Here is a 57,315-nt window from a genome sequence, read left to right on the forward strand (position 1 = left end):
CACCTGCTACACCCATCCTGAGATCGAGTTTTACTTGCTCAAGTCCCAAGAGCCCGGCCCGGACGGATCGCCCATCCCCGTGGACGAGGGGGGATACTTTGACCACGTCCCGGGCGGCGTAGCCCAGGACTTCCGCCGGACCGCCGTGACCATGCTCGAATCGGTAGGCATCTCCGTAGAATTCAGCCACCACGAGGCCGGCCCCGGCCAGAACGAGATCGACCTGCGCTACGCAGACGCGCTGCAGACCGCAGACAACATCATGACGTTCCGGACGGTCATCAAGGAAGTGGCCCTGCAGCAGGGCACCTACGCCACGTTCATGCCCAAGCCCTTCACCGCCCACCCCGGCTCCGGCATGCACACGCACTTCTCGCTTTTTGAAGGCGACACCAACGCGTTCTACGAGGCCGGCGCCGAGTTCCAGCTCTCCAAGACGGCGCGGCAGTTCATTGCCGGCATCCTCAAGCACGCTCCCGAATTCACCGCCGTCACCAACCAGTTCGTGAACTCCTACAAGCGGCTTTGGGGCGGGGGAGAAGCGCCGAGCTACCTGAGCTGGGGCCACAACAACCGATCCGCGCTGGTCCGGGTCCCGCTGTACAAGCCCGGCAAGGGCCAGTCCGCGCGAATCGAATACCGCGGCATCGACTCGGCCGCCAACCCCTATCTGGCCTACGCCGTGCTGCTCGGCGCCGGCCTCAAGGGCATCCAGGAGGGCTACCAGCTCCCCGCCGCGGCCGAGGACGACATCTGGTCGCTGAGCTCGGCCGAGCGCCGCGCCATGGGGCACGACCCCCTGCCGGCGAGCCTCCACGACGCCATCCGGACCATGGAAGATTCCGAACTCATGCCGCAGATCCTCGGCGAGCAGGTCTACGAGCACTTCCTGCGCAACAAGCGTGCGGAATGGCAGGACTACCGCCTCCAGGTGACGCCTTACGAGCTGCAGCGCAACCTCGGCATCTTGTAGGAGGACCCCATGAGCCTGGCGCGGCGCCTGATTGCGGCCGGTTTCAGCGATCTCGACAAGGGGGAGCGGTTCCTCGCGGCGCGTGAGCTGGACGGGCTTGACCAGGATGCCCTCTTTGCCGGGCTGCAGCTCGCGGCGAACCCAGACACGGCGCTGCAGTCCCTGGTCCGGCTGATCGAGAAGCACCCGGCGCTGCGCACGCTCGCCGTCGCGGACCCGGAGACTTCCGAACCGCTGTACCGGGTCCTGGGCGCCTCCGAGGCGCTGGGTGAATTCCTCATCCGCCACCCGGAACACCTCGACGCCTTCGACGTCCGGGCCAGCCCGGAACCGCTGGCGGCGGACGCCGTGGCCCTGCGCGCCCGGCTGCTGCAGTCGGTGCGGGCGGACCCGTTGTCCGCCCGGCCCGTGGCCGGGCTGAGCGGGCAGGAAGCGTACGCGGCGCTGCGGACCGCCTACCGGCGCGGTCTCGTGGAACTCGCCATCAAGGACCTGTGTGCTGCCGATCCGCTGGACTTCATGCCGGCTGCGGGTGCGGAACTGGCGGATCTGGCCGGCGCCGCCCTCGAGGCGGCCCTTGCCGTGTCCCGGGCCGAGGCGGCGGAGAAGTTCGACGCCGCGGAGGTGGCCGACGTCGGTCTCGCCGTGATCGGCATGGGCAAGTGCGGCGCCCGTGAACTGAACTACATCTCCGACGTCGACGTCATCTACGTGATCGATTCCGGCTCGCTGGAGGACGCCACGGCCACCACGATCGGCACGGCACTTGCCTCCGGAATCTCGCGGGCGATCATGTCCACCTGCCGGGAGCCCGGGCTGTGGGAAGTGGATGCGAACCTGCGTCCCGAGGGCAAGTCCGGTCCACTGGTCCGGACCCTGGCCTCGCATGAGAGCTACTATGCGCGCTGGGCCGAGAGCTGGGAATTCCAGGCCCTCCTGAAGGCCCGGGCGATTGCCGGCGACACGGATCTGGGCGCCCGCTACGAGGCCGCCGTGACACCCCTGATTTGGTCCTCGGCCGGCCGGGAGGGCTTTGTCGAATCCGTCCGCGCCATGCGCCGCCGCGTCACCGAGCACATCCCCGCTGATGAGGAACAGCGCCAGATCAAGCTGGGCCGCGGCGGACTGCGCGATGTCGAATTCACCGTCCAGCTGCTCCAGCTCGTTCACGGCAAGTCCGACGAAGCGCTGCGCTGCCGCGACACCACCTCGGCCATCGCGGCGCTGTCAGCCGGCGGCTACATCGGCCGCTCGGATGCCGCCGAATTCGACCGCGACTACCGGTACCTGCGGCTCCTCGAACACCGGATCCAGCTCTTCCAGCTGCGCAGGACCCACCTCATGCCGGAGACGGAAGCGTCACTGCGCTCCCTCGCGAAGGCCGTCCTGGGCCCGTTCTCCACCGAACGGCCCAAGCCGGACGCCCTCATGGCCGCCTGGCGGAAGACCAAGCGCTCCGTCCGGGAACTCCACGAACGCATTTTCTACCGCCCGCTTCTAAACACAGTCGCCACGCTGAGCAGCGAAGAGGCGCGCCTCACCCCGGAAGCCGCCCAGGGCCGTCTGGCCGCGCTGGGCTACCTCGACCCGCCCGGCGCCATGCGGCACATCGAGGCCCTGACCGCCGGCGTGAGCCGCCGCGCCGCACTCCAGCGCCAGCTCCTGCCCATCCTGCTGGACTGGCTCGCCGACGGTGTTGACCCCGACGCCGGGCTGCTCGCGTTCCGGCGCGTCAGCGAGGCGCTCGGCACGACGCACTGGTACCTGGGCATGCTCCGGGATTCGACGGCGGCGGCCGAGCGGCTCTGCCATGTGCTCGCCAACTCCCGGCTGATCGCAGACCTGCTGGAAGTCTCACCGGAATCAGTGGCGTGGCTGGGTGCGGACAAGGAACTGGTGCCTGTGCCGTTCGAAGCGCAATGGCTGGAGATCACCTCGAAGATGTCCCGGCACGCGGACCCGGAGAGCGCCATGCGGCTGATCCGGCTGATCCGGCGCCGGGAAATCCTCCGGATCGCCATTGCGGACAGCGCCGGCCTGCTGGACCAGGACCAGGTGGGCGGTGCCCTCGCCGATACCGACCAGGCGGCCGTCCTGGGGGCGCTGCGCGTAGCTGAGACGATGATCGCGGCGGAGCAACCGTTGAAGACACACGTGCTCGTCGTGGCCATGGGACGCCAGGGTGGCCGCGAGATCGGCTACGGCTCGGATGCCGACGTCATCTACGTTCACCGCGGCCTCCCGGGCGTCCCCGACGAAGAAGCGCAGGCCCAGGCCGCGCAGATTGTCGGCAAGCTCTCAAGCCTGCTCACCCAGCCGCTCAAGCCTGCCATTCTGGCCGAACGTGTGCTCTCCATGGACGCGGACCTGCGCCCCGAGGGCAAGAACGGGCCCATGGTGCGGTCCCTGGAGTCCTTTGCCGAGTACTACCGCCGGTGGTCGCTGGTCTGGGAGGCCCAGGCGCTGCTCCGGGCGCGGCCGCTGGCCGGCGACGATGCGCTGGCGGCGGACTTCATGGCCCTGATAAATCCGATCCGGTACCCGGAGTCCCTGTCCCAGCAGGACATCCGGGAGGTCCGGCGGATCAAGGCCAGGGTCGAGGCCGAACGCCTGCCGCGCGGCGCTGACCCCGCCCGGCACCTGAAGCTTGGCCGCGGTGGCCTGAGCGATGTCGAATGGCTGGCCCAGCTGCTCCAGCTGCGCCACGCCGGCGAACATCCCGAGCTGCGGACCACTTCCACGGTGGAAGCCCTCGACGCGGCGGCGGCCCTCGGCCTTCTGGATGAGGGCGACGTTGAGACCCTGCTCCGGGCCTGGCGGTTGGCGAGCCGGATCCGTTCGGCCAACGTCATTTGGACCGGACGGTCCTCGGACCTGCTGCCGTCCTCCCGCCGCGACCTTGAGGCCGTGGCGCGCTGGTGCGGCTACGGGCAGGGCAACGCCGCGGCGCTCGAAGAGGATTACCTGCGCCTGAGCCGGCGCGCCCGGTCCGTGTTTGAGCGGGTCTTCTACGGCCAGTGACGCCTCGTGCAGGCCGGTGCTGCGCACCGCTGCTTGGAGACCGGTGCTGGAGACCGGGTGCTGACACGCCGGCGGGAGGGTGCTACCTTGGGCCGATGGCCCGGCAACTGTTTGTGAACCTCCCTGTGCGGAACCTTGATGCGACGGTCGAGTTCTTTACCGCGCTGGGATTCTCCTTCAACCCTGCCTTCACTGATGAGAACGCCACCTGCATGATCGTCAACGACGGCGCCTACGTGATGCTGCTCGTCGAGTCCTATTTCCAGACCTTCACGTCCAGATCCGTTGCCACCGCGGCGGACACCGCCGAGGTCATCATGTCCTTCTCCCTGGAGAGCCGCGAGGCCGTGGACGAGGCCATCCGGACCGCGCTGAAGTCCGGGGGCAGGGCCTCCGAGGAGGCCCAGGACTACGGGTTCATGTACACGCACAGTTTCCAGGATCCCGACGGCCACCTTTGGGAAGTCTTCTGGATGGACCCGGCCGGGCCCCCGAAGGACGCCGCGCTCTAGCCTCGGCTCCCGCGCCGGCGAACGCCGCCGGTGTGGGTAGGCTGTCTACATGCCTGATCATGTGTGGCTGCTGTCCCTGAAGAACGTCGACGACGACGCCCGGGCGGTCAAGCTGGGAGAGATCGCGCTGCTGGAGCTTGGCGACGGCCAACGCAAGTTCGTTGGCGAGCCGCTGCGGATGATGCTGGTGGCGCTTGAAGAGGAATCCCGGTACCCGTTCGCGGTGGACACCAACGGTGCCGCCGTCGGCGTTCTCACACTCCAAAGCGGCGCGGCGACCCTGGCCGGCTGGCCCGACGACGACTCCGTCTGGCTGCTGCGGGGTTTCCTGATCGACCGCCGGCAGCAGGGCAAGGGCCTCGGCACCCTCGCAGCGGACGCTGCCGTGCGGGAGGCTGCCAAACTGACCGCGGACCTGGGCGGCGGGCAGGCCGGCGTCGTCCTCTCCGTCAACGAGCTGAGCCCCGGCGCTCTGGCCGCTTACCGCAAGGCCAGATTCGAGGACCGCGGCCGCTACGAAGGCGGCGACGCCGGCCCGCAGCGCATCATGTACCGCGCGTTCTGACCGGAAGCGCATCTTGACTGGGACGCCGGGTGCGTCAGTATTGGGTCATGATCTCCTCCTCGAAAGGTGCATGATGAGCCACGCGCAGAGTCAGGTAGAACCGGTCATCCAGGAACTCCGCATCCCTGCCGGGATTGCAGGTCCGGTTGAGGTGACGATGGACGTACGTTGTTTCCTTGTTCACCACGCGGCAGGGGTGCTGTTGATCGACGCGGGTCCACGTGGAAGCGGCGAGGCGATTGAGGCGGGACTGGACCGGGTCGGCGCAGGCTGGGATGACATCACCGACGTCGTCCTCACTCATTGGCATCCAGACCATGTTGACGGCCTCGCCGAAGTCGTGGCACGAAGCCCGCAGGCTGAGTTCTGGGCCGGGGCGGCGGACGCACCGGAGATCCGTTCCGCCGTGCCGCTGCGCCCGCTCGTCGAAGGTGACAGGGTCCGTAACCTTCGGGTCGTGCAGACCCCTGGCCATACGGCAGGACACATCAGTCTGTTGCACGACGGCGGAATGCTGTTCGTGGGGGACTCCGTGGTGACAGTCGGAGGTGTCATGAGACGGGCGCCGGAGCAGTTTACGGCCGACTCCGTGGCGGCAGAGGAGTCACTTCTGAAACTGAGCTTGCTGGAACCGGACCGGATGCTCTTTTCCCACGGGCCCGAGATCGCCGACCCCGCTGGGGAGTTACGCAGGCTCCTCGCCGCCGTCAACGATGGTTGACGGCGGCATGTAACGTCAACTAATGTTGACGCCAGGAGGTGCGGCATGCAGACATTGATTGGCTCCCTGGACGGCAAGGGCCCGGCCGAGGCGCTCTACGCCGTGGCGGAGCTTCATAAAGAACTGGCGCGCACGGAAACCGAGGTGGTGCTCCGTGCCCGGCAGGCCGGACTCTCCTGGGAGGCGATCGCTCTGTGCCTGGGTGTCAGCAAGCAGGCGGTGCACAAGAAGTACGGAAAGCGCTGAGGCTCACAAAAAAGTCCGCCCGGGCTGCCTTGAGGCAGTCCGGGCGGACTCTTCAGTTCGGGGCCGTATTAGGCCGCGGAACTAGACGCCGTAGTAGAGCTCGAACTCGTACGGGTTCGGGCGCAGCGAGAGCGGGCGGATCTCGTTCTCGTACTTGTACTCGATCCAGGTGTCGATCAGGTCCTGGGTGAAGACGCCGCCGGCCTGCAGGAACTCGTTGTCCTCGGCCAGTGCTTCCAGGGCTTCCTCGAGGGTGCCCGGAGCCTTGGGGATGTCCTTGGCTTCCTCGGCGGGGAGCTCGTAGAGGTCCTTATCGATCGGAGCCGGGGGTTCGATGCGGTTGCGGATGCCGTCGATGCCGGCCATCAGCTGGGCGGCGAACGCCAGGTACGGGTTGGAGGAGGGGTCCGGCGCGCGGAACTCGATGCGCTTGGCCTTCGGGTTGGAACCCGTGATCGGGATGCGGATACCGGCGGAGCGGTTGCCCTGCGAGTAAACCATGTTCACCGGAGCTTCGAAGCCCTTGACCAAGCGGCGGTAAGAGTTCACCGTCGGGTTGGTGAAGGCCAGCACTGCGGAGGAGTGCTTCAGCAGGCCGCCGATGTACCAGCGGGCGGTGTCGGACAGGCCGGCGTAGCCCTTCTCGTCGTAGAAGAGCGGCTCGCCACCGTTCCACAGCGACTGGTGGCAGTGCATGCCCGAGCCGTTGTCGCCGAAGACCGGCTTCGGCATGAACGTCACAGACTTGCCCCAGGCGTCGGCGGTGTTCTTGATGACGTACTTGAACTTCTGCAGGTCATCGGCAGCGTGGGTCAGGGTGGTGAACTTGTAGTTGATTTCAGCCTGGCCGGCGGAGCCGACTTCGTGGTGGCTGCGCTCAACCTCAAGGCCGGCCTCGTCCAGGGCAACACACATGGCGTCGCGGAGGTCGGCCTGCTTGTCGGTGGGGGAGACCGGGAAGTAACCGCCCTTGACCGGGGTCTTGTAGCCGAGGTTTCCGCCCTCTTCTTCGCGGCCGGTGTTCCAGTGCGCTTCTTCCGAATCGATCTTGTAGAAGCTGCCCTGCGGGGAGGACTGGTACTGGACGTTGTCGAAGACGAAGAACTCGGCCTCCGGAGCGAAGAACGCGGTGTCGGCGATGCCGGTGGACGCGAGGTAAGCCTCGGCCTTCTCGGCTACGCCGCGGGGGTCGCGGTGGTAGGGATCGCCCGTGCGGGGGTTCACGATCGAGAAGTTCAGCGCGAGGGTCTTCTCCATGCGGAACGTGTCAAGGAATGCCGTGGTCACGTCCGGGATGAGCTGCATGTCAGACTCGGCGATGCCCTGGAAGCCGCGAATCGAAGACCCGTCGAAGAGCTGCCCGTTGACGAAGAAGTCCGCATCAACGCTCTTGGCGGGCACGTTGAAGTGCTGCTGAACGCCAGGAAGATCGGTGAAGCGGATATCGACGAATTTGATGTCTTCGTCCTTGATGAACTTGAGGACTTCGTCCGCAGTCTTGAACATCTATGCTCCTTACGCATATGAAAGATGTGGCCGTCAGGCACATTGGTCCAGCGCAGTCCAACGGCGGGGAGGCAAAAAGCTTCCCCGCTCCGCAGTCGCTTGCAACTGTTACCACCCTAAGGACATGGGATTTCCCAGCAGTGTCCGTGTTGTTTCGGGGAGGTTACAGAACCGGGGGCGGTGACCGAATAACCTGACAGCCCAACGCTAGCCGCCGGTCCACACTGTGGCCTATCTGGTTCCACAGTGTGACACAGCGGTGCCCGCACTGTGGACAGGCGGGAACGGATAAGCTTGGACGGTGGTAGATCGCAAAGACATCGGTTCATGGCTCACCGGACCGGACACCTCCGGCATCTCCAAGTATCCGGGCGAGCGGCTGGGACTGCCCGAAGCCGGGCCGGGATCGATCGCCCGCGCCGGGCGCCGCATCCTCGCGATCTGCATCGACTGGGCGATTGCGCTGTTGATCAGCAATTTCGCCTTCGGCGGCAATTCCTGGGGCACCCTGGCCGTTTTCGCCGTCGAGCAGATCCTGCTGGTGGGCACGCTGGGCTACAGCATCGGGCACCGGATCGTGGGGATCCACGTGCTGCGCCTGGGCGGCGGCCCGGCCGGCCCGCTCGCGGCCCTGGTCCGAACCTTGCTGCTGTGCCTCGTCGTCCCTGCCGTCGTCTTCGACCCGGACCAGCGCGGACTTCACGACAAAGCCATGAATACTGTGCTCGTCCGCATGTAGCGGGATGCTGTACGTCATTTCGGGACGTCATCCCCGGACGCCATTCATCGGGAACGACGCCCGTTTGGCGCCGGTCAACCGCCGCTTGGGAACCAGTCAGCGCCTGGCTGCCGGCCCGTTGGCAGCGCTTTCCAGATTCCCGGCAGTTTGTTCGCCGTTCCGTTCCCCGTCTAGCAGGCCCGTTGCTTCGGTCGTAACGCCGCCTCTGCTCCTGGTTTCTGCGCCGGGGACGGTGAGGTGGCCGCGGTGCCCGGCCCACCGCTCAAACCAGACCGTCGCGAAGGGGAACACGGCGGAGATTCCGGAGAGTAGGGCGACCCGGAACGGCCAGCGCAGCATCGCCCACAGGCTCAACGCCGCGATGGCGTAGCCGATGAAGAACGCCCCGTGGATCGGCCCAGCAATCTGCACGCCGAGTTCGGTGGTCCGTGTAACCCACTTGAGCGCCATGCCTGCCAGCAGCGCAGCCCAGCTGAACGCTTCGGCGATCGCCAGAGCCCGGAAAATGCGGATCACGGCGGCGGACGATGGAAATTTCATGTGGGTCTCCTGGTTAGTGGCAAAGAAAAAGCCCCGGCTGGCGGCCGAAGGTGGCCGTGAACCGGGGCGAGTTCTCTATTGCTGGAGCGAAGTCCTGGCGGCGGGCTAGCGCCCGCGGGCAGCCTTGCGGTCCGGGCGGGCCTTGTACGGGTCGATGCCCTTGGGAATGGGCAGGCGACCGCCGAGCGACGAAATGCGCTTGGACACGGCACTGACCTCGGTCTTCGTCAGTTCGCCCTTGAGCTTGTTCATCTTCTTAGCGATCTGGCTGAGCGGCACCTGGCCCTCGCCGCGGCCGCTCTCGATCACGTGAATGGTGACGTTGGGCAGGATGCGCGCCAGCCGCTTGCGTTCGGCGTCGACCAGCGGCTTGACCCGGTTGCCGGGGCCTTCGCTGACAAGCACGACGCCGGGACGGCCGATGGCGCGGAACACGGCGTCCTGCGTGCGGGGGTTGACGGCGACGGGCTGGTCCTCGGTGATCCAGCCGCGCTTCAGCGTGCCCAGTGCAGCACCGGAGGCGCCCGGCTGGCCCTCGATCTGTGCGAATGCGGCGCGCTCGGCGCGGCGGGACAGGATCAGGGTGGCGGCGATGGCGCCCAGCGCGATGCCGATGATCAGGCCGGTAACCCAGTTGTCGAGCAGGAAACCGACGAGGAGGCTGACGGCCACAACGCCCAGGAAAGCCAGCAGCATGAGCCACTGAACCATGGGATCGTGGCGGCGGGTCATCTGGAAGACCTCGCCAATCTGCTTCAGCCGGCTTGGCTTCTTGGCCTTTGCTTCCTTGGGCTTGCGGGAGAAAAGACCGCGCTTCGAAGCATCGGAAGCCGGGCTGGAGTTGCTGGAATCAGGGGAGTTCGCCATAGTGCCTTAATTCTACGTGATCGACGGCTAGGGGCCGGACCCGGAAAACTCCGGTGCCGGCCCCTGGACGGAAGGGTTGTTACAACAGGGTTCAGGAATGCGCCGCGAGCAGTGAGCTGGCTTCCTGGCGGGTGCTGCCTGAGCTTTCGATGTGCGCCAGCTCGGCGGGGATTTCCCAGCCCTTCTTGCGCATCGCGGTGGCCCAGAGGCGGCCGGCGCGGTAGGAGGAACGCACCAGGGGCCCGCTCATGACGCCCAGGAATCCGATCTCGTCGGCTTCCTGCTGCAGGTCCACGAATTCCTGCGGCTTGACCCAGCGGTCCACCGGGAGGTGCCGTTCGGACGGGCGCAGGTACTGGGTGATCGTGATGAGGTCGCAGCCGGCCGCGTGCAGGTCCCGGAGCGCCTCCGAGATCTCCTCGCGGGTTTCGCCCATGCCCAGGATCAGGTTGGACTTGGTCACCATGCCGAGCTTGCGTCCCTGGGTGATGACGTCCAGGGAGCGCTCGTAGCGGAACGCCGGGCGGATCCGCTTGAAGATCCGGGGCACGGTTTCCACGTTGTGGGCGAAGACCTCGGGCTTGGAGTCGCAGATCGCCGCGATGTGCTCGGGCTTGCCCGAGAAGTCGGGAATCAGCAGCTCGACGCCGGTGCCCGGGTTCAGTTCGTGGATCTTGCGGACCGTCTCGGCGTAGAGCCAGACGCCCTCGTCGGCGAGGTCGTCGCGGGCCACTCCGGTGACGGTGGCGTAGCGCAGCTGCATGGACTGGACAGACCGGGCCACCTTCGTGGGCTCGAACATGTCCACCGGGGAGGGCTTGCCGGTGTCAATCTGGCAGAAGTCGCAGCGGCGCGTGCATTCCGAACCGCCGATGAGGAACGTGGCTTCTTTGTCTTCCCAGCATTCGAAGATGTTGGGGCAGCCGGCCTCTTCACAGACGGTGTGAAGGCCTTCCTTTTTGACCAGGTTCTTGAGCTGGACAAACTCGGGGCCCATCTGGACCTTGGCCTTGATCCATTCAGGCTTACGTTCCACCGGTGTGGCCGCGTTCCGCTGCTCGATGCGCAGCATCTTCCGGCCTTCTGGTGCCAGGGTCACAGTAGAGCTCCTTCTGGGGTTGCAACTAGGGCTTCTTCATTGTTGCGCAGTTCTTCGGTGATCCGCGACACGAGGTCAGCCGGGGTGACGTCCCTGCCGATCTCCTGGGCGATCGTGGTGACGCCGGCGTCAGTGATGCCGCAGGCGATGATCTGGGCGTAGGGGGCGAGATCGTTGTTGCAGTTGATGGCGAAGCCGTGCATGGTCACGCCCTCGTTCACGCGGATGCCGATGGCCGCGATCTTGCGGTCCGGACCCTTCTCGTCCTGCTCGATCCATACGCCCGCGCGGCCCCGGATGCGTACGGCTTCGATGCCATAGTCCGCCAGGACAGCGATGATTACGGCTTCCAGACGCTCCACGTAGTCGCGGATGCCGGCCTTGTTCTTCAGCTTGATGATGGGGTAACCCACCAGCTGGCCTGGACCGTGCCAGGTGAGCTTGCCGCCGCGGTCGACGGCGACCACGGGTGTTCCGTCAAAGGGGCGTTCGTGGTCTTCGGTGCGTTTACCGGCAGTGTAAACGGGGGAGTGTTCGAGCAACAGTACGGTGCTGGGAGCGGTGCCCGCGAGGACTTTTTCGTGCAGTTCGCGCTGGATGTCCCAGCCGCGTGTGTAGTCGATGAAGTCCGGCGCAAGACCCAGCTGTTTGAACTCAAGAGTCATGGCTTCAAGCTTAGACCCCGCCCGCCGTCCTTCCCGATTGTGTGCTTAAGCTCTCATGCCTGTGGATAACTTCTGCAGCGTTCCGCAGGATCGGCTATTCCTAGGGGATGGGAGATTACCTGCAGGCCGGTGGCCCGGACCCGGTGGTTGATGACCCGGCCCCGGTGGTTGACGGTTACGACGTCGGCCGCTGCCTGGGCCGTGGCGGCAGCGCCTCGGTCTGGCTCGTGACCGAACAGTCCACCCGCCGCGACTTCGCGCTCAAATGCTTCGAGAGGGGCGGCGCCACGCCGGCGGACGGTACCCCGCCGGGAGGCACGGAAGCGGACGCCGAAGCGGCTTTGCGGCGCGAGGTCCGGATCCTGTCCGCCCTGGAACACGATCATCTGATCCGCGCGCACGCGGTGGTCCGTCTGCAGCGGCGCGCCGGTGGCGGTAGCGACGACGGCGGCCTTGGGGTGGCGTTGGACTATGCGCCCGGCGGCTCGCTGGCGTCGCTCGTCGCGGCCCGCGGGCAGTTGGGCCCGGGAGAAACGGTGACAGTCTTGACCCCGATTGCCCAGGCTCTGGCGTACCTGCACAACCAGGGGTTCACCCACGGCGACCTGGCACCCGGCAACGTTCTATTCACCGCCTCCGGCAAACCCTTGCTGGCTGATCTCGGTGTTGCACGGATGGTTGCGGACCCCTCCTCGCTGGCGGCGGCCGGCACCGGAGGTTTCCAGGATCCGGTCCCGGCAGACGTGCTGCGCGCCGGGCTTCAACCGGAACGGGACATTTACTCCCTCGCTGCGCTGGGCTGGTACTGCCTGACCGGCCGGGCTCCAGAACCAGGAGCGGAACGTCCGCCCCTGCGGCTGCTGGCCCCGGAGGTTCCGGCCGCGTTGGCCGCCGCCCTCGAAGCAGGGTTGAGCGGCGAGCGCCAGCGTCCGGCGGCGGCAGAGTTTGCCGCGCTGGTCTATCGGAGTGCCCAGGCGGAACCGGTGGACCTGTCCGTCTCCGTACATCCCACAGTCCTTCCTGAGTTGCTCACCCGGCGGACCGTGCAGACCGGTCAGCGCCCGGGCCGAGCCAGGCGTCTCTGGCGGGCGGCCGGACTGCACCGCCGATCTCGAAAAACCGGGAACGGAACGGCCGGAAACCGGAAGGCCGGAACCCGAAAAGCGTCCGCACGACGTAGCCCCCGGCCGACTCTCGCGGCTGTTCTGCTGGGTGTGGTCCTGCTGGCTGGCGGCGGACTCGTATCCGGCTCCGTCCTGTTTCCGGGCCAGAGCGCGCACCGCAGTACGGATCAAGGTGTGAACGGAGAAACAGAACCTGCCATCGCCGACGTCGCACCGGCCGGCCCCCCAGGTGAGCCGGAAGCCGAGACGCCTTTGGCCGCCGCCGAGGACGCGGCAGGCGCTGTACGTCCGGATCTGGATGCGCTGCTGGCCTCGGCGGACCCTGCGGAGGCCGTTCGCGGTCTCGCCCGCCTCCGCTCGCTGGCGCTCAGTTCCGGAGACTTCAGCCTGCTCGACGCAGTCAACGCCCCGGCGTCGGCCGCCGCGGCTGCGGACGGGCTGATCAGGACGCAGCTCAGCGGGGCCGGCCATGTCCTGACCGGGTTCTCGACGTCCTTGACCCGGATCGAGGCCACGCCGGACAGCAGCCCGGCCCGTGCCGTGGTGGCCATTACCGCGGTGTCCTCCGGGTACCAGGTGCTCGATGCGCACGGGAAGGTGGTGGAGGAGGTTGCCCCTGCTGCCGCCCAGCAGCTTCAGCTTGTCCTGGTGCCGGTCGACGGGCGCTGGCGGATCCAGGACGTTCTGCCTCCGAAACCCGTTGCAGGCTAGGGTTCCGCAGTCCGGGGCCCGGTGGTAACCTCCGTGCGAGGCCGCTGCTTGTGAGGGCCCGAGGACGGGAGATGCGCCATGTCGACCACAGTTCCGAAGAAGCAGATGACCATAATGCAAGCGGCCTTCATCGGTGTGGGCTCGATGGTGGGCGCTGGTATCTTCGCGCTGCTGGGGGCCGCCGGCGCGGTCGCCGGCTCTGCCGTGTGGGTGTCCTTCCTCGTCGCCGGTGCCATCGCCGGCCTTCAGGGTTACTCGTTTGCGAAGCTCGGCGCCACCTACCCCTCGGCCGGCGGCATGCTCGCCTATTTGGCCAGAGGATTCGGAGAGGGGCACGTCACGGGCATCGTTTCGTGGCTGTTCTATGTGACCGGCGCGATCGTCGCGGCCATGGTGGCGTCGTCCTTCGGCGGTTATGCTAGCGCGGTCCTGACCGGCCGCGACCCAGGCTGGGCCAAGGCGTTCGCGGTCGCCCTCATCGCGGTCATGACAGTCCTGAATGCGATCGGCTCCACAGCGGTCACCAAAGTCCAGTCGCTCATCGTGAAAGTGGTGCTTGCCATCCTGTCCCTCTTCGCGGTCGTCACGATCGCGAACTGGAATCCCTCGCTCCTGGACCCCTCCGGCTACCCCGGCGTCCGCGAGATCATCGCCAGCGTGGCGTTGACGTTCTTCGCTTTTCTCGGGTTCGGCGTCATCACCTTCACCGCGAAGGATCTGCCTGACCCGTCGGCCCAACTGCCCCGCGCCATGTACCTGGCACTCGCGATCGCCACCGCGGTGTACGTCGCCGTCTCGCTGGGAGTCTTCGGCACCCTCACCGCCGAGAAGGTCGTCGAATATGGCCCCACGGCGCTCGCCGAGGCCGCCAAGCCCACGCTGGGCCAGCTCGGCTACGTGCTGATGGTCATCACCGCACTGTTCTCCACGTCCGGGGCCGTGAACGCCAGCCTCTATCCGTCGGTGGGGATGACCCGGCATCTGGCCTCGGTGGGGCAGTTTCCGCCGGTGTTCGGCCGGTCCGTGGGCCGCCGGCAGGTGCCGGTCGGATTGCTGGTGATGGCCGGTCTTGCAGCAGTCATGGTGCTGACCTTCAACCTGAACAGCATCGCGTCGCTCGGAAGCGCCGTGGCCCTGCTCGTTTTCTCCACAGTCACCCTGGCCCATTTCAAGGTGTACCGGGAGACCGGCGCCAAGCTTTTCGTGCTCATCATCGCCCTGATCGCCACTCTGGGAACGTTCGTCGTGTTCTGCACCACCACGCTCGTCAACGAACCAGCTACGGCCGCCGCGCTGGTGCTCATCCTCGCACTGGCCGTCATTGTCGATTTGCTCTGGAAACGCGCCCTGAGCCGCCGAATTTAGCATCCTGGGCACCTCGGGAATAGAGGAGATAGAACCTATTCCCGGCGAATTAAGGGGTCCATGCTAAAAGCACCGAGCACTCTGTGCGATAGGGGGCAGTGGGAATGTTGACATCGTCGTCTCCTCGCCCCAGACGGTCGAACACCGCCTGGCCTGTGGTGAGGACCAACGGGTGCCCCGAGTGTGGCTGCCATGAGTGAACAGGCATTGACCCGCCCAAAGGCGCCCCCCGCAGTGTGGATCTCCTGGGTGGCCCTGGCGCTGATGACCACCAGTTCGGTGGCCAGCCTGCGGGCGGCCCCCACCATGGCCGTATACGGCCTGGCTGCGGTCTTCCTGTACCTCGTTCCTGCCATTGTCTTCCTTCTTCCCACGTCCCTCGTCGCCGCTGAGCTGGCCTCCGGGTGGAAGGGCGGCATCTACAACTGGGTCGCGACGGGCGTCTCCAAGCCGATGGGTTTTCTGGCCGTGTGGTGCCAGTTCGCGATGACGATCTTCTACTATCCGACCCTGCTGGGGTTCGTTGCGAGCACCCTCGCCTACGTCTTCAACCCGGCACTGGCCAGCAGCGGCGTGTGGACGGCGCTGGTGATCGTGGTCTTCTATTGGGCCGGCGTGTACGTCTCCTCCCGCGGTACGAAGGGGGTGGCGGGTCTGGCCAGCGGCGGCCTGATCATCGGGACCCTGATCCCGGGCACCTTGCTCGTCCTCCTGGGCGCCGTCTTCCTCGGCCAGGGTAACCCGTCGGCCGCCCCTATGACCGCGGCGAACTTCTTCCCCGAATGGGCCGGGCTGGCCAGTCTGGTGCTGATCGTGAACAACTTCCTGTCCTACAGCGGCATGGAGATGAACGCCGTGCACGTCTCCTCGCTGAAGGATCCGGCCAGGGAGTTCCCGAAGTCGATCTTCCTGGCGATGGGCCTGGTGCTGCTCATCTTCATCCTGCCGGCGCTGGCCATCAGCTGGATCGTCCCGGCCGAAGAGCTTTCCCTCACCGCAGGCGTCATGCAGGCCTTCGACGCGGTGCTGGCCTCGTTCAACCTGCAGGGGCTGACGCCAATCCTCGGCATCATGCTGGTCGCCGCGTCCCTCGGTGGCATGCTGACCTGGCTGGCAGGCCCGTCCAAGGGCCTGTTGCTGATCTCGCGGGAGGAAGGCTACCTCCCGCCGTTCCTGCAGAAGCTGAACAAGAACGGCGTCCAGCAGAACCTCCTGGTCGTCCAGGGGCTCGTCACCACGGTGATCGCGCTTGGTTACGCGCTGATCCCGGATGTCTCGAGCACTTACTGGATCTTCTCGGTGATCACCACGCAGGTTTACCTGATTATGTACCTGCTGATGTTCGTGGCCGCGGTCCGGCTGCGCCGCAACGATCCGGATCACCCGCGCGGCTACCGGGCGCCGATGCTGGTCGCCCTCTGCGGCGTCGGGTTCGCAGCATCGCTGGCGGCCCTGCTCGTCGGTTTCGTCCCGCCGTCGCAATTCGGGAACGGCGATCCACTGGTCTACGTCCTGATCGTGGCCGGCGGCGCCCTGGGGCTCGGCCTGCTGGTGCCCTTCATTTTCTACAAGATGCGCAAGCCCTCCTGGAAGCTGCCCGACCAAGAGGCACGGGAGGCGCAGGAGTCATGAGCACGCACACGGAGTCCTCCACCAGGCGCAGCCGCACAGTCATTTATGTCGTCTCCGTGGTTCTGCTCGTGCTCTTCGCGGTGGCAGCGCTGGCGATGTTCCGGCATGCGAGGGAGACGCAGCAGTCCCTGGCGAAGGCAGACCAGCTGATCGCGGAGATCAATGCGGCCGGGGGGACGGCCCCCTCGCGCGAGCAGATAGCCAGGGTTCTCGGCGACGACGGCGGTGCTGTCTGCGCGAACCCGAACGCCGCGCTGAGCCACGCCACGTTCCTAAGCCAGCTCTCGAACGGGGCCACCGGGCCCGGGATGCGGCCGGTGATCGCGACCAGCCGGATCGCCCAAGGTGAACTCCAGATCATCAAGGTCTATTGCCCGGACAAGCTGCCCGAGTTCCAGCAGTTCGTCGACGACCTCAAGACCTACAGCGCGGGCGGTGCTTAAGGCGTGGACCTTCACTCCCGCATCGCCGAGCTGATGCGTCCGGCGCGGGGGGAGCTCGCCGAGTTCGTGGCCATCCGCTCGGTGGCGGACCCGCGGCAGTTTCCCCCCGAGGAGTGCGCCAAGGCTGCGCAGTGGGTGCTCGGCAAGTTTGCTGAGCTCGGATTTTCGGATGCCCGCCTCGAACGGACGCCGGATGGCTCTGACGCGGTGGTCGGCTCGAGGCCCGGACCAGGTCCGGATGCGCCGACGGTTCTGCTTTATGCCCACTACGACGTTCAGCCGCCCCTCGATGATGCCGCATGGCGCACCCGGCCCTTCGAACTCACCGAGGCGGACGGCCGCTGGTACGGACGGGGCGCCGCCGACTGCAAGGGCAACATCCTGGCCCAATTGCTGGCGCTGAGGGCACTCGGCACCGACGTGCCGGTGAACCTGAAGCTCGTGGTCGAGGGCTCGGAGGAACAGGGCACCGGCGGCCTGGAGGCGTTCGTGGCCGCCCAGCCGGAGCTGCTTCGCGCCGACACAATCCTGGTCTGCGACACCGGCAACGCCGCGGTGGGCGTCCCCGCGGCGACCGTCACCCTCCGCGGGATGGTCAACGTCGTGGTGAAGGTGGAGGCCATGGCATCCGAACTCCACTCCGGCATGTTCGGCGGCGCAGCCCCGGACGCGCTCGCCGCGCTGATCTTGATGCTGGCATCACTGCGGGACAAGCAAGGCAACACCACCGTCACCGGACTGGACAACACGCAGACCTGGACCGGCGCAGCCTATCCGCCCGAACAGTTCCGCTCGGATGCCGGCCTCCTGGACGGAGTCATGTTGCTCGGCGACGGCAGTGTGTCCGACATGATCTGGGCGCGGCCCGCTGTCACTGTGCTGGGCGTTGACTGCCCACGGGTGACCGGCTCGACGGCGGCGATCGTGCCGCGCGCTGCCGCGCGGCTCAACCTGCGTATCCCGCCAGGTGTGGCCGCCGAAGACGCCCACACGGCGTTGGCTGACCATCTCCGGGCGGCCGCTCCCTGGGGAGTCCACGTCACAGTGGACCTGGAGGCCATGGGATCCCCGTTCCAGGCGGCAGCCGGCGGGCCCGCCTTTGAAGCGATGGGTGCCTCGATGCACACGGCCTATGGTCGGCCGATGGTCACTCTCGGGCAGGGCGGATCCATCCCGCTCTGCAACGTCTTCGCCGACACGTATCCGGAGGCGGAGATCATCCTCCTCGGGGTCGAGGAACCCGCCGCGCTTATCCATGCACCGAACGAGAGCGTCCATCCGAGCGAGATCAGCGCGCTCGCAGAGTCCTTGGCCCTGTTCCTCCAGCGCTACGCCGCCCTGCGCGGCTAGGTTTACCCCGCGGCGGGGCCACCAGCCCGGTTAAGTGCGTCCGGCTGGTCCTTATCATCTTTCGGTCAGTCCCGGGCCGCCACCCACGCCGCGGCCCCGGCGAGTGACGGATGCCGCCAGGTGTAGCCGTTGTCAAGCAGGACCGCCGGCTCCAGCCGCTGGCTCCCGAGGAGCAGCTCATCGGCCAGCTGGCCCATCACCAGCCGCAGCACCGGTGCGGGGACCCGCAGCGCCGCGGGCCGGTGCAGCGCGCGGGCCAGCTCAGCGATCAGGGAGTTCACGTCTGCGGTTTCGGGCGCACAGAGGTTTACCGGACCGGACAGAGAACTCGAGAGCAGGAAGGAAAAGGCGGCGGCGACGTCCGGCAAGGTGACCCAGGGCCAGTATTGCCGGCCGTTGCCCAGCGGGCCGCCGACGCCCAGGCGCAGCAGCGGCAGCAGCCGGCCCAGCGCCCCGCCGGAGCGGCTCAGGACGACGCCGGTCCGGGGCGTGACCACGCGGACCCCGGCAGGAGCCTCATGCGCAGCGGCTTCCCAGTCGGCGCAGATCCGGGCCAGGGTCCCGGTGCCGGCGGGCGCGTTTTCCCGAAGGAGCTCATGGCCGGCGTTGCCGTAGTAGTTGGAGCCCGACTGGCTCAGGAAGACCGCAGGCGGCACGTCGGCGCGCGCCATCGCCGCCGCCAGGGTCCGGGTCGCCCCCAGCCGGGAGCTGCGGAGTTCGTTGACACGGGCACGGGTCCATGGCCGGTCGCCGATGCCGGCGCCGGAGAGGTTGACCACCGCGTCCGCGCCCTTCAGGGCAGCGTCGTCAATCCGGCCGGCCGCCGGATCCCACCGGAACTCGGCCGCCGAGGCGGGCGGACGCCGGACCAGGGCCACGACGTCGTGCCCTTCGCTGCGCAGCGCGCTGGACAGGGCAGTTCCGATCAGCCCGGAGGCCCCGGCAATGAGGATTCGCATGATCCATCTCACCATGCCCGGCACGGCCACGAAACCTCCCGGGTGGCAAGGGCCGTTGTAGCTATGATCGAACGATGACCCCCTCGAGTTACTTCCGCTTTCCGCATGTCCACGGCGATCTGGTCACCTTCGTGGCCGAGGACGACGTCTGGATTGCACCCGTGGGCGGGGGCCGCGCCTGGCGCGTCTCCTCCCTGCAACTGCCGGCCCGCAACCCCCGCTTCACCCCCGACGGCAAGCGCCTGGTCTGGACGGTGGTCCAGGGGACAGCCCCGGAGGTCGTCACAGCCGACGTCGACGGCGGCGGGTACCGGCAGCTGAGCTACTTTGGGCACAGCTCCACCCGGGTCAAGGGCTTCACCCCCGACGGCGACGTCCTGGTCACCAGCGCGTTCCGCCAGTCTGATAGCCGGCACACCCACGCCTACAGCCTGCCGGTTGCCGGCGGCTGGGCACAGGAACTCCCGTTCGGCCCGGTCGAAGCGGTGGCGTTCGGACCGGTCGTCGGTGACGAACGACCCGTGGTGCTCGCGAGCGTGCTTTCCCGGGAGCCTGCCTGGTGGAAGCGCTACCGCGGCGGAACGGCGGGCAAGCTGTGGATCGACGCCGACGGAAACGGTGAATTCGAGCGGCTCGCCGCCGGACTGGACGGCAACCTCACGGACCCTCTGTGGGTCAAGGGCCGGATCGCGTTCCTGTCCGACCACGAGGGTTACGGAAACCTTTACTCCGTGCTGCCCAACGGCAGTGATTTGCGGCGCCACACGGACCACGAGGACTTCTATGTCCGCCACGCCGCCACCGACGGCGAACGGGTGATCTTCGAATCAGCCGGGGAACTTTGGCTGCTGCCCGGCCTCGACGCGGACGCCGTCAAGCTCGACATTTCGCTCGGTTCAGCCTCGCAAGGCCGCCGACCCGCCCCGCTGAAGCCCTCCCGGCACCTCGGCGACGTCGTGCCGGACCGCACTGGTGGGTCCAGCGCCGTCGAGTCCCACGGGACGGTCCACTGGCTGCGGCACAAGGACGGCCCCTCCCGCGTCCTCGAAGCCACTCCCGGTGTCCGCGCGCGGCTGCCGCGGCCGTTCGGCGAGGGCCGGATCGCCTACGTAGCGGACCATGACGGCGTCGAGGCTCTGTACCTCAAGCCGATCGCGGGGCCGCTGCCCGGCGGCTCCCCGGCTGCGCTGACAGCAGGGCAGGCTTCGGCGAAGAGTTCCGCGCAGCCAGCAGCGCAAACCGGCCCGGGTTCGGACGAGGCCGGCGCCGGCATTCCGCTGCCGAAGCCCGTGTCCGCCGCCAGCCTGACCGGCGCGGGAGCAGCAGCTGCGGTCAGTTCCGTGTCCGCCCCGGTCGCCGCGCCCGTCGCTCCCGGCACGGACGCCGCATCCGCCCCCGCACACCAGACCGCAGGGCAGGAAACGCCGGCGTCCGGCACGGTCACCCGGATCGCCTTCCCGAAGCCCAGCCGGGCCAGCGCGATCGAAGCCAGCCCCGACGGGCGCTGGCTCGCCGTCGGCACCTCCTTCGGCGACATCTACGTCGCCGATACCCGCACCGGCACCATGTCCCTGCTCAGCAGCATCGGCGAGGGCAGCATTGAAGGTTTCAGCTGGTCCCCGGACTCCGCCTGGCTCGGCTGGTCCGAGCCGGTCACGTCCTTCGGCTCCCGGAGCCGGCTGCGGATCAGCCGGGTCGACGGCGGCGCCGGCACGGAGATCATAGAGGTCACCGACGGCCGGTTCCGTGACGACTCGCCTTCGTTCACCCCGGACGGCAAGTACCTCGCCTTCCTCTCCAACCGCAGTTTCGATCCGGTCTACGACGGCCACTCCTTCGATCTGTCCTTCCCGAGCCCGATCAAGCCGTACCTCGTGGCCCTCGCAGCGGACACCCCGTCCCCGTTCGGCCCGAGCGTGGATCTTCACGAAGAAGCCGAACCCGGCACCGCGGCAGGAGACAGTGCCGCAGCAAGGAGCGGCGCGGCGGCAGCGCCGTCGTCCGCAGACCCTGTGCCTGCCGTGCGGGTGGACGCCGAGGGCCTGGCCCACCGCGTCATCGTCGTCCCCGTACCGCAAGGCAACTACTCGTCGCTGACCGCCACTTCCGGCGCCCTGCTGTGGCTGGACAGCGAGCTCGCAGGCACCACCGGCGAAGGCCGGGCCACCCTCGAGGACAAGACCGCGCCGCCAAGGCTGGTCCGCTACGACCTCGCCAAGCGCCGGACTTCCACCATCGTGGAGTCCTTGGACAGCTACCGGATCTCCGGCGACGGAGAAAAGGTCGTGTTCATCCAGGACAAGCAGATCCGGGTGGCGCCCGCCGGTGCCAAGGCCGACGAGGAGTCCGGCCAGCTGGTCAAGGTGGACCTCGGCCGGGTGCGGGTTCAGCTTGACCCGCTGAGTGTGTGGGGCCAGGCGTTCGACGAGGCCTGGCGTCTCCAGCGGGACTTCTTCTGGACTGAGGACATGGCCGGCCAGGATTGGGACTCGGTCCACGCCCGCTACCGCCCGGTGGTTGACCGGCTCGGCTCCCATGACGACCTCGTGGACCTGCTCTGGGAGCTGCACGGCGAGCTGGGTACCTCGCACGCCTATGTCCGGCCGGTGGCTGTCTCCGAGAACGGCAGCAGCCCCCAGGGTCGCCTCGGCGCGGATCTCGAATTCACCGGTGAGGGCTGGGAGATCACCCGCATCCTGGCGGGGGAGTCTTCCGACCCGCTGGCGACGTCGCCGCTGACCCGGCCCGGCGCCGACGCCAAGCCCGGCGACGTCCTGCTGGCAATTGACGGCGTGGAACTCACGGAAGCCCTGACCCCGGCGATGCAGCTTGTTGGCGCGGCCGGCCGTGCCGTCGAACTCACGCTGCGCAACGGGGCCGGCCATGGCCCGGCCGCAGGGGCGCAGCGCCGCGTGGCCGTGGTCCCGGCCAAGGACGAGGAACGCCTGAGGTACCAGGACTGGGTCACAGGCAACCGTCGGACGGTGCGTGAGGCCTCGAACGGAACGTTCGGCTACCTCCACATCCCGGACATGATGGCCAACGGCTGGGCCCAGCTCCACCGCGACCTCGACACCGAAACGGCCCTGGACGGTCTGATCGTCGACGTCCGGCGCAACCGCGGCGGCCACACCTCCCAGCTCGTGGCCGAACTCATCGGACGGAAGGTCACCGGCTGGAGCATGCCGCGCGGGGAAAAGCCGCGGACCTACCCGCACCACGCTCCCCGGGGCCCGGTGATTATCCTTACGGACGAGTTCGCCGGTTCCGACGGCGACATCATCACCCAGGTTTCCAAGTTGCGGGGGATCGGTCCGGTCATCGGCACCCGCACGTGGGGCGGCGTCGTCGGGATCGACAACCGCTTTGCGCTGGCTGACGGTACGGGCGTGACCCAGCCGCGCTACGCGACCTGGTTCGGCGGCGGCGTTGGCTGGGGTGTGGAGAACTTTGGGGTCACCCCGGACATCGAGGTAACGTTCCCGCCGCACGCGTACGCCGCCGGCACCGACCCGCAGCTGGAATACGGAATCGGAGCCTTGAAGGAAATGATCCAGGAACTGCCGACGGACCGTCCGCCGCTGCGGGAGGGCTACCGCAGGGTCCGCCCCGCCCCGCTGCCGGCTCGGCAGCAGGCCGGCCGGGCGTAGGGGTCCCGCGCGCGACGGCGGAGGACCCCTTGTCGAAGGACCCATAACGAAAGGCCCCCGCCCTCCTGGAGATTCCAGGAGAGTGGGGGCCTTCGATTTACTGCGGGCCCCTGTACTGCGGGCCCCTGAACTGCAGGCGGAGCTAGGACGCCAGGCTGGCGTCGAGGGTGATCTTGATGCCGGTCAGGGCGGCCGAGACCGGGCAGCCCACCTTGGCCTCCTCCGCGATGCGCTGGAATTCATCTTCCGTGATTCCCGGGATCCTCGCGCTGACGGTCAGGTGGCTGTCCGTGATGCCCGTACCGGGCACGAAGGTGACATCCGCCTTGGTGTTGACTTCCTCAGGGGTGTGGCCTGCCTCCTTGACGGCGAGGCTGAAAGCCATGGAGAAGCAGGCGGAGTGCGCTGCCGCGATGAGCTCTTCGGGGCTGGTCTTGCCTTCGGCGGCCTCGGAGCGCGCCTTCCAGGTGACGTCGAAGTTGCCCAGCCCGGAACTGTCCAGCGTGGTGTTGCCGGAACCCGTCATCAGGTCGCCATTCCATACAGTGTGTGCGGTGCGTGTTGCTGCCATGTCCACTCCTCGTCGTTGTGAATTAGCGATCCGACGGGACGCCGGATCCTGCCGTGATCCATCCTAGGGATTCAGCGCGGCCGCCGCACGGGGGTTCCGCTGTCAGAGGATTGTGGCCCCTGGCGGAGTCGTCCGTACAGTGTCGTCATGGAAATTACTGAAGCTGCGCAGGCGCCTGCGGCGCCGTCGGCGCGCATCGCCACCATCATGGTCAACGCCGTCGACGCCGAACGCCTGGCCCAGTTCTGGGCCGCACTGCTGGGTACGGCGGTCTCGTCGCGCTTCGAACAGTTCGTCTGGCTCCGGCCCGCCGGTCCCGGGGCCCCTCAGTTGGCCTTCCAGCAGGTTGCGGAGCCCACGGAAGGCCGCCGACGCCTGCACCTGGACATCCACGGGTCCCACCCTGCGGCGCTGCGCGCGCACGCCGAGTCCCTCGGTGCCCAGTTTGTAGAGGGTCATGACATTGGCGACTTTCATTGGGACGTGATGCACGACCCCGAGGGCAACGAATTCTGCATCGCCGGCGACTGACAAACCGCTTAGCATGGCGGCGCCGGAAACTTAGCAGACGTTCGCATCAACCCCGCATCGACCGAGTACCGGACACGGCCGTTCTCCGTCCGGGGCGCCTTTGGACACGATTCCGCCCTTGGGGTCCGTTGTCCGCGGCGTGTCCGTGTCAAAGTGCCCCCGGGCCGCATCCCGACAGCGCCCCATCCCGACAGCGGCGCCATAACGACAGCGCCCTGATAACGACAGCGGCGCCGCACCCCCGGCCGGGGTACGGCGCCGCCGCTGTTCCTCAGAAACTACTGCCAGAGGGTCGCGATCGCCACGTTCAGCAGCGCGAGGCCGCCGACGCTTTGCGCGAGCCCGTTGCTGACCGGCTCGCCCTTCTTGTACTTACGCCGGCCGATGAAGGCAAGGACGCCGACGACGAGGGCGATGACGAGCTTGACGCCGAGCTTGGCGTAGTTGGCGTTCATGTCCAGGGCCGGGATCAGTCCCATCATGACGATGCCCGTGATCAGCTGCAGCATCGCGCCGTCGAACTGGCGGGGGTGGACGGTGGGCTTCTTCATCTGGCCGATCCAGATGCCGACGATCATGGCGGCGCCGATGATGTGCAGGAAGACCATGACGTTAAAGAGGATGTTCATGGCATCAGTGTAGCCAGAGTCTTCTACGCGCTGTAGTAGGGCGCGCGGGCAGGGCCCGGGTGGAACAGCAAAAATAGCGACGGCGGCGCCGGGACTGGTGGCTAACCACCGGTCCAAGCACCGCCGTCGCTGTCGTTCGAACCCTTGAGGCCCTGAGGTTAGAGTCCCAGGTCGGCTTCGAAGGCGCCTTCTTCCAGGCGCGCCTTGAGCGTCTGAAGGAAGCGGCCTGCGTCGGCGCCGTCCACCAGGCGGTGGTCGTACGTCAGGGAAAGGTACATCATGGAGCGGATGGCCAGCGAGTCATCGCCGTTTTCGTCCGAGACCACCACCGCGCGCTTGACGATCGCGCCGGTGCCGAGGATCGCCACCTGCGGCTGGTTGATGATCGGGGTGTCGAAGAGGGCGCCCACGGAACCGATGTTGGTGATGCTGAACGTTCCGCCGGAGAGCTCGTCCGGGCCGATCTTGCCGTTGCGGGTACGGTCCGCGACGTCGGCGATCTTGCCCGCCAGGCCGGCGAGGTTCAGGTTGCCGGCATCGGCGATGACCGGAACCAGCAGGCCCTTGTCGGTGTCCACCGCAATCGCCAGGTGCTCGGCGTTGTGGTAGGTGATCTCCTGCTTGTCCTCGTCGTAGGAGGCGTTGACCTTCGGGTGCTGCTTCAGGGCCTCGGCAACAGCCTTGGCGATGAAGGGCAGGAAGGTCAGCTTGGAGCCGTTCTGGGCTTGGAAGGAGTTCTTGGCCTTGGCGCGCAGCTTGGCCACCTTGGTCATGTCGACCTCGTGAACCTGGGTCAGCTGCGTGGAGATGTCCAGGGATTCGCGCATGCGGCGGGCAATGACCTGGCGGATCCGCGGGGCCTTCTGCACCGTGCCCCGCAGTGAGGTGGCCGCGGCCGAGCCATTCGAAGCAGCCGGAGCCGCCGCGGTTGCTGCCGGAGCGGAAGCGGCCGGTGCGGCCTTAGCCTCGGCAGCTGCCAAAACATCCTGCTTGCGGATGCGTCCGCCGACGCCGGAGCCTGTCAGGGAGGCGATGTCGACACCCTGCTGGTTGGCGAGCTTGCGGACCAGGGGAGTGACGTAGCCGGACTCGGCCGGTGCGGCAGCTTCCGTCATCGCCGGTGCCGGTGCCGGTGCCGGAGCTGCTGCCGGTGCCGGTGCTGCTGCGGGCGCGGAGGCTGCGGGAGCCGGTGCGGGCGCTGCTGCCGGTGCTTCCTGCTTGGGCGCTTCCGGGGCCGGGGCGGCGGCGGGTGCTGCCTCGGCGGGTGCTGCTGCACCGGAGCCAATCACGGCCAGGACGGAGCCGACCTCGGCGGTCTCGTCCTCGTTGACGCGGATTTCCAGAAGGGTTCCGGCGACCGGGGACGGGATCTCGGTGTCAACCTTGTCGGTGGAAACCTCGAGCAGCGGCTCGTCGACCTCAACGGTGTCGCCGACGCTCTTCAGCCAGCGGGTAACGGTGCCTTCGGTGACGCTTTCACCGAGGGCCGGCAGCGTGACGTCGTGTCCTTCGCCGGCAGGAGCTGCGGCCGGTGCCTCAGCAGCTGGGGCCTCTTCGGCCGGTGCGGCGGGAGCTTCGGCCTCGGGGGCCGGTGCTTCCGCGGCGGCCGGGGTCTCTTCGGCGGGGGCGGCGGCCGGGGCTTCCGCGGGGGCCGCGGCGCCATCGCCGGAGCCGATGCGGACCAGCGGGGCGCCGACTTCTGCGGTCTCGTCTTCGGCGACGAGGATTTCCTCAATCACGCCGGCAATCGGAGAGGGGATTTCGGTGTCCACTTTGTCGGTGGAGACTTCGAGCAGCGGCTCGTCCACCTCTACCCGGTCACCTACCTGCTTGAGCCAGCGGGTGACGGTTCCTTCGGTGACGCTCTCACCGAGGGCGGGCAAGTTAACGGATTCAGACATGTCGTCCCCGTTCTCCTTATTTATCTTTAGTGCGGATGATTGCTGCCTTGTTCGAGCTTAGTGCACCCGGCATTTTGGGCCGGGCGCACTAAGCACGGTGTTCTTGCGGTGGTGCGGGCGGAACGGCTAGCCGTGGAGGGGCTTGCCCGCCAGCGCCAGGTGCGCCTCGCCCAGGGATTCGTTCTGGGTCGGGTGGGCGTGGACCAGCTGGGCCACGTCCTCCGGGTAGGCTTCCCAGTTCACGATCAGCTGGGCCTCGCCGATCTGCTCGCCCATCCGGGCGCCGATCATGTGGACGCCGACGACGGGGCCGTCCTTCTGGCGGACCAGCTTGACGATGCCGCTGGTACCCAGGATGGAGCTCTTGCCGTTGCCGGCGAGGTTGTATTCCTGGGTTTCGACCTGGTCGTCACCGAACTTGGCCTTGGCGGCCTTCTCGGTGTAGCCGACGGTCGCGATCTCCGGCTCGGAGTAGGTGACCTTGGGGATGTTGACGTCTTCGACGACTACCGGCTTCAGGCCGGCGATTTCCTCGGCAACGAAGATGCCCTGCTGGTAGCCGCGGTGGGCCAGCTGCACGCCGGGGACGATGTCGCCGACGGCGTAGACGTTGCCGACGCCGGTGTGCAGGCGTTCGTTGGTGATCACGAAGCCGCGGTCGATCGTCAGGCCGGCCTCTTCGTAGCCAAGGTTGGCCGTGACGGGGCCGCGGCCCACGGCGACGAGAAGGAGATCGGCCTCGAAGGTCTTGCCGTCGACGAGGGTGACCTTGACGCCGTCGTCGTTCTGCTCGACGCCTTGGAAGAACACGCCGGTGGAGAACTTGATGCCGCGCTTCTTGAAGGCGCGCTCGAAGTTCTTGACGATCGTCGTGTCCTCGTTCGGGACGAGCGAGGGCAGGCCTTCAACGATGGTGACGTCAACGCCAAAGGACTTCCACACGGAAGCGAATTCGACGCCGATCACGCCGCCGCCCAGGATGATCGCGCTCTTGGGGATGTAGTCCATGGTGAGCGCTTCGTCGGAGGTGATGACCCTGCCGCCGATTTCCAGGCCGGGCAGCGTGCGGGAGTAGGAGCCGGTCGCGAGGACAATGTTCTTGCCCTTGTACGCGGTGCCGTTCACCACGACGGTGTCGGGGCCCTGGAGCTTGCCTTCACCCTCAATGACGGTGATGCCCTTCTTGCCCTTGATCAGGCCCTGCAGGCCCTTGAACTTGCCGGCAATGATGCCGTCTTTGTAGGCGTTGACAGCAGTGATGTCGATGCTGTCGAGGGTGACATTGACGCCGTACTTCGCGGAGTCGCGGGCGTGGTCGGCCAGCTCTGCCGAGTGCAGGAGGGCCTTGGTGGGGATACAGCCGTTGTGCAGGCAGGTGCCCCCGAGCTTTCCCTTTTCGATGAGGCCGACGGTGAGGCCGAGCTGAACAGCACGCAGAGCGGTGGCGTAGCCGCCGCTGCCGCCGCCGAGTACCAGGATGTCGAATTCTTGCGCAGTTGCCTGATCGGCCACTTAAACGCTCCCTCGCGTGAACGATGACACGAGAGTACGCGTCATCTGGTCGTGGAACTTGCCTGCCGTGATCGTCCCGGCCGGACGGTTCCCTTTCGTTTGGAACTACTTCTTGGGTCTACTTCCTTGAAACAAGGTTTACCTTAGCGAACCACTAATACATGCTCCACCTTGTCGTGGTGTTTGTGGAGCGCTTGTGTCCAGTGTCACGCGGCTTTGTGGCCGAGGCGTCAGCTCAGCGGCCGCAAAGCCGCGTGGGTACTTAACGGGCGCAACTGCTATGCGGATGCCGCCACGAGGTCTTCGGCGTAGGCCACCAGTGTGCGGACCGTGCAGCCCGTGCCCTGCTTGTGGTTGTAGCCGTAAGGGCTGCCGTTGTTGAAGGAGGGCCCGGCGATGTCGATGTGCGCCCACGGGATCTGCTCGCCGTCCTTGGCCTTGCCGACGAACTCCCGCAGGAACACGGCAGCGGTCATCATCCCGCCGTGGCGTTCGCCGATGTTGGCGATGTCCGCCACCTGCGAGTCGAGGCTGGGCCGCAGTTCTTCGGGCAGCGGCATGGGCCAGACGAGCTCGCCGGCACGGTCCGCGGCAGCCTTGATGGCACCGGTGACGGAGTCGGTGCCCATGACGCCGGCCGTGCGGTCACCCAGGGCGATCAGTTGCGCGCCGGTGAGGGTGGCGACGTCGATGATGGCGTCGGGGAACTCCTGGCTCGCGGCGACGAGGCCGTCGGCCATGACCAGGCGCCCCTCGGCGTCGGTGTTAAGGACCTCAACGGTCTTGCCGCCGAACATCGTCAGGACATCAGCGGGGCGCTGGGCCGCGCCGGAGGGCATGTTCTCGGCAATGCACAGCCACGCCGTCGCCTTGACGGGCAGGCTCAGCCCCGCGAGGGCCAGCACGGTGTTAAGAACGACGGCGGCGCCGGCCATGTCGCTCTTCATGTCGCCCATGCCCAGGGCCGGCTTAATGGAGATGCCGCCGGTGTCGAAGGTGATGCCCTTGCCCACGAGGGCGATCTTGGCCTTGGCTTTGGCCGGGGAGTACTCCACTTTCACAAGGCGCGGCTGGCGGGTCGAGCCCTTGCCGACGCCGAGGATGCCGCCGAAACCTTCCTTCTCGAGGCGCTTCTCGTCCCAGACCGTCACCTTGACCGGCAGGCCCTTGGAAAGTTCTTTGGCGGCGTCGGCGAAGGACTCGGGGTAGAGGTGGCTCGGCGGCTGGTTCACCAGCGTGCGGGTCGCGTTGACCGCCGTTCCGATCAGGGCGGCACGGTCGAGGACAGCCTGCAGGGCCTGGTTGGCGGGGAGGTCGGTGTGGATCGCGACGTTCTTGACCGGATCCTTCCGCCCGTCGTTGGAGGAGCGGTGTTCGGTGAAGGAGTAGGCGCCGAGGACGGCGCCTTCAGCGACGGCGGCGACGTCGGCCAGGGTGGCCGTCGGAAGCGCCAGCGTGACGTTGGTCAGCCCGGCCAGCTGGCGGACTGCCGACCCGGCGGCGCGGCGCAGCGCTTCTTCGCTGAGCGTCTGCTTCGCGGGCACCTTGTTGCCGGGGTTCCCAGGCAGCGTGTTCGTAGCGACCTTGGCCGAGGGCAGCTTGCCGACGCCGGCGAGCACCAGGACCGAGGCGCCTACTTCGGACAGTCCCGGGAGGCGGTGTGCCTGGTCTGCTGCCCCGGTAATGCCAAGAACGCTCAGTGAATCCGCCAGGGCTTCCGCAGCCTTGGCCGTCAGCGGGTTGTCGAGCAGTACTGGCCCGTCTGGCCCCTGCCCCACGCCGATGACGAGGGCATCGCTCGGGGACTTCATCAGAACCCCTGCGACTGCACTAAGTTTGACTTCACTATTCTTGACCACGAGGGCAGTCCTCAATTCTCTGTGATGGTTCTCGGTGATTGTTGGCAGGAGCTGCATGTTCGGCGCCCTGCCGCGGATCCCGGGTCGCCGTCGTTCTGGGACGCCACCGGGTGTCTGCGAGTTAGCCCGAAGGCCAGTTCCGATCGTAGTCTCTCTGCGGTGCGGAAATTCAATTGAATGAGAGCTGGAGCACAGCCGCGGCAGGAATTAGCCCGGACGCCGGTGCGTTGTACTGTTAGCGGCGTTGCAGCGCGGTGAGTACCTCGAGGGATCGGCCGACTGGATCTGCCTGAGTGGGCGACTGCCCGGTCTCCGGAATTTGCCTGACCGTCCGAATTGGCGTGACCGTCCGGACGGGGGACCGCGCGCCGCAACTCCTGCCGCCGCCATCGTGAAAGGAACACGCCGTGATTGAACGGATTCCCGGCTCTCTGCTGGACCCCCAGTCGCTCTATATCCGGGATGACGCGCTGTTCTCCAGCCCCGAACTGCGTGGACTCAACCTCGTCATGGGGTTCACAGGTTTTGCCGACGCCGGCCATGTGGTCCGGCAGATCACCGCTGAACTGCTGGACACGCCCGCCGCCGAGATGATCGCGGAGTTCGACGCCGACCAGCTGATCGACTACAGGTCCCGGCGCCCGCAGGTCAGCTTTGTCGAGGACCATTTGCAGGACTACCAGGCGCCCAGCCTGGCGCTGTACCGGCTGGTCGACGGGCTGGGCAGCCCGTTCCTGCTACTGGCCGGTTTCGAACCTGACCTGCAATGGGAGCGCTTCGCTCGCGCCGTCGCCGGCATCGTGGACGAACTCGACGTCAACCTCGTCACCTGGATCCATTCGATCCCGATGCCTGTGCCGCACACTCGCCCGGTCGGTGTGACCGTGCACGGCAACCGGCCGGAACTGATCGAGGGGATTTCCGTCTGGAAGCCCACGGTCGAGGTTCCGGCTGCGGTGGGCCACATCCTGGAGCTGCGGCTGACCGCTGCAGGCCGGAACGTCGCCGGCTATGTCATCCACGTCCCGCATTACCTGGCCGAGGCCGAATATCCCACGGCCGCCGTCGCGGGACTCGAATACCTGGGCGCGGCGACCTCCCTCATGCTGCCGACCGACCGCCTGCGCGAAGCCGGCCGCGATGTGGTTCGACAGATCGCCGAGCAGATTGAGGCTTCTGAGGAGGTCCAGCAGGTGGTGGCGCGGCTGGAGAGCCGGTACGACGAAAAGGCCGAAGGGACGGTCCGGCGGTCGCTGCTGGCCGACGAGAACGACGAACTCCCTAACGCCGACGCCCTGGGTGCCGCCGTGGAGGCGTATCTGGCCCGTAAAGAACCTGGAGAATAAATACTATTTATCCCGAGGGTGGGCATAATAGGGTAGTGACTTCCCCCCGCGCTTGGCTGATTTGGATCATCGGGATCTTTGCTTATCTCGTTGCTGTCAGCCAGCGCACCTCTTTCGGGGTGGTCGGTCTGGAGGCCACGGAGCGTTTCCACGCCAGCGCGGCCGAAATCTCCTTCTTCACCGTGCTGCAGCTGCTGGTCTACGCCGCGCTGCAGATTCCCGTGGGCATCCTGGTGGACCGGTTCGGCTCCCGCGCCATGCTCGCGGGCGGCGGCATCCTGATGGGTCTCGGCCAGCTACAGCTGGCGTTTGCCGACAACATTCCCGGTGGTGTCCTGGGCCGCGTCCTGGTGGGCGCCGGCGATGCCATGACGTTCATCTCAGTAATCCGGCTCATTCCGATCTGGTTTGCACCGGGCCGCGTGCCGCTGCTGACGCAGCTGACCGGCATGTCCGGACAGCTGGGCCAACTCTTCAGCGTGGTGCCGTTCGCGATGATCCTGCACACCGCAGGCTGGACTTCCGCCTTCCTGACGCTCGCCGCGATGTCGGGTCTCGCCGTCGTGCTGGTGGTGCTTTTGCTGCAGGACCTCCCGCCCGGGCACCCCGCCCCGGCGAGGTCCCAGGGACTGCGTGCCACCGGCATTTCGCTGGGCCACGCCTGGCGGCAACCCGGAACCCGGCTGGGACTCTGGAGCCACTTCACCGTCCAGTTCAGCGGCACCGTCTTTGCCATGACCTGGGGCTACCCCTTCCTCATTTCCGCTCAGGGGCTGGACCGCGGAAGCGTCTCCGCCCTGATGTCGCTGTACGTGGCTGCCGCCATTGCCGCCGGACCCCTGATGGGCAGATTCGTTGCCCGGCATCCGTTGCGGCGTTCCACCATGGTGCTCCTGATTTCTGCGTGCACCGGTTCCGCCTGGGCAGCCGTGCTGCTGCTGCCGGGACGGGCCCCGCTCTGGCTGCTGGCAGTACTTGTGGTGATCCTGGCCATTGGCGGACCCGGCTCGATGATCGGCTTCGACTTCGCCCGAACCTTTAACCCCGCCCACCGGCTCGGCACGGCAACCGGGATCGTCAACGTGGGCGGCTTCATCGCCGCGCTGGTGTCCATCTATCTGATTGGGCTGGTGCTTGACCTCCTGCACGCCAGCGGATTTTCCCAGGGCGAGCTCTACGGCCTGGATCCCTTCCGCATTGCCCTCAGCGTGCAGTTCCTGCTGCTGGTAGGGGGAGCCTGCGCCATCATCGCCACCCGGCGGAAAGTCCGGCGCCAGATGGCGGCTCAGGGAGTCACGGTTCCGCCGCTGCTTGAGGCACTCGCCAAGCAGCGGAGGCTCGTCGCGGAACGCCGCCGGACACCCTGAGCCCTGGCTCCTGGTGAGGCCTGGCATGGCCGCCGCATGCCCGAGCCACCGGCAACATGGTTATCCACATAGCGCAATCCGGGTCTGCCATGGCTAGACGGATGGCGCCAAGCTGGCCCTATGACAGCCCCCGATCACCTGAGAATCACCGGCCCCGAAGACATCTTGGGCTTCATCCCGCACTCCCTGGGCTATTGGCCTGAACACAGCCTCGTGGCCATGACCCTGCAAGGCAAACGGCTCGGAGCCACCCTGCGCGTCGATCTCCCTGCCCTCGGCGGCGGGGGTACAGCCACAGCCGGCGGGCGCGGTGGCCGCGGCGCCAAACGGCGGACCGGCCCCGCCAGAAAGGATGGGCTGGCCGGATTCGCCCGGAACGTCGTGTCCTACCTGGAAGCGGACGACGCAGCCGACGGCGCATTGCTGGCCTTCTTCACCGGCACCGCCACCGGAATCGACGCGGGCACTGGTGTCGACACGAGCGCTGGCGTGGACCGGGGCACCGGCGTCGACAGGGGCGCCAGCTCCGGCCTGGTCGCCAACGGCGACGACGACCGCACAGTGTGGGCGGACTTGCTCGCAGAGCTCGAACTTGCCTTGGAAGCGGCCGGAATGCCCCTGAAGGACGCGTGGATTGTGGGAACCGAGTTCTGGCGCAACGCACACTGCGTCGATCCGGAATGCTGCGGCCCGGCCGGGCGGCCGGTTGAGGAGATCCGGAACAGCAGACTCAACGCCGAGATGGTCTTCCGCGGCAGCAGTGTCGGGGCCGCCCCCGGCGCGGACGGGGAGAAGACACAGCCACCGGCTGTGGACCCGGCGATTCGTGCGGCCGAGTCCGGCTGGGCCGAGCAATTCTCACCGCGGCGACGGGACCGGGCACAATTCGCGCAGGTGCTCGATGTGTGGACGATGGTCATGAACCAAGCTGTCCCGAAAACTGGAGCGGGGAACAGCAGCGCGGCCGATTCTGAGTCCTTGGCCAAGACACCCGAGGCCGGAACCGCCGATTCCCAGATCCTGGGCTGGCCGCTCGAGCTGTCGGCGGAACTGACCGGCTACTTGCGCGCCAGCCTTTGCATCCCCTCATGGCGGGACGCTGTGCTCGTAATGGCGGCAGCCGGTCGGCATGCGGCTGAACGCGGCGCGGAGGACTTTGGCATGTTCGACATCCCGCCCGCGCCCGGTTTGCAGCCCAGCACCGCGTCTTCGCACCTGTCCGGTCCGACACCCAGCCCCATACTCATGCCGGCGCCCGGCCCGCACACCAACAAAGAGGACATTAACAAAGAGGCCGCCAACAAGGAGCCCGTTAGCAAAGAGGCCGCCAACAAGGAGCCCGCCAGCAAAGAGGCCGCTAGCAAAGTGCCCGCCAGCAAAGAGGCCGCCAACAAGGAGCCCGCCAACAAAGTGTCCGCCAACAAGGAGCCCGCTGATCGCCGGCCCGCTGACCGGCGCCCGGCCGGCGGCGGCACTCCTGGCGATGACGCCGTTCCCGGCTACGGGGAGGTCCTGCTGGGCCTGGCGCCGCCGGTCCCGGACTGGGCCCTCATGGATGGACTCGAACGGGTTATGGAGTTGCTGGGCCGCCTCGGCGGTGGCGAGCCCACAGCTGCCGCGGTGACGGCCAGAGGCTGGATCGAATGGTGCCGCGGCCGCGGTTCCTACGCCGACGCCCTGTACCGGCAGGCCTTGCGGGAGCGCCCGGATTACAGGCTGGCCGAATTGCTGGCTGAACTCGGCGGACGGGGAACCTTGTGCGGCTGGGCGGCCAGGCGGGAGGCGGCCTGGCAGAAGTTTGCGCCCGACGCGGCCTGATAGACCGGCGCAATATCGCGGACCGCCGTCCCGAAAGGCACTTGCTGAGAAAATCGTGAGACAATAGTTGCCGAGACCCGGTTGGGTCCGTGTATCAAGTGCCCGTGATGAACCTTGGAAACAGGGAACATTACGGCCCGTTCAGCAGTTCTACTAAGTGGCTCTGCTGGTCGTGGTTGCACCTGATGTTGAACACGGACTTGACAGGGTCATAGTGGTGTTGCCCGTATGGTGATTCCGCATACCGCAGCTAGAAAGGTTTTCAGTGACCCCGTCTTCCGCGAAGAAGGAACCCGCCGACCAGGCCGAAATGTCCCCTGAGGAGAAGAAGGCGGCGGCCAGCGCTAAGCGCGCCGCCACGCGTGCAGCCAACAAGGCCGCTTCCGCAGAGGGTGGCGACACCGCAACTGGAGTCGCCAAGCCTGAGCCCAAGAAGCGCGGGCCCAAGCCCGGCGCCAAAGCCGCGGCGGAGGCCGCCGGCAAATCATCCAGTGACAATGACGATGACGTTGAAGTCGATGAAGACCTCGACGACATCACTCCCGACGCCGCCGAACTCGGCGACGACGCGGAAAGCGAAGAGGCCCCCGGCAAGGCCGCAGCGGCCACCGGCTCCGGCTTCGTCTATTCCGACGCCGACGACGACGACGCGCCTGTGCAGCAGGTCATGTCGGCCGGCGCCACCGCCGACCCCGTCAAGGACTACCTGAAGCAGATCGGCAAGGTCGCCCTGCTGAACGCTGAGCAGGAAGTGGACCTGGCCCTGCGCATCGAAGCCGGCCTGTTCGCCGAGGAGAAGATCGCGGCCGACGACGGCACGATGGAACCGAAGCTCAAGCGCGAGCTTGAATTCGTCATCCACGACGGCAAGCGCGCCAAAAACCACCTGCTGGAGGCCAACCTCCGCCTCGTCGTCTCGCTGGCCAAGCGCTACACCGGCCGCGGCATGCTGTTCCTGGACCTGATCCAGGAAGGCAACCTGGGCCTGATCCGTGCGGTCGAGAAGTTCGACTACACCAAGGGCTTCAAGTTCTCCACCTACGCCACCTGGTGGATCCGCCAGGCCATCACCCGCGCCATGGCCGACCAGGCCCGCACCATCCGTATCCCGGTGCACATGGTGGAAGTCATCAACAAGCTGGCCCGTGTCCAGCGGCAGATGCTGCAGGACCTCGGCCGCGAACCCACGCCTGAGGAACTGGCCCTCGAGCTGGACATGACTCCGGAAAAGGTTGTCGAGGTCCAGAAGTACGGCCGCGAGCCCATCTCGCTGCACACGCCGCTTGGCGAGGACGGTGACTCCGAGTTCGGTGACCTCATTGAGGACTCCGAGGCCGTGGTTCCCGCGGATGCAGTGAGCTTCACCCTGCTGCAGGAGCAGCTGCACTCGGTGCTGGACACGTTGTCCGAGCGCGAAGCCGGTGTGGTTGCGATGCGCTTCGGCCTCACCGACGGACAGCCGAAGACTTTAGACGAAATCGGCAAGGTCTACGGTGTGACGCGTGAGCGCATCCGGCAGATCGAATCCAAGACCATGTCCAAGCTGCGGCACCCGTCGCGCTCCCAGGTCCTGCGCGACTACCTGGACTAATCCCGGGCCGGCCGCCGGCTGAGAGCAGCGAAAAACGCGGGGTCACATCCGGCCCATCCTCGGGGGAGGAATGGACCGGATGTGGCCCCGCGTTGTTGTTTCCGCTGCCGTCAGGAGCCGACGAGCCGCAGCCATTAACGAATCAGGGCCCCTCCGAAGTGGAGGGGCCCTGATGCCTGTGGTCTCAGGTCGCTGCGGCTCGGCAAGCGGCCGGCCGGAACCGGTGGGGGTCTAGTCGACCGGCAGCGGGGCCTTTTCGTGGAGACGGTCAGTCTCGTCGTGCCAGTCTGAGCTGAGCGGCTTGAGTGTCGGTTCTACGGCGCGCGCGTGGTGGCCGCAGAAAAGAAGCTCACCGCCGGAGGCGCCGAGAACAACCCGGACATATGCCTGTGCTCCGCAACGATCGCACCGGTCTGCGGCGGTCAGTGTGCGGTCCGCAACTGCTGTTGTCATGTTCGGCCTCCTTAGTTAGATCGGTACACCTATATAACCAGCATTCGCAGCCAAACAATGGCACGGATGGCCCACTTTCGCTGTCCGCGTATCACGTCTCAGTAACGGCGGGGCGCCGGAGGGCCGCTGCGGGGAGTGGCAAACAGGGGAGAAGCCAGAGTCGGACTACCCTAGGAAGAGCGCCAATTACCGTGGCAGTCCACCTTTGCACCTGCAGGGGACTGTCCTCATCTGTAAGGAGTTCACGACCCGTGGCACCCAGTTCTGATTACACCGCCCGGCACCTTTCCGTGCTGGAGGGCCTTGAGGCCGTCCGTAAGCGCCCGGGCATGTACATCGGCTCCACGGACTCCCGCGGACTCATGCACTGTCTCTGGGAGATCATCGACAACTCCGTCGACGAGGCCCTGGCCGGCTTCGGCCACGACATCAAGATCATCCTGCACGCGGACAACTCTGTCGAGATCCACGACGACGGCCGCGGCATCCCCGTCGACGTCGAACCGAAAACCGGGCTGACCGGCGTCGAGGTTGTGTTCACCAAGCTGCATGCCGGCGGAAAATTCGGTGGCGGCTCCTACACGGCGTCCGGCGGCCTGCACGGCGTCGGCGCTTCTGTGGTCAACGCACTGTCGGCACGCCTCGACGTCGAGGTGGACCGCGGCGGCAAGATCTACAAGATGTCGTTCCGCCGGGGTGAGCCGGGACGGTTCAAGGACCCGGGCACCAGGGCCGACCCGGCAGCGGTCTTCGAACCCTTCGTGGATGGCTCCGTGCTCGACGTCGTCGGCAAGGCCAAGCGCGGCGTCACCGGAACCCGGATCCGCTACTGGGCAGACCGGCAGATTTTCACGCCGGATGCCAAGTTCTCCTACGACGACCTCGCCGCACGCGCCCGCCAGACCTCGTTCCTGGTCCCGGGGCTGAAGCTCACCGTCCGGGATGAACGAAAGCTGGCCGGCACGGCGGGCGAATCGGGCCCGCACGAGGAAGTCTTCCACCACGACGGCGGCATCTCCGAGTTTGTCGAGTTCCTCGCCGCCGACCCGGCCGTTACTGACACCTGGCGCCTGCACGGCGCCGGAAAATTCAAGGAAACAGTGCCCGTCCTCGACGAGAGGGGCCACAGCCAGCTCGCCGAGGTCGAACGTGACTGTGAAGTCGACATCGCCTTGCGCTGGGGGATCGGCTATGACAGCACGGTGCGGAGCTTCGTCAACATCATTTCCACGCCCAAAGGCGGCACGCACCAGTCCGGCTTCGAGCAGGCCCTGCTGAAGACCTTCCGGAAGGCGGTGGAAACCAACGCCCGCAAGCTCAAGGCCGGCAACGACAAGATCGAAAAAGACGACATCTTCGCCGGCCTAACTGCGGTCCTGACCGTACGGCTGGCGGAACCGCAGTTTGAGGGCCAGACCAAGGAGATCCTGGGCACATCGGCGGTCCGGGCCATCGTGGCCAAAGTGGTGGAACGCGAGATCACCGCGAAGCTGACCAGCGCGAACCGCAACGACAAGGCCCAGTCGGCACTGCTGCTGGAAAAGGTCGTCAGCGAGATGAAGTCCCGTATCTCGGCGCGCGTCCACAAGGAAACCCAGCGCCGCAAGAATGCACTGGAAACGTCCTCGATGCCCACCAAGCTTGCGGACTGCCGGACGGACGACGTCGGACGCTCCGAACTGTTCATCGTCGAGGGTGACTCCGCGCTCGGCACCGCCAAGCTGGCGAGGTCTTCCGACTTCCAGGCGCTCCTGCCGATCCGCGGCAAAATCCTGAATGTCCAGAAGGCGTCCGTGGGGGACATGCTCTCCAACGCCGAGTGCGCGGCCCTGATCCAGGTGGTGGGAGCCGGCTCGGGGCGGACGTTCGACATCAACGCGGCCCGGTACGGCAAGGTGATCCTGATGACCGACGCCGACGTCGACGGCGCCCACATCCGGACCCTGCTCCTGACGCTCTTCTTCCGCTACATGCGCCCAATGATCGATGAGGGCCGCGTCTTTGCCGCCGTCCCGCCACTGCACCGCGTGGAGGTCATCAACGCCGGGCAGAAGGCCAACGAGATGGTTTACACCTACTCCGAGGCCGAGCTGCACGTGTTGCTGTCGCGCCTCGCGAAGGAGGGCAAGCGCTACAAGGAACCGATCCAGCGCTACAAGGGCCTGGGCGAGATGGATGCCGAACAGCTGGCCGAAACCACGATGGACCCGCGGCACAGGACGCTCCGCAAGGTCGGGATCGACAACGCCAAGCAGGCCGAAGAGACCTTTGACCTCCTCATGGGCTCCGACGTCGCGCCGCGCAAGGACTTCATCATTGCCGGCGCCGCAAGCCTGGACCGGGAGCGCATCGACGCCTGACCGGCGGGGGGAGACGTCAAGGATGGCGGGGGCGGCGGCCCTCAGCCGAGCAGACCGGGGACCACGAGCAGCGCCGTCGGTACCGCCAGCAGCAGCACGCAGGCTGCCATGACAGTGGCGCGCAGAGCTTCCGAAAGCGGCGGCCGGGGGGAAAGCAGGCGGCTGACGCGGGACGCCGTCGTACCTGATGACCCCGTGCCACCGGTGGCCCCGGGCTGGCCCGCGTCCGCGTCGGGCAAGCCGGACTCACCGAACACCAGGCGTGCGTCCGGAGCGGCGGGGGAGCCGCTGGCCACGATGGCGATCGCCCTGATGAGAGTGGCCTTGCTCTCGGTCTTGAGTGCGACGTCGTCGGCGAGCATTTCGATCAGCGAGTTTACTGACTCCTGCGCCAAACGGGTGGTGGGGAGCCACGGCAGGGCCTGGCGCCACGCAGCGAAGGCCCACAGCAGAAGGTGGTGGCGCTGGCTCAGGTGGGCGTTCTCGTGAATCAGCACCGCGCGGAGCTCGTCCGGTTCCAGCGCGGACATGAGCCCGTCGGAGAGGACTGTCACGGAGCGGGCGCCGCCGGGGAGGCAGTACGCGACGGGTGAGTCCACGTTGAGCACTACGGTGCCGGGCCCGTCAGGGGACGGTGAGGCGAGCAGGTCCAGCAGTTCGCGGTGACGCCGGCGCTGGCGCTGGATCTTGTAATAAGTCAGCAGCAGGGTGAAAAGGAGATGGGCCGTCAGCAGGGCCGCGGCGGAGAGCGCAAAGATGTGCCAGAAGCCGAGGTCGGTGGTGGGGGCATTGTTGAACACCATCCCGGCCAGGGCACGCAGCCCGGAGAGCAGGTTGTCCCCGACCGGCTCGAGCCCGTAGACCAGCATCGCGCCGATCATTGACAAACCACCGGCCAGGGCGATTGCCTGCCACAACAGCATGGCCGTGAAGGGGGAACGCGCGGGCCACTGGGCGCGCGAAAGAAGGATAGGCACCGGCCAGGCCAGCACTATCGCCAGGACCGCCAGAAAATATGAGGTCCAGAACATCGGGCGCTAGCTGCGGCCCAACAGTTTACGCAGGGTTTCTGCTTCTGTGTCCGTGACGGAACCGATGAACCGGGCCAGAACGGCCTCGCGGTCCGGAGCGGAGCCGAGAACCTCGTGCATGAGTTCCGCGGTGTGGTCCGCCCGGCTGGACACGGCCTGGTAGCGGTGCGGGCGGGTGCCGCGTTCGCGCTCCACCAGTCCCTTCCGCTCCAGGCGTGAGAGCACGGTCAGCACCGTGGTGACTGCAAGGTCCTTGCCCGCATGTCCGACGGAGCCGTCCTGGGGGTCGGTGCTCTGCGCGAGGAGGTCCCGCAGCGTGTTGGCGGTCGCAGCTTCTTGGCCTGCCCAGAGCAAATCCATCACTGCCCGTTCCAGTTCGCCGAGACTTGCCATTGCGTACATCCTTCTTTGCCTGCCGCGCCGACGTGGTGCTGGGAATTAGCTGGTGCCTGCCGGGGCGGTGTATGTGAATACTTCACTTCCAAATCTAGCGGGTTTTACGAATTCTTTCTACATCAAGTAGAACACCCCCGGTCGGCGTGTCGCATGGGCCTTTCGGCCCCCCTGGCAGGAGTCGCCCGGTCCCATTGCGGGCCGTGACGCGTCGTGGGACTCTGAGTTACGGAGAGGCGCCGAAGTGTTCTACACTCTGTAGAAGTATTACTTCTACGCCGCGTAGAAGTTGTTCGCGAACCTAGCCAAAAGTAGGGACTGCCTTGGACGCCTTGGAAATCGCACGCTGGCAATTCGGAATCACCACGGTCTACCACTTCATGATGGTGCCGCTCACCATTGGCCTCGGCCTGGTCGTGGCCGTCATGCAGACGTTTTGGCAGCGCACCGGCAAGGCCGAGTATCTGCGCATGACCAAGTTCTGGGGCAAGCTCTTCCTGATCAACTTCATCATGGGCGTTGCCACCGGAATCGTGCAGGAATTCCAGTTCGGCATGGCCTGGAGCGAGTACAGCCGGTTCGTCGGTGACGTGTTCGGCGCGCCGCTGGCCATGGAGGCGCTCCTGGCCTTCTTCGTCGAGTCAACGTTCCTGGGCCTGTGGATCTTCGGCTGGAAGCAGCTCAAGCCCGGCATCCACCTGGCCTGCCTCTGGATCGCCGTGATCGGTTCCTTCTTCTCGGCGTACTTCATCATCGTGGCCAACAGCTGGATGCAGCACCCCGTCGGCGTCGAAATGGTCAACGGCCGGCCGGTCATGACAGACGCGTGGGCGGTCTTCACCAACAACACCGCCCTGGTCGCCGTGCCGCACACCCTCTTCGGCGCCCTCGCCGTCGCCGGCGGGTTCCTGCTCGGCATCGCCTGGTACCACCTGTGGCGCCGCCGCCACGACGGCATCGACACGGTCGGGGCCGACGGCAAGGTCATCCCCGGCGACGCCCCCGCCATCCTCGGACGGGACCGCAGCGATCACACCGTCTGGATCCGCTCCCTGCGGATCGGCGCCGTCGTCGCCATGATCTCCTTCGCGGGCACCGCCGTCACCGGGGACCTGCAGGGCAAGCTCATGTTCGTGCAGCAGCCCATGAAGATGGCCGCCGCCGAGGCAGCGTGCCACGACGGCACCGGCTTCTCGGTGCTCAGCGTCGGCAACGTCGGCTCCAAGAACTGCGACGACATCGTGGCCGTGGTCGAAGTCCCCGGCATCCTGTCCTTCCTGGCCAAAGGCGACTTCAGCACAGAGGTCAAGGGTGTGAACAGTCTTCTGGAGGAGTACCAGTCAAAGTACGGCACCACGTTGCCGAACAACCCCATCTACGGGGACCGCGCCGGCCAGCAAATCCAGTACGTGCCCGTTATGGAAGTCACCTACTGGGGCTTCCGGATGATGATCGGGTTCGGCGGCATCGCCGCCCTCGCAGCACTCTTGGCGCTGTGGGTCACCCGCAAGGGAACCGTGCCGGCCTCCCGCGGCCTGATGCGCCTGGCGGTGTTCGGGATCCTCGCACCGTTCGGCGCCAACGCCGCAGGCTGGATCTTTACCGAGATGGGCCGCCAGCCGTTCGTCGTCGCTCCCAACCCGGACCCCAGCGGCATCGACCAGGTTTTCATGTTCACCGCCGCAGCCGTCTCACCGGGTGTCTCGGCCGGCGAGATCCTGACCTCCTTGGTAGTGCTGACCTCCATCTACGCCGTGTTGCTGGTGGTGGAGGTCAAACTCCTGGTCAAGTACATCCGCGGCGGCGTCGCCTCGGCCATGCCGGAACTGGTGCATGCCCCGGTCGACGAAAACGAGGACAAAACGCCCCGCGGCGGCCCCGGCAAGCCCGACGGCGACGACGTCCTGGCGTTCGCCTACTAAGCGCCCCACCAGCCACCCACCTGAACAGCCACCCCCGAAGAAACGCAGAGGATTCTCAGCATGGAACTGCTCCCCACCATCTGGTTCATTGCCATCGCGGTGCTGTGGACTGGCTATCTCTTTCTCGAGGGCTTCGACCTCGGCGTCGGCATGCTGATGAAGGGTTTCGCCCGGAACAACACGGAGCGCCGGGTCCTGATCAACACGATCGGCCCGGTCTGGGACGGCAACGAGGTCTGGCTCCTGACCGCCGGCGGCGCCACCTTCGCGGCCTTCCCGCTGTGGTACGCCTCGCTGTTCTCCGCGCTGTACCTGCCGCTGCTGCTCGTCCTCGTGGCGCTGATCTTCCGTGCGGTTGCCTTCGAATACCGCGGCAAGGTGGACAACCCCAAGTGGCGTGCCCGCTGGGACTGGGCCATCTCGGCAGGTTCCTTCGTCGCGGCCTTCGGCGTCGGTGCAGCACTCGCCCTGACCACCACGGGACTTCCCCTGGACGCCAACGGCGACCGCGAGGGCGGCCCGTTCGCCTGGTTCAGCGGCTACGCCGTGCTCGGCGGCCTCGCCGTCGTCGGATTCTCCCTCCTGCACGGGCTGGGGTTCCTGGCCCTGAAGACCGACGGCGAGGTCCGTCACCGGGCCCGGGCGTGGTTCGTCCGGCTCCTGCCTGTGCTGCTCCTGCCCATCGCCGGCTGGGCGGTGAGCCTGCAGTTGCTCAGCGGCGAAGCCTGGACCATTGCCGCCGTCGTCGCCGCCGTCGTCGCGGCAGCCCTTGCCTGGAACTACGCCCGCACAGGTGCCGAAGGGCGTGCCTTCCTTTCCCTCGGCGCATTCCTCCTGCTGGGCAGTGCGTCCATCTTCGGTGCTGCCTTCCCCGTGGTGTTGCCGTCTACTCTGAATCCCGCGTTCAGCCTGACGGTCTCCAATGCCTCGTCCTCGGACTACACCTTGGGCCTGATGAGCATTGTGGCCTGCATTGGACTGCCGCTGGTTCTGGCCTACCAGGCGTGGACCTACTGGGTGTTCCGGCGCCGGGTGAGCAGCGCCCACATTCCCGAGGCTCACAGCTTCCTGCCCGCGATCGCCGCCAAAGCGCTCGCACCGAAGGACTAATCGCCTGATGAGAGCGTTCCCCGCCGGCCCCGCCACCCGCTCCGCCCTCTACCTGCTGGGCCTGCTGGCCGCCCTGAAGGCGCTGTCCCTCGTGCTGATGGGCCAGGCCGTCGCCTCGATGCTCGCCGGGCTGACGGCCCACGACCCCGCATGGGCGGACCAGCTTGTCCTGGGTGCTGCCGGGGCGGTGCTGCGCTCACTGACCGTCTGGGCGCAAGCGGTGGTTTCCCGCCGGGCCGCCCTCGGGGTGAAGGAGGAGCTGCGTGCGCAGCTGCTGGGTCGGGCCCTGAGGACCGGAACGCGGGCCGCCGGGCCGGCGGACGGCGGCCTCGCCATCCTCGCCACGCGGGGATTGGACGCGCTGGACAACTACTACACCCAGTTCCTGCCCGCGCTGGTGAACTGCGCGGCCATCCCGCTGCTGCTGGGGGCGCGCATCCTGTTCGCCGATTGGATCAGCGCGGTGGTGATCGTGCTGACGGTGCCGCTGGTGCCGCTGTTCATGGTGCTGATCGGACGGTATACCGAGGACCGCGTCCGGGAGGCCCAGTCAGCGCTGGCGAGGCTCTCCGGCCACATCCTTGAGCTGGCCAAGGGCCTGCCCGTTCTGGTGGGCCTGGGCAGGGCCGCTGCCCAGCGCAAAGCCCTGGAGGACATGTCCGAGGAGTATCGTTCCCGGACCATGGGGACCTTGCGCACGGCATTCCTTTCCGCCCTGGCCCTGGAGCTCATCGCCACCATTTCCGTGGCGGTGGTGGCCGTGTTCATCGGTGTCCGCCTGGTTCACGGCGACATGGCGCTCGAGGCAGGGCTGCTGGCACTGATCCTGGCCCCAGACTGCTACTTGCCGCTCCGGGAGCTCGGCACCGCACACCACGCGAGCGACGACGGCCGGGCCGCGCTCGCCGAAACCACTGAGGTCCTCGCGGACCCGGGAGTCACGCCGCTGGTCCCCGCGCCCATTCCTGCGCCGCCTGTCGGGGCTGCGCGCGGTGCTGGAAATGGCCTGCCCGCCGTGACCGTGGACGGGCTGAGCGTCCGTTTCGGCGGACGCCAGGACGCCGCCGTCGGACCGCTGAGCTTCACCGCGCCCCCCGGCCGGATCACGGCCCTCGACGGGCCCAGTGGTGCCGGCAAGAGCACCGTCCTCGGCGTCCTCGCCGGGACTGTCGGGACGGGCACCGGGACTGCCGTCGCCGGACGCGTCGGCGGATTCACGACGGCGGATCTCGCGTGGGTGCCGCAGCACCCCGTCATGGTGGCCTCGACGGTGCTGGACGAGATCCGCCTGTATCTCGGCGTTCCTGACCACGGGCCTGACACCGGGGATGAGACCGAGACCGAGAGCGCTAGCGCTGCAGCTGGCGGCGGCGGTAATCCGGCTGGCGCTGCGGCCGGCGCCGAGAGCGACGCGGCTGCCCTGCGGTGCCTCACGGCCGTGGCCGCTGAGCACCTGGCCGCCAAGCACCCGGCGGAGCTGAGCCCGGGGGAGCTGCGGCGGGTGGCGCTGGCCCGCGGGCTCGCGCGCATCGAGTCCGGCGCGAACGTCCTGCTCCTGGATGAGCCGACCGCGCATCTGGACCGGGCTTCTGCCACTGTGGTCAACCGGACGCTCGCCGGGCTCCGCGGAAAGGTCACCGTTCTGCTCGTCGCGCACGACCGGCACACGCGGGAACTGGCCGACCACGTCGTCGCCGTGGGCACGCGCGGCGGCGGGCAGCAGATTGGACATGCCGCACCCGCCAGGTTGACGCCGGCGCAGCCCGGGGCTAGCGCCGAGGTCCGCGGCGCGGCCAGCCGGCCGCCGTCGACAGTTTTTGCCGCGGCACCGGACACGGTTGCTGCCCCGCCTCCGGCCACGGCAGGGGCCGATTCCGTGCCTGGCACCCGGCCCACCACTCCCGCCGGCCCGGTATTGGCGCAACTGCGCCGCCTCCTGGCCCCGGTGGCGGGCCGTTTTGCCGCCGCCGGGACAGTGGGCACCTTGGCGGCCCTGTTTGCCGTTGCCTTGGCGGGCCTCTCCGGCTGGCTGATCATCCGCGCGAGCGAACAGCCGCCCATCCTGTACCTGCTCACGGCGATCGTCGGCGTGCGGTTCTTCGGAGTGGGCCGGGCAGCCCTTCGCTATGCCGAGCGGCTGCTGTTGCACGACGCCGTGTTCGTGGCCCTGACCCGGCTTCGGGGCCGGCTCTGGGAATCGCTGAGCCGCCGTGCCTTGTCCCTGCGCCGGCTCCTGCAGGGCGGCAACGTCCTCGGCGCGGTGGTAGACGACGTCGACACGGTCCGGGATCTGCTGCCCCGCGTCGTGCTGCCCCCGGTGACCGCCATTGCTGTCGCCGCTGCATCTGTCATAGGGATCGGGCTGTTGCTGCCCGCTGCGCTCCCCGCCGTTGCCGCGGCAGCGCTGCTGAGCATTGTCGTTGCGCCTGCCCTGGCATTGGCTGCCGACCGCATGTCCGCCGGCACCGAGCAACGACTGCGTTCCGGTGTGCTCCGGAACGTCGCCGCCGCCCTCGACGCCAGGGCGGAACTCCACGCGAATGGCGTGACCGCCCCGGTGCTGGGCGCGATCAGCCGGGCCGACCGGTCCGCGACGGCGGCCTCCCAGCGCTCGGCATGGGCGGAGGGGCTCGGCCAGTCCCTGACGGTCCTGGCCTGCACCGGCGCAGCACTTGCCAGCGCCGTGCTGGCTGCCCCGCTGGCCCTTGGTGGCGCGGTCGAACCGGCGACGGTCGCCGTCGTCGTCCTTGTGCAGCTCGCGCTCGTGGACCCTTACGCGGCCATCACGACGGCCGTCCGGCAGTACCCGGCGCTCCGCGCGGTCCTGCGTCGCATCGGTGAATCAGGGGTCCTGGATGCCGGGGCGGATCGGGGAGCGGATCCTGGAGTAGAGGGCGCCGGTGCCCCTGCTGGCAGTCTGGTGCCCGTGGCGGCGCTTCCCGGGGGCGCGCCCGGGATCGAATTGGTCGATCTGGCTGTTGCATGGCCTGGTGGCGGCAACGTCTTCACCGGCCTCACTGCTGCGGCCGGCCCGGGGCGATGGCTTGCCGTCACGGGCGCCTCGGGATCCGGCAAGTCGACCCTGCTAGCCGCAGTTTTGGGGTTCCTGCCGGCAGCCAGGGGCCAGCTTTTCCTGAGTGGCCGCGCCGCTTGGTGCCCGCAGGAAGCACATCTGTTCGACTCCACGATCCGCGGCAACCTCCTACTGGCGCGGCCCGATTCTGGCCGCGCCACCGCGGACGGTGTTCCGCCGGCGTCCGGCGATGCCCCGTCGGCCGGGGCCGGCACCGCGGGCCCGGCCGGAGACGGGGCCGCAGACCCGGCCGGAGACGAGCAGCAGATGCGCGCGGTGCTCGACGCCGTCGGGCTCGGACCCGTGCTGGCCCGGCTCGAGGACGGACTGGACACTCGGATCGGTCCCGGCGGTGCCTTCCTCAGCGGCGGGGAGCGCCAGCGACTGGCCGTCGCGCGCACGCTCATGACCGGGGCCGATGTGATCCTGCTCGATGAACCGACGGCGCACCTCGATGCCGAGTCCGGCAGGCGCATGCTGGCTGAACTGCGGGACGGGCTCCGGGACCGGACCGTGGTCCTCGTGACGCACAACCCGGACGACATCGACGCTTCCGATACCCGCCTGGACCTCGACGCTGCGGCCGCCGCCGGGGAGGACCCGAACCCGGCGAGGGTGCTGGCGCGGGGGTAGCCCGCCGGTTAGCCTGTTGCGATGAACGGAAACGGCGAGCACCAGCTCCGGCCCGCGCTCGATCCCAGGCTGGTCTGGCGGCCGGCGGAGCGCCGTGACCTCGACGCGTGGGCCGGGCTGATCGCCCGGACCGCCGCCATCGAGCAGCCCGTCTGGTTTGAGCGCCGGGAGGATCTGGAACAAATCCTCGAGTCGAAGAACAACCCGGCACTGGCCAACACCATCCTCGGTTTCGATCCGGAAGGCGTTGCCCGGGCCTACGCGCGGATCATGAAGAACCGCGACGGTGACAAGGCAAACGGCTTTTGCTGCGTCGATCCCGAGTGGCAGGGGAGCGGGATCGGCACCGGGCTGCTGGGCTGGCTCGAGCAGCGAACCACGGAGCGTTTCGCCGAGGACCTGGCGGTGACCTCGGGGGCGGGGGTAGCCGGACCGACCGCCCCGGTCGGGGTGGCGACGCCCCGCCCGAGGCTGCGGCTCCATATGGAGCAGCAACAGCGGCACCAGGCGGCCTTGTTCGCCGCGGCCGGCTACGGCATTGTCCGCTACTACAACGAGATGCACCGCCCCCTGAATCAGGAGTTGCCGAATGCCATCCTGGATCCGGGGCTGGAGCTCGTAACGTTCGGTCCCGCGCTGCATGAGCCCGTGCGGCTGGCGCACAATGCTGCGTTCCGCGACCACTGGGGGAGCGAGCCGCGGGACGAAGAAGCATGGGGCTTTGTAATTAATGATCCTCAGGCCCGGCCGGACCTCAGCGCCGTCGTGCTCGAACGTTCCACTGGAACCGTGGCCGGCTATCAGCTGGCCACCCACGACGCCGAGGCCGCCGTGACCCGTGGGTTCAGCGAGGGGTATACAGAGCTGCTCGGAGTGCGGCGGGAATTCCGCGGCCGGGGCATCGCCCAGGCGCTCCTCGCCGATGCCATGCGCCGCTTCGCCACGGCAGGAATGGAAGTGGCCTCCCTGGACGTCGACTCGGAAAACCCGACTGGAGCACTCGCGCTCTACGTCAAGATGGGCTACGCAGCCGTCAATCGAAGCATGGCTTGGGACAAGGAGCTTCAGCCTGTAGCGGGCTAGCGGACTGCACTGGCAGTCCGTCACGGGCCGCGTTGTGGTCCTTTGTGAACCGCCGGGCGGACGGCGGTGTGGACTGTCGGACTAGCCGTCCACGTCGTGCAGGTGATGAACGACGTCGTGCAGGAAGTACTGCGCAAAGGTCTGGACGGTAAAGACCGAGCCGTTACTGCGGGTCCCCTTGCGGTCCCACTCTTCCTCCGTGACGCGGGCGAAGGACGCTGCGATCTGCTCGCCTTCGGCGGTCAGTTCGACGGCGACCTCAGCCGGATCGGCGCTGGCGTAGTCCTGTTCGATTGCCGTCTTGTCTTGGTCCCAGTCATCGAACTGCGCGTCGTCCTCGGCCAGCATGAGCGACAGGCGGTAATCAAAGAGCGTGAAGACATCACGAACGTGGCAGCTGTACTCGAGGACGGACCACGTGGACTCATCCGGCCGTTCGGCCACGTCCGGTCGGCGGAGGACAGCACGCCACCGCGGGAGCATGCTGGTGACGCTCCCTGGAACGTTCGCGGGGGTCGCTTGGGAGGCGTCGAAACCGCACTCAGGGCAAGGCCGTGACAGGACCCACGTCCAGTCCTTGGTATCCGGGGTGATAGGCATGCCTGCAGTCTATTTGTATTTTGTCAGCCTAGGTATACCGCCTCTTGTGCAATCTCTGTCTTTAATGGATCCTTGCGCGCCGGCTTCAGGGGCTGGGCTGCAATCCCTGGCAACTCGCTACCGCCGGGAGGTTGCACCTGCCGGCCTCAAGGCTTGTTGCTATCCCCTCAACCCGGCCCTCCCGCGTGATCCGGCCCCAGCCCGGGACTCAGACGCTTTGCCACTGGGAGTTGGCGCCGGCGCTCAATTCCACGGCGTTCAGCACGCGCTGAACCTGCAATGCGTCCGAAAAGGACGGCAAGGGCTGGTCACCTACAGCGATTGCACTGAGAAGGTCAACCACCTGGTGCGTAAAGCTATGCTCGTAGCCCAGCCCGTGGCCCGCGGGCCACCACTTGCCCACATATGGATGTTCAGGCTCCGTAACAACTATTCGGCGAAATCCGGCAGACTCTGCATCCTCAGCGCCGTCGAAAAACTGAAGGATGTTCATGTCTTCGAAGTCGAAGGACAACGACCCTTTCGAGCCGTTGACCTCTAGCCGCATCGCGTTTTTCCTTCCTAGGGCAAAACGCGTCGCTTCAAAAACTCCGATGGCCCCGTCGTCGAACTTTGCGGTGAACATAGCGGCGTCATCTACTGTGACCGGGCCGCGAGCTGCCGCTTGCCCGACGTCTCCGCGACCGCCAAGTCCGACAAATTCGCCTGCGGCCGGGCGCTCCCGGACAAAGGTTTCCAGCAGGGCTGACAGCCCCAGAATACGGTGGCCAGTAACGTATTGGGCCGCATCGATGATGTGCGCACCGAGGTCGCCGAGGGACCCCGATCCGGACTGGCTCTTGTCTAGCCGCCAGGTCAGGGGAGCATTTTCGTCGGACAGCCAGTCCTGCAGATACTGCGCTCTGACGTGCCGTATGCGGCCAAGCCGCCCCTCCTGGACCAGCCGTCGTGCCAATGACAATGCAGGAGTTCTGCGATAACTGAAACCACACATGGCGAAAATGCCGTCCTTTGCCGCATTCTCTGCAGCATCGGCCATGCGAGAGGCTTCCTCGACAGAGTTGGCCAAAGGTTTTTCACACAGGACGTGCTTGCCCGCCTCCAATGCGGCGATGGCGATCTCGGCATGGGTGTTTCCGGGTGTACAAATATCGACAATGTCAATATCGTCGCGTTCGACCAGCCTGCGCCAGTCTGTCTCTGTGTCGGCCCAGCCCAGCCGTGCCGCGGCCTGTCTCACAGCGGGGCCGTTACGCCCGGCAAGTACCGCCAGTTCCGGTTGCAGGGGTAGATCGAAAAACCTCGGGGCAGTGCGCCATGCGTGGGAATGAGCGGCGCCCATAAAGGAGTACCCAACCATGCCCACACGCATTGGTTCCTTTGTCTCCATTGTCATGTTTTAGTCGCTTTCTTGCCGATGCCGAATGAGCCTGAAGGGCGGCGCGAACGCCGAGTCAGACTGACGAACTTCCTGTGAGTGGGGCTAGCAATCCGTTCCGGGACTCGGTCTCGAGAAGGTTGCCCACCGAGGTCCAGGCCAGAAGCGCTTCCTTGACGGCAGGCACGTTCTCGTCACTGACGGCATTCGTGTAGGCGCATTCCAGAACCTGCCCGATATTGACGCGTTCCTGCTTTTCGGCTGAAAGGACGGCAGCCTCCACCATGGCTAGGCTGAGCACATTCGAGTGGACTTCACCGGAGGGAGTGACGCCGGTTCGCAGGGCGCTCACGAACTCTGCCAGTGAGCCTGCAATTTCTTCGGCTTCCTGGCGGTCTGTGGACTTCCGGGCAGAGGTGGGCCCGCTACGGTCGTCAGGCATTTCTACAACGGGCGCGTTCTCACCGTCCCAGCTCGCTGTGCCATGCGCCCCGCTGACGCGCCAGTTTCCGTTCCAGGAGGTTTCGAGCCCGGGGCTGCACCAGCTTCCCGTGAAGGTGTAGCGTGCCCCTCCAGTGAACTCGAAGACGGCTGTGGTGGCTGCGTCGCCCGCATACCAGCTCCAGCTCGGGTTGTACTCCTCGCAGTACACCGACACCGGTTCCCGACCCAGGAGGTAGCGAGCCACATCGAAGGCGTGGATCGCCATGTCGACGAGCAGCACATGCTCCATTTCCTCGCGGAAGCCCCCGAAGTGGGGTGCCTTGAAAAAATCGGTCGTCATGATGCCCACATCACCGAGCAAGGCCATCTGCTCCTTCAGGTCTGCAAGATGCCGGTAGTAGCGCCGCGACTGGCTGATCATGAGCAACTGTCCGCTAACCTCCGCGGCGGCAGCCAGGGACAGCCCCTGGCTGACAGTCGGCGCCACGGGTTTTTCACACAGCACAGGCAGGCCGGCGAACAGCGCCTCCACATTGGTCGGGTGATGCGCTACGGGCACGGTCACGTTCACAACGGCTTGGGCGGCCGTGGCAGCTGCTACTTCCGTCAGGCTTCTCCCCGTAACCAGGTGTTCAAGGCCTGCCTCCCGCAAGGCCGCTTCTGCTGCGGTGAGATTGAGGTCGACGAGTCCGACCAGTTCGACATCGGGGCAAGCCGTCAGGGCGGATATCCATTTCTTCCCCATGAGCCCTGCGCCGATAAGAACTACCCGGATAGGGGAGCGGGTGTCCTTGAGTGTCGCAAACGCGTTCAATTGTGCATCGCTCCTTTGTAGCCGTGTCCGTTGTAGAAGTCTTCCGTTTCATACCGCAGAAGCACTGGGCTCGTACGCTCCGGCCGGTCTGTCTTTGCCCACTCGACACCGTTGGCTATGACTCGACGCACATCCTTGTGGTGGTATACGGGGTAGTCCTGGTCCCCCGGGCTGAAATAGAAGATCTTGCCATGCCCGCGCCGGAATGTGCAGCCGCTGCGGAAGACCTCTCCGCCTGAGAACGTGCTGAGGAAGATCAGTTCATCCGGGGCGGGGATGTCAAAGAACTCTCCATACATTTCCTGTTCCGGGATAATGAACGGGTGCGGGATGCCTTTGGCAATGGGGTGAGTGGGATCGACCGTCCAGACCAGTTCGCGGTCCCGTTCCGAGCGCCAGCGGAGCGTGCAGCTCGTGCCCATAAGTTTTCCAAAGATTTTTGACCAGTGCCCGGAGTGCAGAACGAGTAGCCCCATGCCAGCAAGCACGTGTGAGTGAACGCGATCCACGACTGTATCTGACACCTCGGCGTGGGCAGCGTGCCCCCACCAGACCAATACATCAGTCCTTGACAGTACCTCTTCGGTCAGCCCGTGTTCGGGGTCGTCGAGGGTAACCGTGGTTACTTCTGCCCGCTGGCCAAGGTTTTCCTCGATGCCCTGGCGGATAGCGCTGTGCATTCCCTCCGGATATATCGCTGCAACCTCTGGCTCAAGCTGCTCATGGCGGTTTTCTCCCCAGACGACGACCCTGAGTGCTTCTTTGTGCGAGGTGGGATCTGACATGAATTACCTATCTGACTAGAGGGTGAGTACAAAAATTCGGGGAACATTGCCGGCCCTGCATGACCACTCGACTACTTGACTGCACCGCCGGTTGCTCCGGCTGCGATGTACTTCTGGGCAATCAGGAGAAGCACGATTGCGGGAAGGGACGACAAGACTGCTGTGGCCATCACTGCGCTCCAGTTCGAGACTTCCGATCCCAAATACTGGTAAATTCCCAGCGTCACCGGACGCACGTCTTGGGTGGTTGTGAGCGTCAAAGCGAATAGAAAGTCGCTCCACGAAAAGAGAAACGAAAATAATCCGGCAGTAATGATCGAGTTGCGACTAATTGGCACCACAATCGAGAAGAACGCCCGGACCAGCCCGGCCCCGTCTACCCTGGCCGCCTCAACCAGCGAGGGCGGGATGCCTATCATGAAAGCGCGCAAAATCAGGATTGCGAACGGGATCGCGTGCGTTGCATCTGCCAGGATGAGGCCGGGAATCGAATTGAGCAGGCCCAAGTCGTTATAGGCGGCGTAAAGCGCGTTGGCGATTACGATTCCCGGGATCATTTGCGAAATCAAAATGGCAAGAAGGGCGGCGTTGATCCAGCGGAACTTGAACTGCGCAAGGGCATAGGCGGCAGGTGCTGCAACGATGAGGCTGAAGACAACGGTTCCGGCAGATACAACGAGGCTCGTAATAAGGTTTTTGCCTTGTTGGGAAATGGCCGTCTCGTATCCGGCAAAGCTGGGATTAGTGGGGAAGAACCCCGCCGTCAAGGTATTTCCTGAAGGCTGAAGCGAAGCGTTGATCATCCAATAGATCGGGAAGAGCATGACCGCCAGGAAGAGTATTCCGGTGACGGTGAAGACCCAGGTCGGGGCTGTACGCCGTTTCTCCGATGAGTTTCCTGGGGGAACTGAACGTACCTTAGTTGCTGCCGTGATGGTCATGGATGCATCCTTATTCGTCGACGGCGCGCCGATTGGCGCGGAGATAGATGAGGGCGAAAAGGAGCGAGATGAAGATTAGAACGTTGCTATAGGCAGCTCCCGCTCCAAAGTCGAAGTCAATAAAGGACTCCTGATAGGAACGAACGGCCAAAGTCTGGGTTGCGTTGGCGGGGCCGCCGTTTGTCAACCCCAGGATGATGTCAAGAACCTTGAGGGTGTACACGACCCCCAGTACCAGAACTACGCTGATGACCGGCCGCAGGCTCGGCCAGGTGATGTTCCAAAAGGCCTTCCATCCCGTCGCGCCGTCGAGGGCGGCTGCTTCGTACAGTTCATCGGGGATGTCCTGCAGGCCCCCATACAGGATTGTGACGTTGAAGGGAATGCCAACCCAGATGTTGACAATGATGACTGCGGTGAGAGCCACAGCTGGGCTGGTGAGCCAGGGAATCGGGTCCTGTATCAGACCTAGCGCTTCGAGAAATCCGTTGAGAATTCCGCTGTCCTGGTCCAGGATGGACCGCCATGTGGCGCTTCCGACTATGAGCGGAAGCAGCCACGGTAGGAGCAGCATTGAACGAAGGAAATTGCTTAGCGGGAAGCGTCGTTTGAAGAATGACGCCAAGCCCAGCCCGATGACGAACTGGCCGGCAATCGACCCAATGGTAAACAGCGCGGTATTTGCTAGTGCCGGAGAAAATAGGTTGCTGCCAAATACCGCAAGGTAGTTCTCGAAGCCGACCCAGGGTGCTTCCCCGGTAAAGAATGTTCGGGTCGTGTATTCCTGCATACTCATCGCGATGTTCTTCACAACGGGATAGCCGAAGAACAGCGCAAGGAAAACCCCGGCGGGAACGACGAAAAGAACCTTGGCCACGTTCTCTTCAGAAAGTCGCCTTCTGGCAGACAGGGTGGCTCCGGGTGGCTGCAACCGCGGAGGTTGCAGGGACGAACGTTGTGTTGTTGACATTTTCACTGGCCCTTCCGGCTCCATCGTCGAAACACCCTGTCTGCTGACAGAGGGCGGATCAGCGCGCTGCCGCCTTTGAGAAGGCATCCTCCACGGAGGCACCCCCGGTGAGCGCGAGCTGGACGGCCGTATAAATGGTGGTCGCCGCTTTTGGCCAGTCCTTACCGAGCTTTCCGGTCCGAGCCCTGGCGTTTTCCACCTGCTTGGTAAACGCTGCCATGGCCGGAACTTCCGCGACGTACTTCTCATGCAGATCGTTCTGTGTGGGCACGGTGTTGCGCGCCTTCCCCAGCGCCAATTGGCTGTCTTCCGTTCCAGTGCAAGCTACGAACTCGGCCGCCTTCGCCTGCTTTGCCTTGTCGCCGGTTCGCGGGACTGTCCAAACCATGCCGCCCAGCGGCGCAGTAGGTGTCTGGCCGGGCTTGTTCACAGGGATTTGAACCGTGTTCCACTTGACGCTTGGGACCTTAGCCAAGGCTGGGATCTGCCATGGTCCATTTATCATCATGGCTGCCTTGCCGGCCAGGAACTGGTCCTTAACATCCGCCTGGTTCCAATTGACGACGCTCTTGGAAACGGAGCCGCTGTTCACTAGGTCAACGAAGAATTGCAGTGCGCCCTTGACTTCAGGGCTGTCCAGCTTGGTCTCGTCTCCGCCATTGGTCCACATGAATGGCAGAAACTGCCATGCCCCTTCGTACGTCGCAGCGGCCGAGAATGCTAGGCCGTACTGGTCACCCTTGGTGAGCTTAGCGGCCGCTGCTTTCAGCTCGTCCCAGGTCTTTGGCGGTGCAATACCAGCGGCAGCAAGCATGTCCGTGTTGTAGAAGAGACCGAGAGTGTCAGCCGGTAGGGGGAGGCCATACACTTGCCCATCCTGGGTGACGGCGTCCAAGCTGTTTCCTGCGAAGGCTGAGGTGTCGACCCTGTAATCACCCAGCGGAGTGAGGGCGCCGGTCGTAGCCACGTCCTTCACCTCTGGGTTATCGAGCATCAGAACGTCGGGAAGAGTCTTGGAGGATGACCGCTGGAGAACCGTTTGCATCCGGTCCTTGCCAGGTACGGTCGTCCGCTCGATCGTAACGCCTACCTTGGCTGCGCACTTGTCAATGGAGGCCTGCAGGATGCCCTTGTCCGGTTCGTTGTTATAGCTGTCCAAGACCGTCAACGACTTGACTTCCGCTCCCGAGGACGCACCGCCCCCTGCTCCACTGCCGCAGGCAGTGAACGTCAGGGGGACCACCACCGCCATCGCCAAGACTGCCGTCATTTTCCGTCTGGTGTTCATGCTCAAAGCTCCTTTGCTTATGTGACGCGAATGGGATTCGCGGCGGACCGCACTCATCGGCGCACGGTACCGCCTGCTTGAGGATGCAATCGTGCGGCACTGGACACGTGCGTGCACTGGGAAACTCGCCCTACATGTCGTCGGCCACAATGTACTTCTAAGCGGTTAACCGAAGCGCCCTTGCTGGTTCCCTTCGAATCGATTTGGGATGCCGGGGACAACTCTGCCTGCCGCGGAGAAGGCTTGTCAAGGAAAAATTTAACCGGTTTACTTGAGGTCAACAGGAGCTATGCAACCAGCGCTATAGGACTGAGAATGAGGAGGTGCACCGTGCCCACCATGAGGGATGTTGCAAAACTGGCTGATGTCTCAATCGCCACCGTGTCCTTCGTCATCAACGACACGAAGCCAGTTGCTCCGGCCACCAGAGCACGGGTCGAGGACGCGATGCGCCAGCTCGACTACCGCCGGAATGCCCTCGGCCGCGCCCTCGCCAGCAAGCGCACGCGCATTATCGCGCTGCTCTACCCCGCCCTGCAGCGGCGGCTCACTGAGACTGCCGTGAAGTTCTTCACCAGCGCCACGCAGACGGCCAAGGACTTGGGTTATAACCTGGTCCTCTGGCCGATCAGCAACGAGGCCGGACAGGTCGACGAGCTCATTTCGAGCGGCTTCATCGATGGTGTGCTCCTCATGGAAGTGCAGTTGGACGATCCCCGGGTGGAGCGGCTTCAGGGTTCCGCCATGCCCTTCGCGCTCATCGGGCGGACCAGGCATCCGGAGAACCTGCCCTACGTGGACGTAGACTTCGAAAGCTCGATGATCGACGCCGTGACGTACTTGGAAGGACTCGGCCATAAAGGGATCTGTTTTGTGGACGACGATGGCTCCGAACACGCGCTTAGCGACTATGGCCCCCTTATTCGGACAAGGGTGACCTTCGCAGCCGAGATGGAGCGACGGGGACTCCGTTCTGCCCAAATTTCCTGCTCCAATTCGCCGATCTCGGGGCAGGCGGCCGCCGAAAGACTCATCGCAAGTGCACCGGATACTACGGCGGTGATCCTCATGAACGACAATGCCGCATTCGGCTTCATCAATGGGCTGAACAAGCACGGCCTCGACATTCCCGCCGACATGTCTGTCCTCTTGATCGGATCGGCCCCGGCCGTCGCTGCTACTACCGACCCACGACTGACCATCATGCCGCTCCCTAGCACTGAGCTGGGCCGGATGGGCGTTGAGACCCTTGTAGACCAGCTCGAACAGCGGGGCGAGCCTATGCGACAGGAACTGGTCAGTTGTTCGTTTGAGGAGGGACAGTCGACGGGTCCGGCTAGCTGCTAGACCCCACGGAGCCGCGCCGACCTGCACGCAAAGCAGGAACGCCGGCCGTGCCCTTTGTCCCTGTAGGCCAACGACCTTCACGGTAAACCTGGAGTCACCGCAATCCGAGCCATTCCCTCATTATTGTCAGACCTCCCTGGAAGACTGTTCTCATGGAAACCGCCAGGGATTTCATACCGTTCGGGGACGACGGGCAGGGCACGGGCCGCGGGGCAGAACGCGGCACTAATCCCGCCCGGTTGTCCGGTGTGGATGCTGCCCTGGCCGTGCTGCGGGCTGCGGTGTCGGCGGCTGCCGTGGATGCTGGCTCGTGGGGTTTCCGGGCCGCGGCGGAGTTCGCCGGGCAGGTCGAGGAGCTCTCGCGAACGCTGGAGTATGGGCAGCTGATTGCCGCGGCGGCCGTGGACCGGGCCCGGAAGCAGTCGGTGGCCGCGGCCGCCGCGGTCACTTCGGGGACCACGGGCTGGACCACCGGCTGGCGCGACGACGCGGCCGCCGGCGCCGGGCGTGAGGTGGCGGCCGGCGGGGCGGTCGCGGCCGGGGAGGGTGCTTCGTCCGGCTGGAGCGGGGACGTCCCGGGCTCAGAGGCCGGGACTGCCGGCGGTGCGGGTTCCGGGGCCGGCGGTGGCGTTCCGGCTGCTGCCGGAAGTGGTGGCGGGCCGGACGCGGCGGATGTGGCGGCGGCCGATGACGGGTACCGGAACACCGTGGAGTTCTTGCGGGCCAGTTTGCGGATCGGCGCCCCGGAGGCCCGGCGCCGGCTCGTCCTCGCCGGGCGGCTGCTGCCGCGCCAGGGCCTGGCCGGGCGGCAGGAACCGCCCGTGCACGAAGAACTCGGAGCCGCCGTCGCCGCCGGGGAGGTCGGTTCCCGGGCCGC

The 57,315-nt window shown here is 66.3% G+C and carries 45 protein-coding genes and 1 pseudogene (1 of these 46 cut by a window edge); 25 read left to right on the top strand and 21 right to left on the bottom strand.

Annotated features, from left to right (window positions below; genetic code table 11):
* From glnA (ACFVVK_RS13435) to ACFVVK_RS13460, 6 genes are all read left to right on the top strand, one after another.
* Positions 1–973, top strand: partial view of a type I glutamate--ammonia ligase gene (gene glnA, locus ACFVVK_RS13435; RefSeq protein WP_390267533.1) — the 3' portion only. It extends 368 nt beyond the left edge of the window; the window shows 973 of its 1,341 coding nt (coding positions 369–1,341); its start codon lies beyond the left edge, outside the window; it ends in the stop codon at positions 971–973.
* Positions 974–982: 9 nt separating this feature from the next.
* The gene (locus ACFVVK_RS13440; protein WP_390267536.1) at positions 983–3,994 is read left to right on the top strand and encodes a bifunctional [glutamine synthetase] adenylyltransferase/[glutamine synthetase]-adenylyl-L-tyrosine phosphorylase; all 3,012 of its coding nucleotides are present in this window, start codon (positions 983–985) and stop codon (positions 3,992–3,994) included.
* A 95-nt stretch (positions 3,995–4,089) separates the two neighbouring features.
* Positions 4,090–4,506: a VOC family protein gene (locus ACFVVK_RS13445; RefSeq protein WP_390267539.1), complete on the top strand. Its 417-nt coding sequence runs from the start codon at positions 4,090–4,092 to the stop codon at positions 4,504–4,506.
* 49 nt (positions 4,507–4,555) lie between these two features.
* A complete protein-coding gene (locus ACFVVK_RS13450; protein ID WP_390267541.1) occupies positions 4,556–5,071 on the top strand; it encodes a GNAT family N-acetyltransferase in 516 nt (171 codons plus the stop codon).
* Between the two features lie 73 nt (positions 5,072–5,144).
* Complete coding sequence (locus ACFVVK_RS13455; protein ID WP_390267544.1) at positions 5,145–5,792, top strand: MBL fold metallo-hydrolase; 648 nt, start codon at positions 5,145–5,147, stop codon at positions 5,790–5,792.
* A 45-nt stretch (positions 5,793–5,837) separates the two neighbouring features.
* Positions 5,838–6,038 (top strand): AsnC family protein, encoded by a 201-nt coding sequence (locus ACFVVK_RS13460; RefSeq protein ID WP_390267547.1) that lies wholly within the window; start codon positions 5,838–5,840, stop codon positions 6,036–6,038.
* An 81-nt stretch (positions 6,039–6,119) separates the two neighbouring features.
* Here the strand turns inward: ACFVVK_RS13460 and glnA (ACFVVK_RS13465) are convergent, their stop codons facing one another.
* Positions 6,120–7,544 (bottom strand): type I glutamate--ammonia ligase, encoded by a 1,425-nt coding sequence (glnA, locus tag ACFVVK_RS13465; RefSeq protein WP_090956596.1) that lies wholly within the window; start codon positions 7,542–7,544, stop codon positions 6,120–6,122.
* A 301-nt stretch (positions 7,545–7,845) separates the two neighbouring features.
* On the opposite strand from glnA (ACFVVK_RS13465), the gene ACFVVK_RS13470 reads away from it, so the two are divergent.
* The gene (locus ACFVVK_RS13470; RefSeq protein ID WP_390267550.1) at positions 7,846–8,283 is read left to right on the top strand and encodes an RDD family protein; all 438 of its coding nucleotides are present in this window, start codon (positions 7,846–7,848) and stop codon (positions 8,281–8,283) included.
* Positions 8,284–8,379: 96 nt separating this feature from the next.
* Here the strand turns inward: ACFVVK_RS13470 and ACFVVK_RS13475 are convergent, their stop codons facing one another.
* The 4 genes from ACFVVK_RS13475 to lipB all read right to left on the bottom strand — a co-directional run bounded on the left by ACFVVK_RS13475 (position 8,380) and on the right by lipB (position 11,454).
* A complete protein-coding gene (locus ACFVVK_RS13475; protein WP_390267553.1) occupies positions 8,380–8,823 on the bottom strand; it encodes a DUF3817 domain-containing protein in 444 nt (147 codons plus the stop codon).
* Positions 8,824–8,928: 105 nt separating this feature from the next.
* On the bottom strand, positions 8,929–9,690 hold the full coding sequence (locus tag ACFVVK_RS13480; RefSeq protein ID WP_390267556.1) for a DUF4191 domain-containing protein: 762 nt from the start codon (positions 9,688–9,690) through the stop codon (positions 8,929–8,931).
* Positions 9,691–9,781: 91 nt separating this feature from the next.
* Positions 9,782–10,789 carry a lipoyl synthase gene (gene lipA / locus ACFVVK_RS13485; protein WP_390267559.1) on the bottom strand — a complete coding sequence of 336 codons (1,008 nt, stop codon included), beginning with the start codon at positions 10,787–10,789 and terminating at the stop codon, positions 9,782–9,784.
* A complete protein-coding gene (gene lipB / locus ACFVVK_RS13490) occupies positions 10,786–11,454 on the bottom strand; it encodes a lipoyl(octanoyl) transferase LipB (protein ID WP_390267562.1) in 669 nt (222 codons plus the stop codon). Before lipB ends, lipA begins: the two co-directional genes overlap by 4 nt.
* Positions 11,455–11,561: 107 nt before the next feature.
* On the opposite strand from lipB, the gene ACFVVK_RS13495 reads away from it, so the two are divergent.
* The 5 genes from ACFVVK_RS13495 to ACFVVK_RS13515 all read left to right on the top strand — a co-directional run bounded on the left by ACFVVK_RS13495 (position 11,562) and on the right by ACFVVK_RS13515 (position 18,079).
* Positions 11,562–13,289: a serine/threonine protein kinase gene (locus tag ACFVVK_RS13495; protein ID WP_390267565.1), complete on the top strand. Its 1,728-nt coding sequence runs from the start codon at positions 11,562–11,564 to the stop codon at positions 13,287–13,289.
* Positions 13,290–13,367: 78 nt separating this feature from the next.
* On the top strand, positions 13,368–14,654 hold the full coding sequence (locus tag ACFVVK_RS13500; RefSeq protein WP_390267568.1) for an APC family permease: 1,287 nt from the start codon (positions 13,368–13,370) through the stop codon (positions 14,652–14,654).
* A 192-nt stretch (positions 14,655–14,846) separates the two neighbouring features.
* The gene (locus ACFVVK_RS13505) at positions 14,847–16,286 is read left to right on the top strand and encodes an APC family permease (protein WP_390267571.1); all 1,440 of its coding nucleotides are present in this window, start codon (positions 14,847–14,849) and stop codon (positions 16,284–16,286) included.
* Entirely contained in the window at positions 16,283–16,729 is a 447-nt protein-coding gene (locus tag ACFVVK_RS13510; RefSeq protein ID WP_390267574.1) for a hypothetical protein, read from the top strand. Before ACFVVK_RS13505 ends, ACFVVK_RS13510 begins: the two co-directional genes overlap by 4 nt.
* Positions 16,730–16,732: 3 nt before the next feature.
* Positions 16,733–18,079 carry a dipeptidase gene (locus ACFVVK_RS13515; protein WP_390267577.1) on the top strand — a complete coding sequence of 449 codons (1,347 nt, stop codon included), beginning with the start codon at positions 16,733–16,735 and terminating at the stop codon, positions 18,077–18,079.
* Positions 18,080–18,144: 65 nt separating this feature from the next.
* Here the strand turns inward: ACFVVK_RS13515 and ACFVVK_RS13520 are convergent, their stop codons facing one another.
* Complete coding sequence (locus tag ACFVVK_RS13520; RefSeq protein WP_390267580.1) at positions 18,145–19,038, bottom strand: TIGR01777 family oxidoreductase; 894 nt, start codon at positions 19,036–19,038, stop codon at positions 18,145–18,147.
* Positions 19,039–19,112: 74 nt separating this feature from the next.
* Here ACFVVK_RS13520 and ACFVVK_RS13525 point away from each other — a divergent pair, with 74 nt between their 5' ends.
* Positions 19,113–22,688, top strand: a complete 3,576-nt coding sequence (locus ACFVVK_RS13525; protein ID WP_390267583.1) for a S41 family peptidase — start codon at positions 19,113–19,115, stop codon at positions 22,686–22,688.
* A 142-nt stretch (positions 22,689–22,830) separates the two neighbouring features.
* Here ACFVVK_RS13525 and ACFVVK_RS13530 read toward each other — a convergent pair whose 3' ends face one another.
* A complete protein-coding gene (locus tag ACFVVK_RS13530; protein ID WP_390267586.1) occupies positions 22,831–23,259 on the bottom strand; it encodes an OsmC family protein in 429 nt (142 codons plus the stop codon).
* 147 nt (positions 23,260–23,406) lie between these two features.
* Here ACFVVK_RS13530 and ACFVVK_RS13535 point away from each other — a divergent pair, with 147 nt between their 5' ends.
* Positions 23,407–23,790, top strand: a complete 384-nt coding sequence (locus ACFVVK_RS13535) for a VOC family protein (RefSeq protein WP_390267589.1) — start codon at positions 23,407–23,409, stop codon at positions 23,788–23,790.
* Positions 23,791–24,068: 278 nt separating this feature from the next.
* On the opposite strand, the gene ACFVVK_RS13540 is transcribed toward ACFVVK_RS13535, so the two are convergent.
* From ACFVVK_RS13540 to ACFVVK_RS13555, 4 genes are all read right to left on the bottom strand, one after another.
* Positions 24,069–24,419, bottom strand: coding sequence for a hypothetical protein (locus ACFVVK_RS13540; protein ID WP_390267592.1), 351 nt, complete (start codon positions 24,417–24,419; stop codon positions 24,069–24,071).
* A gap of 158 nt (positions 24,420–24,577) precedes the next feature.
* Positions 24,578–26,320 carry a 2-oxoglutarate dehydrogenase, E2 component, dihydrolipoamide succinyltransferase gene (gene sucB / locus ACFVVK_RS13545; RefSeq protein WP_390267595.1) on the bottom strand — a complete coding sequence of 581 codons (1,743 nt, stop codon included), beginning with the start codon at positions 26,318–26,320 and terminating at the stop codon, positions 24,578–24,580.
* A gap of 126 nt (positions 26,321–26,446) precedes the next feature.
* Entirely contained in the window at positions 26,447–27,832 is a 1,386-nt protein-coding gene (lpdA, locus tag ACFVVK_RS13550; protein WP_390267598.1) for a dihydrolipoyl dehydrogenase, read from the bottom strand.
* Between the two features lie 278 nt (positions 27,833–28,110).
* Positions 28,111–29,643, bottom strand: coding sequence for a leucyl aminopeptidase (locus ACFVVK_RS13555; RefSeq protein ID WP_390267601.1), 1,533 nt, complete (start codon positions 29,641–29,643; stop codon positions 28,111–28,113).
* A 455-nt stretch (positions 29,644–30,098) separates the two neighbouring features.
* On the opposite strand from ACFVVK_RS13555, the gene ACFVVK_RS13560 reads away from it, so the two are divergent.
* The 4 genes from ACFVVK_RS13560 to ACFVVK_RS13575 all read left to right on the top strand — a co-directional run bounded on the left by ACFVVK_RS13560 (position 30,099) and on the right by ACFVVK_RS13575 (position 35,813).
* Entirely contained in the window at positions 30,099–31,037 is a 939-nt protein-coding gene (locus tag ACFVVK_RS13560; protein ID WP_390267604.1) for a proteasome assembly chaperone family protein, read from the top strand.
* Between the two features lie 35 nt (positions 31,038–31,072).
* Positions 31,073–32,404 carry a nitrate/nitrite transporter gene (locus tag ACFVVK_RS13565; protein WP_390267607.1) on the top strand — a complete coding sequence of 444 codons (1,332 nt, stop codon included), beginning with the start codon at positions 31,073–31,075 and terminating at the stop codon, positions 32,402–32,404.
* A gap of 120 nt (positions 32,405–32,524) precedes the next feature.
* Positions 32,525–34,222 carry a DUF4192 family protein gene (locus tag ACFVVK_RS13570; protein ID WP_390267610.1) on the top strand — a complete coding sequence of 566 codons (1,698 nt, stop codon included), beginning with the start codon at positions 32,525–32,527 and terminating at the stop codon, positions 34,220–34,222.
* A gap of 265 nt (positions 34,223–34,487) precedes the next feature.
* Positions 34,488–35,813: an RNA polymerase sigma factor gene (locus ACFVVK_RS13575; RefSeq protein WP_390267613.1), complete on the top strand. Its 1,326-nt coding sequence runs from the start codon at positions 34,488–34,490 to the stop codon at positions 35,811–35,813.
* 231 nt (positions 35,814–36,044) lie between these two features.
* Here ACFVVK_RS13575 and ACFVVK_RS13580 read toward each other — a convergent pair whose 3' ends face one another.
* Positions 36,045–36,266 carry a hypothetical protein gene (locus ACFVVK_RS13580; protein ID WP_390267616.1) on the bottom strand — a complete coding sequence of 74 codons (222 nt, stop codon included), beginning with the start codon at positions 36,264–36,266 and terminating at the stop codon, positions 36,045–36,047.
* A 251-nt stretch (positions 36,267–36,517) separates the two neighbouring features.
* Here ACFVVK_RS13580 and ACFVVK_RS13585 point away from each other — a divergent pair, with 251 nt between their 5' ends.
* Positions 36,518–38,626 (top strand): type IIA DNA topoisomerase subunit B, encoded by a 2,109-nt coding sequence (locus tag ACFVVK_RS13585; protein WP_390267619.1) that lies wholly within the window; start codon positions 36,518–36,520, stop codon positions 38,624–38,626.
* Between the two features lie 41 nt (positions 38,627–38,667).
* Here the strand turns inward: ACFVVK_RS13585 and ACFVVK_RS13590 are convergent, their stop codons facing one another.
* Positions 38,668–39,657, bottom strand: coding sequence for a M56 family metallopeptidase (locus tag ACFVVK_RS13590; protein ID WP_390267622.1), 990 nt, complete (start codon positions 39,655–39,657; stop codon positions 38,668–38,670).
* A gap of 6 nt (positions 39,658–39,663) precedes the next feature.
* The gene (locus tag ACFVVK_RS13595) at positions 39,664–40,050 is read right to left on the bottom strand and encodes a BlaI/MecI/CopY family transcriptional regulator (RefSeq protein ID WP_390267625.1); all 387 of its coding nucleotides are present in this window, start codon (positions 40,048–40,050) and stop codon (positions 39,664–39,666) included.
* Between the two features lie 323 nt (positions 40,051–40,373).
* Between ACFVVK_RS13595 and ACFVVK_RS13600 the strand changes: the two genes are divergently transcribed.
* Genes ACFVVK_RS13600 through ACFVVK_RS13615 form a run of 4 tightly spaced genes read left to right on the top strand, consistent with a single transcriptional unit; the run spans position 40,374 to position 47,871 of the window.
* Complete coding sequence (locus ACFVVK_RS13600; protein ID WP_390267628.1) at positions 40,374–41,972, top strand: cytochrome ubiquinol oxidase subunit I; 1,599 nt, start codon at positions 40,374–40,376, stop codon at positions 41,970–41,972.
* A gap of 60 nt (positions 41,973–42,032) precedes the next feature.
* Positions 42,033–43,082, top strand: coding sequence for a cytochrome d ubiquinol oxidase subunit II (gene cydB, locus ACFVVK_RS13605; RefSeq protein ID WP_390267631.1), 1,050 nt, complete (start codon positions 42,033–42,035; stop codon positions 43,080–43,082).
* Between the two features lie 7 nt (positions 43,083–43,089).
* Complete coding sequence (cydD, locus tag ACFVVK_RS13610; protein ID WP_390267634.1) at positions 43,090–46,788, top strand: thiol reductant ABC exporter subunit CydD; 3,699 nt, start codon at positions 43,090–43,092, stop codon at positions 46,786–46,788.
* 21 nt (positions 46,789–46,809) lie between these two features.
* Complete coding sequence (locus tag ACFVVK_RS13615) at positions 46,810–47,871, top strand: GNAT family N-acetyltransferase (RefSeq protein ID WP_390267637.1); 1,062 nt, start codon at positions 46,810–46,812, stop codon at positions 47,869–47,871.
* Positions 47,872–47,952: 81 nt separating this feature from the next.
* Here the strand turns inward: ACFVVK_RS13615 and ACFVVK_RS13620 are convergent, their stop codons facing one another.
* The 7 genes from ACFVVK_RS13620 to ACFVVK_RS13650 form a co-directional block, all read right to left on the bottom strand.
* Positions 47,953–48,471 (bottom strand): DinB family protein, encoded by a 519-nt coding sequence (locus ACFVVK_RS13620; protein WP_390267640.1) that lies wholly within the window; start codon positions 48,469–48,471, stop codon positions 47,953–47,955.
* Positions 48,472–48,679: 208 nt separating this feature from the next.
* Positions 48,680–49,861, bottom strand: a complete 1,182-nt coding sequence (locus tag ACFVVK_RS13625) for a Gfo/Idh/MocA family protein (protein ID WP_390267643.1) — start codon at positions 49,859–49,861, stop codon at positions 48,680–48,682.
* A gap of 64 nt (positions 49,862–49,925) precedes the next feature.
* Positions 49,926–51,107 (bottom strand): Gfo/Idh/MocA family protein, encoded by a 1,182-nt coding sequence (locus ACFVVK_RS13630; RefSeq protein ID WP_390267646.1) that lies wholly within the window; start codon positions 51,105–51,107, stop codon positions 49,926–49,928.
* Positions 51,104–51,892, bottom strand: a complete 789-nt coding sequence (locus ACFVVK_RS13635; RefSeq protein ID WP_390267649.1) for a ThuA domain-containing protein — start codon at positions 51,890–51,892, stop codon at positions 51,104–51,106. Before ACFVVK_RS13635 ends, ACFVVK_RS13630 begins: the two co-directional genes overlap by 4 nt.
* Positions 51,893–51,963: 71 nt before the next feature.
* Complete coding sequence (locus ACFVVK_RS13640) at positions 51,964–52,833, bottom strand: carbohydrate ABC transporter permease (protein WP_390267652.1); 870 nt, start codon at positions 52,831–52,833, stop codon at positions 51,964–51,966.
* 10 nt (positions 52,834–52,843) lie between these two features.
* Positions 52,844–53,710: a carbohydrate ABC transporter permease gene (locus ACFVVK_RS13645; RefSeq protein WP_390267655.1), complete on the bottom strand. Its 867-nt coding sequence runs from the start codon at positions 53,708–53,710 to the stop codon at positions 52,844–52,846.
* A gap of 151 nt (positions 53,711–53,861) precedes the next feature.
* Positions 53,862–55,091 carry an extracellular solute-binding protein gene (locus ACFVVK_RS13650; protein WP_390267658.1) on the bottom strand — a complete coding sequence of 410 codons (1,230 nt, stop codon included), beginning with the start codon at positions 55,089–55,091 and terminating at the stop codon, positions 53,862–53,864.
* A gap of 339 nt (positions 55,092–55,430) precedes the next feature.
* On the opposite strand from ACFVVK_RS13650, the gene ACFVVK_RS13655 reads away from it, so the two are divergent.
* Together ACFVVK_RS13655 and ACFVVK_RS13660 are read left to right on the top strand one after the other, a co-directional pair.
* Positions 55,431–56,438 (top strand): LacI family DNA-binding transcriptional regulator, encoded by a 1,008-nt coding sequence (locus ACFVVK_RS13655; RefSeq protein WP_390267661.1) that lies wholly within the window; start codon positions 55,431–55,433, stop codon positions 56,436–56,438.
* Positions 56,439–56,590: 152 nt separating this feature from the next.
* Positions 56,591–57,315: pseudogene (locus tag ACFVVK_RS13660) on the top strand (hypothetical protein); the annotation flags it as partial.

It is taken from the genome of Arthrobacter sp. NPDC058192, assembly GCF_042883665.1.
GTDB lineage: Bacteria > Actinomycetota > Actinomycetes > Actinomycetales > Micrococcaceae > Arthrobacter.

What these genes read in the sequence shown, in the direction of transcription:
- ACFVVK_RS13480 (WP_390267556.1), bottom strand. Translation starts at nt 9,690, where the DNA reads ATGGCGAACTCCCCTGATTCCAGCAACTCCAGCCCGGCTTCCGATGCT.
- ACFVVK_RS13590 (WP_390267622.1), bottom strand. Translation starts at nt 39,657, where the DNA reads ATGTTCTGGACCTCATATTTTCTGGCGGTCCTGGCGATAGTGCTGGCC.
- ACFVVK_RS13455 (WP_390267544.1), top strand. Translation starts at nt 5,145, where the DNA reads ATGAGCCACGCGCAGAGTCAGGTAGAACCGGTCATCCAGGAACTCCGC.
- ACFVVK_RS13520 (WP_390267580.1), bottom strand. Translation starts at nt 19,038, where the DNA reads ATGCGAATCCTCATTGCCGGGGCCTCCGGGCTGATCGGAACTGCCCTG.
- ACFVVK_RS13640 (WP_390267652.1), bottom strand. Translation starts at nt 52,833, where the DNA reads ATGACCATCACGGCAGCAACTAAGGTACGTTCAGTTCCCCCAGGAAAC.
- ACFVVK_RS13445 (WP_390267539.1), top strand. Translation starts at nt 4,090, where the DNA reads ATGGCCCGGCAACTGTTTGTGAACCTCCCTGTGCGGAACCTTGATGCG.
- ACFVVK_RS13530 (WP_390267586.1), bottom strand. Translation starts at nt 23,259, where the DNA reads ATGGCAGCAACACGCACCGCACACACTGTATGGAATGGCGACCTGATG.
- ACFVVK_RS13475 (WP_390267553.1), bottom strand. Translation starts at nt 8,823, where the DNA reads ATGAAATTTCCATCGTCCGCCGCCGTGATCCGCATTTTCCGGGCTCTG.
- sucB (WP_390267595.1), bottom strand. Translation starts at nt 26,320, where the DNA reads ATGTCTGAATCCGTTAACTTGCCCGCCCTCGGTGAGAGCGTCACCGAA.
- ACFVVK_RS13525 (WP_390267583.1), top strand. Translation starts at nt 19,113, where the DNA reads ATGACCCCCTCGAGTTACTTCCGCTTTCCGCATGTCCACGGCGATCTG.
- ACFVVK_RS13620 (WP_390267640.1), bottom strand. Translation starts at nt 48,471, where the DNA reads ATGCCTATCACCCCGGATACCAAGGACTGGACGTGGGTCCTGTCACGG.
- glnA (WP_090956596.1), bottom strand. Translation starts at nt 7,544, where the DNA reads ATGTTCAAGACTGCGGACGAAGTCCTCAAGTTCATCAAGGACGAAGAC.
- ACFVVK_RS13510 (WP_390267574.1), top strand. Translation starts at nt 16,283, where the DNA reads ATGAGCACGCACACGGAGTCCTCCACCAGGCGCAGCCGCACAGTCATT.
- ACFVVK_RS13595 (WP_390267625.1), bottom strand. Translation starts at nt 40,050, where the DNA reads ATGGCAAGTCTCGGCGAACTGGAACGGGCAGTGATGGATTTGCTCTGG.
- cydD (WP_390267634.1), top strand. Translation starts at nt 43,090, where the DNA reads ATGAGAGCGTTCCCCGCCGGCCCCGCCACCCGCTCCGCCCTCTACCTG.
- ACFVVK_RS13450 (WP_390267541.1), top strand. Translation starts at nt 4,556, where the DNA reads ATGCCTGATCATGTGTGGCTGCTGTCCCTGAAGAACGTCGACGACGAC.
- ACFVVK_RS13535 (WP_390267589.1), top strand. Translation starts at nt 23,407, where the DNA reads ATGGAAATTACTGAAGCTGCGCAGGCGCCTGCGGCGCCGTCGGCGCGC.
- ACFVVK_RS13500 (WP_390267568.1), top strand. Translation starts at nt 13,368, where the DNA reads ATGTCGACCACAGTTCCGAAGAAGCAGATGACCATAATGCAAGCGGCC.
- ACFVVK_RS13540 (WP_390267592.1), bottom strand. Translation starts at nt 24,419, where the DNA reads ATGAACATCCTCTTTAACGTCATGGTCTTCCTGCACATCATCGGCGCC.
- ACFVVK_RS13655 (WP_390267661.1), top strand. Translation starts at nt 55,431, where the DNA reads ATGAGGGATGTTGCAAAACTGGCTGATGTCTCAATCGCCACCGTGTCC.
- lipB (WP_390267562.1), bottom strand. Translation starts at nt 11,454, where the DNA reads ATGACTCTTGAGTTCAAACAGCTGGGTCTTGCGCCGGACTTCATCGAC.
- cydB (WP_390267631.1), top strand. Translation starts at nt 42,033, where the DNA reads ATGGAACTGCTCCCCACCATCTGGTTCATTGCCATCGCGGTGCTGTGG.
- ACFVVK_RS13650 (WP_390267658.1), bottom strand. Translation starts at nt 55,091, where the DNA reads ATGAACACCAGACGGAAAATGACGGCAGTCTTGGCGATGGCGGTGGTG.
- ACFVVK_RS13460 (WP_390267547.1), top strand. Translation starts at nt 5,838, where the DNA reads ATGCAGACATTGATTGGCTCCCTGGACGGCAAGGGCCCGGCCGAGGCG.
- ACFVVK_RS13635 (WP_390267649.1), bottom strand. Translation starts at nt 51,892, where the DNA reads ATGTCAGATCCCACCTCGCACAAAGAAGCACTCAGGGTCGTCGTCTGG.
- ACFVVK_RS13495 (WP_390267565.1), top strand. Translation starts at nt 11,562, where the DNA reads ATGGGAGATTACCTGCAGGCCGGTGGCCCGGACCCGGTGGTTGATGAC.
- ACFVVK_RS13580 (WP_390267616.1), bottom strand. Translation starts at nt 36,266, where the DNA reads ATGACAACAGCAGTTGCGGACCGCACACTGACCGCCGCAGACCGGTGC.
- ACFVVK_RS13555 (WP_390267601.1), bottom strand. Translation starts at nt 29,643, where the DNA reads ATGAAGTCCCCGAGCGATGCCCTCGTCATCGGCGTGGGGCAGGGGCCA.
- ACFVVK_RS13440 (WP_390267536.1), top strand. Translation starts at nt 983, where the DNA reads ATGAGCCTGGCGCGGCGCCTGATTGCGGCCGGTTTCAGCGATCTCGAC.
- ACFVVK_RS13615 (WP_390267637.1), top strand. Translation starts at nt 46,810, where the DNA reads ATGAACGGAAACGGCGAGCACCAGCTCCGGCCCGCGCTCGATCCCAGG.
- ACFVVK_RS13505 (WP_390267571.1), top strand. Translation starts at nt 14,847, where the DNA reads ATGAGTGAACAGGCATTGACCCGCCCAAAGGCGCCCCCCGCAGTGTGG.
- ACFVVK_RS13625 (WP_390267643.1), bottom strand. Translation starts at nt 49,861, where the DNA reads ATGGAGACAAAGGAACCAATGCGTGTGGGCATGGTTGGGTACTCCTTT.
- ACFVVK_RS13570 (WP_390267610.1), top strand. Translation starts at nt 32,525, where the DNA reads ATGACAGCCCCCGATCACCTGAGAATCACCGGCCCCGAAGACATCTTG.